The 54,489-nt window shown below is 68.7% G+C and carries 63 protein-coding genes and 4 tRNA genes (1 of these 67 only partly in view); 12 read left to right on the top strand and 55 right to left on the bottom strand.

Annotated features, from left to right (window positions below):
- From secY to rpsJ, 22 genes are all read right to left on the bottom strand, one after another.
- A protein-coding gene (gene secY, locus D3105_RS09000) for a preprotein translocase subunit SecY (RefSeq protein ID WP_118901871.1) crosses the window boundary here: on the bottom strand, positions 1–226 show its 5' end (the start). 1,088 nt of this gene lie to the left of the window's left edge; only the first 226 of its 1,314 coding nucleotides appear in the window; it begins with the start codon at positions 224–226; the stop codon falls past the left edge of the window.
- Positions 227–618: 392 nt separating this feature from the next.
- Positions 619–1,074, bottom strand: a complete 456-nt coding sequence (gene rplO, locus D3105_RS08995) for a 50S ribosomal protein L15 (protein ID WP_003966942.1) — start codon at positions 1,072–1,074, stop codon at positions 619–621.
- A 1-nt stretch (position 1,075) separates the two neighbouring features.
- Positions 1,076–1,258 carry a 50S ribosomal protein L30 gene (gene rpmD / locus D3105_RS08990; RefSeq protein WP_006126892.1) on the bottom strand — a complete coding sequence of 61 codons (183 nt, stop codon included), beginning with the start codon at positions 1,256–1,258 and terminating at the stop codon, positions 1,076–1,078.
- Complete coding sequence (rpsE, locus tag D3105_RS08985; protein WP_010058791.1) at positions 1,258–1,863, bottom strand: 30S ribosomal protein S5; 606 nt, start codon at positions 1,861–1,863, stop codon at positions 1,258–1,260. The genes rpmD and rpsE overlap by 1 nt, the downstream gene beginning before the upstream one ends.
- A 47-nt stretch (positions 1,864–1,910) precedes the next feature.
- Positions 1,911–2,294, bottom strand: a complete 384-nt coding sequence (gene rplR / locus D3105_RS08980) for a 50S ribosomal protein L18 (RefSeq protein ID WP_097880434.1) — start codon at positions 2,292–2,294, stop codon at positions 1,911–1,913.
- Positions 2,295–2,296: 2 nt separating this feature from the next.
- Positions 2,297–2,836 (bottom strand): 50S ribosomal protein L6, encoded by a 540-nt coding sequence (gene rplF, locus D3105_RS08975; RefSeq protein WP_003966946.1) that lies wholly within the window; start codon positions 2,834–2,836, stop codon positions 2,297–2,299.
- A 21-nt stretch (positions 2,837–2,857) separates the two neighbouring features.
- On the bottom strand, positions 2,858–3,256 hold the full coding sequence (gene rpsH, locus D3105_RS08970) for a 30S ribosomal protein S8 (RefSeq protein ID WP_003966947.1): 399 nt from the start codon (positions 3,254–3,256) through the stop codon (positions 2,858–2,860).
- 224 nt (positions 3,257–3,480) lie between these two features.
- Positions 3,481–3,666, bottom strand: a complete 186-nt coding sequence (locus D3105_RS08960) for a type Z 30S ribosomal protein S14 (protein WP_003948630.1) — start codon at positions 3,664–3,666, stop codon at positions 3,481–3,483.
- A 2-nt stretch (positions 3,667–3,668) separates the two neighbouring features.
- Positions 3,669–4,226, bottom strand: a complete 558-nt coding sequence (gene rplE, locus D3105_RS08955) for a 50S ribosomal protein L5 (RefSeq protein ID WP_006126888.1) — start codon at positions 4,224–4,226, stop codon at positions 3,669–3,671.
- Positions 4,226–4,549: a 50S ribosomal protein L24 gene (gene rplX, locus D3105_RS08950; RefSeq protein WP_003966949.1), complete on the bottom strand. Its 324-nt coding sequence runs from the start codon at positions 4,547–4,549 to the stop codon at positions 4,226–4,228. The genes rplE and rplX overlap by 1 nt, the downstream gene beginning before the upstream one ends.
- 2 nt (positions 4,550–4,551) lie before the next feature.
- Positions 4,552–4,920, bottom strand: coding sequence for a 50S ribosomal protein L14 (gene rplN, locus D3105_RS08945; protein WP_003966950.1), 369 nt, complete (start codon positions 4,918–4,920; stop codon positions 4,552–4,554).
- Between the two features lie 108 nt (positions 4,921–5,028).
- The gene (gene rpsQ / locus D3105_RS08940) at positions 5,029–5,313 is read right to left on the bottom strand and encodes a 30S ribosomal protein S17 (RefSeq protein WP_018490820.1); all 285 of its coding nucleotides are present in this window, start codon (positions 5,311–5,313) and stop codon (positions 5,029–5,031) included.
- Complete coding sequence (gene rpmC, locus D3105_RS08935; protein ID WP_003966952.1) at positions 5,313–5,537, bottom strand: 50S ribosomal protein L29; 225 nt, start codon at positions 5,535–5,537, stop codon at positions 5,313–5,315. The genes rpsQ and rpmC overlap by 1 nt, the downstream gene beginning before the upstream one ends.
- Positions 5,537–5,956 (bottom strand): 50S ribosomal protein L16, encoded by a 420-nt coding sequence (gene rplP / locus D3105_RS08930; RefSeq protein WP_003966953.1) that lies wholly within the window; start codon positions 5,954–5,956, stop codon positions 5,537–5,539. Before rplP ends, rpmC begins: the two co-directional genes overlap by 1 nt.
- Positions 5,957–5,961: 5 nt before the next feature.
- Positions 5,962–6,792 (bottom strand): 30S ribosomal protein S3, encoded by an 831-nt coding sequence (rpsC, locus tag D3105_RS08925; protein WP_003966954.1) that lies wholly within the window; start codon positions 6,790–6,792, stop codon positions 5,962–5,964.
- On the bottom strand, positions 6,792–7,139 hold the full coding sequence (gene rplV, locus D3105_RS08920; protein ID WP_004571827.1) for a 50S ribosomal protein L22: 348 nt from the start codon (positions 7,137–7,139) through the stop codon (positions 6,792–6,794). Before rplV ends, rpsC begins: the two co-directional genes overlap by 1 nt.
- 43 nt (positions 7,140–7,182) lie before the next feature.
- Positions 7,183–7,464: a 30S ribosomal protein S19 gene (gene rpsS, locus D3105_RS08915; protein WP_003966956.1), complete on the bottom strand. Its 282-nt coding sequence runs from the start codon at positions 7,462–7,464 to the stop codon at positions 7,183–7,185.
- A gap of 12 nt (positions 7,465–7,476) precedes the next feature.
- Positions 7,477–8,313, bottom strand: coding sequence for a 50S ribosomal protein L2 (gene rplB, locus D3105_RS08910; protein ID WP_003966957.1), 837 nt, complete (start codon positions 8,311–8,313; stop codon positions 7,477–7,479).
- Between the two features lie 39 nt (positions 8,314–8,352).
- Entirely contained in the window at positions 8,353–8,676 is a 324-nt protein-coding gene (rplW, locus tag D3105_RS08905) for a 50S ribosomal protein L23 (protein ID WP_003966958.1), read from the bottom strand.
- Complete coding sequence (gene rplD / locus D3105_RS08900) at positions 8,676–9,326, bottom strand: 50S ribosomal protein L4 (protein ID WP_006126885.1); 651 nt, start codon at positions 9,324–9,326, stop codon at positions 8,676–8,678. The genes rplW and rplD overlap by 1 nt, the downstream gene beginning before the upstream one ends.
- A gap of 4 nt (positions 9,327–9,330) precedes the next feature.
- Complete coding sequence (gene rplC / locus D3105_RS08895; RefSeq protein WP_006126884.1) at positions 9,331–9,975, bottom strand: 50S ribosomal protein L3; 645 nt, start codon at positions 9,973–9,975, stop codon at positions 9,331–9,333.
- Between the two features lie 14 nt (positions 9,976–9,989).
- Positions 9,990–10,298, bottom strand: coding sequence for a 30S ribosomal protein S10 (gene rpsJ, locus D3105_RS08890; protein WP_003948644.1), 309 nt, complete (start codon positions 10,296–10,298; stop codon positions 9,990–9,992).
- A 460-nt stretch (positions 10,299–10,758) separates the two neighbouring features.
- Between rpsJ and D3105_RS08885 the strand changes: the two genes are divergently transcribed.
- The 3 genes from D3105_RS08885 to D3105_RS08875 all read left to right on the top strand — a co-directional run bounded on the left by D3105_RS08885 (position 10,759) and on the right by D3105_RS08875 (position 14,299).
- Positions 10,759–11,217: a GNAT family N-acetyltransferase gene (locus D3105_RS08885; protein ID WP_118901868.1), complete on the top strand. Its 459-nt coding sequence runs from the start codon at positions 10,759–10,761 to the stop codon at positions 11,215–11,217.
- Positions 11,218–11,398: 181 nt separating this feature from the next.
- Complete coding sequence (locus tag D3105_RS08880) at positions 11,399–13,462, top strand: PIG-L family deacetylase (protein ID WP_118901865.1); 2,064 nt, start codon at positions 11,399–11,401, stop codon at positions 13,460–13,462.
- Between the two features lie 111 nt (positions 13,463–13,573).
- Positions 13,574–14,299, top strand: coding sequence for a S1 family peptidase (locus tag D3105_RS08875; protein WP_118901862.1), 726 nt, complete (start codon positions 13,574–13,576; stop codon positions 14,297–14,299).
- Between the two features lie 211 nt (positions 14,300–14,510).
- On the opposite strand, the gene tuf is transcribed toward D3105_RS08875, so the two are convergent.
- The 4 genes from tuf to rpsL form a co-directional block, all read right to left on the bottom strand.
- Positions 14,511–15,704 carry an elongation factor Tu gene (tuf, locus tag D3105_RS08870; RefSeq protein WP_003966968.1) on the bottom strand — a complete coding sequence of 398 codons (1,194 nt, stop codon included), beginning with the start codon at positions 15,702–15,704 and terminating at the stop codon, positions 14,511–14,513.
- A gap of 157 nt (positions 15,705–15,861) precedes the next feature.
- Positions 15,862–17,991: an elongation factor G gene (gene fusA / locus D3105_RS08865; protein ID WP_118901860.1), complete on the bottom strand. Its 2,130-nt coding sequence runs from the start codon at positions 17,989–17,991 to the stop codon at positions 15,862–15,864.
- A 38-nt stretch (positions 17,992–18,029) separates the two neighbouring features.
- Positions 18,030–18,500, bottom strand: a complete 471-nt coding sequence (gene rpsG / locus D3105_RS08860) for a 30S ribosomal protein S7 (protein WP_003966970.1) — start codon at positions 18,498–18,500, stop codon at positions 18,030–18,032.
- Between the two features lie 2 nt (positions 18,501–18,502).
- Positions 18,503–18,874 (bottom strand): 30S ribosomal protein S12, encoded by a 372-nt coding sequence (gene rpsL, locus D3105_RS08855; RefSeq protein ID WP_003948652.1) that lies wholly within the window; start codon positions 18,872–18,874, stop codon positions 18,503–18,505.
- Between the two features lie 445 nt (positions 18,875–19,319).
- On the opposite strand from rpsL, the gene D3105_RS08850 reads away from it, so the two are divergent.
- Positions 19,320–19,592 (top strand): hypothetical protein, encoded by a 273-nt coding sequence (locus tag D3105_RS08850; RefSeq protein WP_032779339.1) that lies wholly within the window; start codon positions 19,320–19,322, stop codon positions 19,590–19,592.
- Positions 19,593–19,687: 95 nt separating this feature from the next.
- Here the strand turns inward: D3105_RS08850 and D3105_RS08845 are convergent, their stop codons facing one another.
- From D3105_RS08845 to D3105_RS08795, 10 genes are all read right to left on the bottom strand, one after another.
- Positions 19,688–23,587: a DNA-directed RNA polymerase subunit beta' gene (locus tag D3105_RS08845; RefSeq protein ID WP_030709186.1), complete on the bottom strand. Its 3,900-nt coding sequence runs from the start codon at positions 23,585–23,587 to the stop codon at positions 19,688–19,690.
- A gap of 98 nt (positions 23,588–23,685) precedes the next feature.
- The gene (gene rpoB / locus D3105_RS08840) at positions 23,686–27,171 is read right to left on the bottom strand and encodes a DNA-directed RNA polymerase subunit beta (protein ID WP_118901857.1); all 3,486 of its coding nucleotides are present in this window, start codon (positions 27,169–27,171) and stop codon (positions 23,686–23,688) included.
- Positions 27,172–27,789: 618 nt separating this feature from the next.
- Positions 27,790–28,173, bottom strand: a complete 384-nt coding sequence (gene rplL, locus D3105_RS08830) for a 50S ribosomal protein L7/L12 (RefSeq protein WP_118901854.1) — start codon at positions 28,171–28,173, stop codon at positions 27,790–27,792.
- Positions 28,174–28,257: 84 nt separating this feature from the next.
- Positions 28,258–28,815 carry a 50S ribosomal protein L10 gene (gene rplJ, locus D3105_RS08825; RefSeq protein WP_003966997.1) on the bottom strand — a complete coding sequence of 186 codons (558 nt, stop codon included), beginning with the start codon at positions 28,813–28,815 and terminating at the stop codon, positions 28,258–28,260.
- Between the two features lie 273 nt (positions 28,816–29,088).
- Positions 29,089–29,994, bottom strand: coding sequence for a hypothetical protein (locus D3105_RS08820; protein ID WP_118901851.1), 906 nt, complete (start codon positions 29,992–29,994; stop codon positions 29,089–29,091).
- Positions 29,995–30,167: 173 nt separating this feature from the next.
- Entirely contained in the window at positions 30,168–30,890 is a 723-nt protein-coding gene (gene rplA, locus D3105_RS08815; RefSeq protein WP_065485002.1) for a 50S ribosomal protein L1, read from the bottom strand.
- Between the two features lie 80 nt (positions 30,891–30,970).
- Positions 30,971–31,405, bottom strand: coding sequence for a 50S ribosomal protein L11 (gene rplK / locus D3105_RS08810; RefSeq protein WP_018101261.1), 435 nt, complete (start codon positions 31,403–31,405; stop codon positions 30,971–30,973).
- A gap of 177 nt (positions 31,406–31,582) precedes the next feature.
- Positions 31,583–32,437 carry a transcription termination/antitermination protein NusG gene (nusG, locus tag D3105_RS08805; RefSeq protein ID WP_118901849.1) on the bottom strand — a complete coding sequence of 285 codons (855 nt, stop codon included), beginning with the start codon at positions 32,435–32,437 and terminating at the stop codon, positions 31,583–31,585.
- Positions 32,438–32,511: 74 nt separating this feature from the next.
- Positions 32,512–32,799 carry a preprotein translocase subunit SecE gene (secE, locus tag D3105_RS08800; protein ID WP_010071801.1) on the bottom strand — a complete coding sequence of 96 codons (288 nt, stop codon included), beginning with the start codon at positions 32,797–32,799 and terminating at the stop codon, positions 32,512–32,514.
- A 106-nt stretch (positions 32,800–32,905) separates the two neighbouring features.
- Positions 32,906–32,978: transfer RNA gene (locus tag D3105_RS08795), tRNA-Trp, on the bottom strand.
- A gap of 212 nt (positions 32,979–33,190) precedes the next feature.
- Between D3105_RS08795 and D3105_RS08790 the strand changes: the two genes are divergently transcribed.
- Complete coding sequence (locus tag D3105_RS08790; RefSeq protein ID WP_118901846.1) at positions 33,191–34,417, top strand: pyridoxal phosphate-dependent aminotransferase; 1,227 nt, start codon at positions 33,191–33,193, stop codon at positions 34,415–34,417.
- 128 nt (positions 34,418–34,545) lie between these two features.
- Positions 34,546–35,559 (top strand): adenosine deaminase, encoded by a 1,014-nt coding sequence (locus D3105_RS08785; protein WP_118901842.1) that lies wholly within the window; start codon positions 34,546–34,548, stop codon positions 35,557–35,559.
- Here the strand turns inward: D3105_RS08785 and D3105_RS08780 are convergent.
- Positions 35,552–36,145, bottom strand: a complete 594-nt coding sequence (locus D3105_RS08780) for a TetR/AcrR family transcriptional regulator (RefSeq protein WP_118901839.1) — start codon at positions 36,143–36,145, stop codon at positions 35,552–35,554. The genes D3105_RS08785 and D3105_RS08780 overlap by 8 nt on opposite strands.
- A gap of 97 nt (positions 36,146–36,242) precedes the next feature.
- Between D3105_RS08780 and D3105_RS08775 the strand changes: the two genes are divergently transcribed.
- Positions 36,243–36,878: an NAD(P)-dependent oxidoreductase gene (locus D3105_RS08775; RefSeq protein ID WP_118901836.1), complete on the top strand. Its 636-nt coding sequence runs from the start codon at positions 36,243–36,245 to the stop codon at positions 36,876–36,878.
- Between the two features lie 16 nt (positions 36,879–36,894).
- Here D3105_RS08775 and D3105_RS08770 read toward each other — a convergent pair whose 3' ends face one another.
- The 6 genes from D3105_RS08770 to D3105_RS08745 all read right to left on the bottom strand — a co-directional run bounded on the left by D3105_RS08770 (position 36,895) and on the right by D3105_RS08745 (position 39,485).
- Positions 36,895–37,950, bottom strand: a complete 1,056-nt coding sequence (locus D3105_RS08770; protein ID WP_118901833.1) for a UDP-N-acetylmuramate dehydrogenase — start codon at positions 37,948–37,950, stop codon at positions 36,895–36,897.
- Positions 37,951–38,036: 86 nt separating this feature from the next.
- The gene (locus tag D3105_RS08765) at positions 38,037–38,465 is read right to left on the bottom strand and encodes a MaoC family dehydratase (RefSeq protein ID WP_118901830.1); all 429 of its coding nucleotides are present in this window, start codon (positions 38,463–38,465) and stop codon (positions 38,037–38,039) included.
- Positions 38,465–38,917, bottom strand: a complete 453-nt coding sequence (locus D3105_RS08760) for a MaoC family dehydratase N-terminal domain-containing protein (RefSeq protein ID WP_118901827.1) — start codon at positions 38,915–38,917, stop codon at positions 38,465–38,467. The genes D3105_RS08765 and D3105_RS08760 overlap by 1 nt, the downstream gene beginning before the upstream one ends.
- Positions 38,918–39,041: 124 nt before the next feature.
- The gene (gene rpmG, locus D3105_RS08755) at positions 39,042–39,206 is read right to left on the bottom strand and encodes a 50S ribosomal protein L33 (protein WP_003956487.1); all 165 of its coding nucleotides are present in this window, start codon (positions 39,204–39,206) and stop codon (positions 39,042–39,044) included.
- A gap of 88 nt (positions 39,207–39,294) precedes the next feature.
- A tRNA-Met gene (locus tag D3105_RS08750) sits at positions 39,295–39,367 on the bottom strand.
- A 45-nt stretch (positions 39,368–39,412) separates the two neighbouring features.
- Positions 39,413–39,485: transfer RNA gene (locus D3105_RS08745), tRNA-Thr, on the bottom strand.
- A gap of 255 nt (positions 39,486–39,740) precedes the next feature.
- Between D3105_RS08745 and D3105_RS08740 the strand changes: the two genes are divergently transcribed.
- On the top strand, positions 39,741–41,036 hold the full coding sequence (locus D3105_RS08740) for an amidohydrolase family protein (RefSeq protein WP_118901824.1): 1,296 nt from the start codon (positions 39,741–39,743) through the stop codon (positions 41,034–41,036).
- Positions 41,037–41,070: 34 nt separating this feature from the next.
- Complete coding sequence (locus tag D3105_RS08735; protein WP_118901821.1) at positions 41,071–41,727, top strand: SDR family oxidoreductase; 657 nt, start codon at positions 41,071–41,073, stop codon at positions 41,725–41,727.
- 86 nt (positions 41,728–41,813) lie between these two features.
- On the opposite strand, the gene D3105_RS08730 is transcribed toward D3105_RS08735, so the two are convergent.
- A tRNA-Tyr gene (locus D3105_RS08730) sits at positions 41,814–41,895 on the bottom strand.
- A 166-nt stretch (positions 41,896–42,061) separates the two neighbouring features.
- Between D3105_RS08730 and D3105_RS08725 the strand changes: the two genes are divergently transcribed.
- The 3 genes from D3105_RS08725 (at position 42,062) to D3105_RS08715 (ending at position 44,003) form a co-directional block, all read left to right on the top strand.
- The gene (locus D3105_RS08725; protein WP_010056669.1) at positions 42,062–42,550 is read left to right on the top strand and encodes a YajQ family cyclic di-GMP-binding protein; all 489 of its coding nucleotides are present in this window, start codon (positions 42,062–42,064) and stop codon (positions 42,548–42,550) included.
- A 182-nt stretch (positions 42,551–42,732) separates the two neighbouring features.
- Positions 42,733–43,269, top strand: coding sequence for a methylated-DNA--[protein]-cysteine S-methyltransferase (locus D3105_RS08720; protein WP_118901818.1), 537 nt, complete (start codon positions 42,733–42,735; stop codon positions 43,267–43,269).
- Positions 43,270–43,343: 74 nt separating this feature from the next.
- Positions 43,344–44,003 (top strand): alpha-ketoglutarate-dependent dioxygenase AlkB family protein, encoded by a 660-nt coding sequence (locus tag D3105_RS08715; protein WP_118901978.1) that lies wholly within the window; start codon positions 43,344–43,346, stop codon positions 44,001–44,003.
- A gap of 30 nt (positions 44,004–44,033) precedes the next feature.
- Here D3105_RS08715 and D3105_RS08710 read toward each other — a convergent pair whose 3' ends face one another.
- The 11 genes from D3105_RS08710 to D3105_RS08660 form a co-directional block, all read right to left on the bottom strand.
- The gene (locus D3105_RS08710; RefSeq protein WP_006126852.1) at positions 44,034–44,306 is read right to left on the bottom strand and encodes a GlsB/YeaQ/YmgE family stress response membrane protein; all 273 of its coding nucleotides are present in this window, start codon (positions 44,304–44,306) and stop codon (positions 44,034–44,036) included.
- Between the two features lie 87 nt (positions 44,307–44,393).
- A complete protein-coding gene (locus D3105_RS08705; RefSeq protein ID WP_118901815.1) occupies positions 44,394–44,786 on the bottom strand; it encodes a YccF domain-containing protein in 393 nt (130 codons plus the stop codon).
- Positions 44,783–45,646: a zinc metalloprotease HtpX gene (htpX, locus tag D3105_RS08700; protein WP_003967017.1), complete on the bottom strand. Its 864-nt coding sequence runs from the start codon at positions 45,644–45,646 to the stop codon at positions 44,783–44,785. The genes D3105_RS08705 and htpX overlap by 4 nt, the downstream gene beginning before the upstream one ends.
- A 296-nt stretch (positions 45,647–45,942) precedes the next feature.
- Complete coding sequence (gene mscL / locus D3105_RS08695; RefSeq protein ID WP_097880407.1) at positions 45,943–46,401, bottom strand: large conductance mechanosensitive channel protein MscL; 459 nt, start codon at positions 46,399–46,401, stop codon at positions 45,943–45,945.
- A gap of 116 nt (positions 46,402–46,517) precedes the next feature.
- Positions 46,518–48,023: an NADH-quinone oxidoreductase subunit N gene (locus tag D3105_RS08690; RefSeq protein ID WP_118901975.1), complete on the bottom strand. Its 1,506-nt coding sequence runs from the start codon at positions 48,021–48,023 to the stop codon at positions 46,518–46,520.
- A 122-nt stretch (positions 48,024–48,145) separates the two neighbouring features.
- On the bottom strand, positions 48,146–49,810 hold the full coding sequence (locus D3105_RS08685; protein ID WP_206272692.1) for an NADH-quinone oxidoreductase subunit M: 1,665 nt from the start codon (positions 49,808–49,810) through the stop codon (positions 48,146–48,148).
- A complete protein-coding gene (locus tag D3105_RS08680) occupies positions 49,807–51,807 on the bottom strand; it encodes an NADH-quinone oxidoreductase subunit L (protein WP_118901812.1) in 2,001 nt (666 codons plus the stop codon). The genes D3105_RS08685 and D3105_RS08680 overlap by 4 nt, the downstream gene beginning before the upstream one ends.
- A complete protein-coding gene (gene nuoK, locus D3105_RS08675) occupies positions 51,804–52,235 on the bottom strand; it encodes an NADH-quinone oxidoreductase subunit NuoK (RefSeq protein WP_118901809.1) in 432 nt (143 codons plus the stop codon). The genes D3105_RS08680 and nuoK overlap by 4 nt, the downstream gene beginning before the upstream one ends.
- Complete coding sequence (locus D3105_RS08670) at positions 52,235–52,882, bottom strand: NADH-quinone oxidoreductase subunit J family protein (RefSeq protein WP_118901807.1); 648 nt, start codon at positions 52,880–52,882, stop codon at positions 52,235–52,237. The genes nuoK and D3105_RS08670 overlap by 1 nt, the downstream gene beginning before the upstream one ends.
- Positions 52,882–53,472: a NuoI/complex I 23 kDa subunit family protein gene (locus D3105_RS08665; protein ID WP_118901804.1), complete on the bottom strand. Its 591-nt coding sequence runs from the start codon at positions 53,470–53,472 to the stop codon at positions 52,882–52,884. The genes D3105_RS08670 and D3105_RS08665 overlap by 1 nt, the downstream gene beginning before the upstream one ends.
- A complete protein-coding gene (locus D3105_RS08660) occupies positions 53,472–54,440 on the bottom strand; it encodes a complex I subunit 1/NuoH family protein (RefSeq protein ID WP_118901801.1) in 969 nt (322 codons plus the stop codon). The genes D3105_RS08665 and D3105_RS08660 overlap by 1 nt, the downstream gene beginning before the upstream one ends.
- Between the last annotated feature and the right edge of the window lie 49 nt (positions 54,441–54,489).

Raw genomic sequence — 54,489 nt, 5'->3', positions numbered from 1 at the left:
GCGCGAAGATGGTGATCTGCAGCAGGGCGCCACCGCTGAACATCTGCATCAGACCGAGGAGACCACCCGAGTCGGCCTGGTCGATGCACTGCTGCACCTTCGTGTAGTCGACGCCGGGGGCCGGGATGTGCGCCCCGAGCCGGTAGATCACGATGATGCCGAGCGTGAAGAGCAGCTTCTTGCGCAGGTCGGGCGTCTTGAACGCTCGGGCGAACGCGGTGAACACGGTGCCTCCTGCGACCCCCGCGCTATGCGTCAGAGGCGACGGGTCTGGATGGGACTGGATGGGATCGGATACAAGGCAGCCCTACATCGTAAGGAGGCCACAAAAGATGAACGGCGCTACCCTACCCGGCCCGGGACTGAGCAGGAAACACGCACCGCACACCGCTGCACGGCCCGCCTCCCGGCCCGCGCCGCGAAAGACCGGCCAAGCCACACCATTTGGGACGTGAACGCCCCTCCGCTCCCCCACCGCCGGTGCGGTGGACACCCGTTCAACCTTTCCCGAGCCTTTACGGTTCCCGTATATCGCACCGAAATGGTCTCGGGCACGAAAAAAGCCTGGCCGGCCACCTCCGAGGAGGCAGCCGGCCAGGCTCAGTTCTGTCCCGCGGCTCAGACGAGCTCGGTGACCGTACCGCCGGCGGCGGTGATCTTCTCCTTGGCGGAGCCGGAGACGGCGTCAACCGAAACCTGCAGCGCCACGGAGATCTCGCCCTGTCCGAGGACCTTGACGAGGTGGTTGTTGCGCACGGCACCCTTGGCGACCAGGTCGGCCACCGTGACCTCTCCACCCTCGGGGTAGAGCGTCGCGAGCTTGTCCAGGTTCACGACCTGGTACTCCGTGCGGAACGGGTTCTTGAAGCCCTTGAGCTTCGGGAGACGCATGTGGAGGGGCATCTGGCCACCCTCGAAGCGCTCCGGAACCTGGTAACGGGCCTTCGTACCCTTGGTACCACGGCCTGCGGTCTTACCCTTGGACGCCTCACCACGACCCACACGGGTCTTGGCGGTCTTGGCGCCCGGGGCAGGCCGGAGGTTGTGGGCCTTCAGCGGGCTGTTCTCCGCCATGTCAGTCAACCTCCTCAACCGTCACGAGGTGGCGGACGGTCTGCACCATTCCGCGGAACTCGGGGCGGTCCTCCTTGACAACCGAGTCGTTCAGGCGCTTGAGCCCGAGCGAACGCAGGGTGTCGCGGTGGTTCTGCTTGCTGCCGATGTACGACTTCGTCTGCGTGATCTTGAGGCGAGCCATTACGCACCCGCTCCCGCACGCGCACGAAGCAGAGCCGCGGGGGCGACGTCCTCGAGGGGCAGACCGCGGCGGGCCGCGATCTCCTCGGGACGCTGCAGGCCCTTCAGGGCCTCCACGGTCGCGTGCACAATGTTGATCGCGTTGGACGAGCCAAGCGACTTCGACAGGATGTCGTGAACGCCGGCGCACTCGAGCACGGCACGCACCGGGCCACCGGCGATAACACCGGTACCGGGGGAAGCCGGCTTGAGCAGGACGACGCCCGCTGCCTTCTCGCCCGTGATCGGGTGAGGGATGGTGCCCTGGATGCGGGGGACCTTGAAGAAGTTCTTCTTGGCCTCTTCGACACCCTTGGCGATGGCCGCGGGAACTTCCTTGGCCTTGCCGTATCCGACACCGACCGTGCCGTCACCGTCGCCCACCACGACCAGCGCGGTAAAGCTGAAGCGACGACCACCCTTCACAACCTTGGCGACGCGGTTGATCGCGACGACGCGCTCGACGTACGCGGTCTTCTCGGCGGCGCTGGCGCCACCGTCACGGCCCTTCCGGTCCCGCCGCTCGCCGCCACCGGCACCGCTGCCGCGGCGCTGGGGTCCAGCCATGGGAATTACCTCTCTCTGTTACGTCCGCTGTGCGTAGGAACCGGGGCTTAGAACTTCAGCCCGGCTTCACGGGCGGCGTCAGCCAGAGCGGCAATCCGCCCGGCGTACTGGTTACCACCGCGGTCAAACACGACGGCCTCGACGCCTGCAGCCTTGGCACGCTCGGCGACCAGGGCGCCGACCTGCTTGGCCTGGGCGCTCTTGTCGCCCTCGCCACCACGGACCGAGGTGTCCAGGGTCGACGCCGACGCGAGCGTGTGGCCCGCGATGTCGTCGATGATCTGGGCCACGATGTGGCGGTTGGAACGCGTCACGACCAAGCGGGGACGCTCCGGCGAACCGGAGATGTGCTTGCGGACGCGGATGTGGCGCCGCTTGCGAGCAGCGCGCTTGTACGCGTCGCCCTTGGCGATCTTCACACCGTATGCCATGGCTACTTACCAGCCTTTCCGACCTTGCGGCGGATGACCTCGCCCGCGTACTTGACGCCCTTGGCCTTGTACGGGTCGGGCTTCCGCAGCTTGCGGATGTTGGCGGCCACCTCGCCGACCTTCTGCTTGTCGATGCCCTCGACGCTGAGCTTCGTGGGCGACTCGACCTTGAAGGTGATGCCTTCCGGCGCCTCGATGAGGATCGGGTGGCTGTAGCCCAGGGCGAACTCCAGGTTGGAGCCCTTCGCCTGGACGCGGTAACCGACACCGCTGATCTCGAGCGCCTTGGAGTAACCCGCGGTCACGCCGGTGATCATGTTCGCCACCAGCGTGCGGGACAGGCCGTGGAGGGCCTTGTTCTGACGCTCGTCGTTCGGGCGGGTGACGTTCAGAACGCCGTCCTCGCCCTTGGAGACCTCGATCGGCGCGGCGACGGTGTGCGTGAGGGAACCCTTGGGGCCCTTCACCGCGACCGTACGGCCATCGATGGTGACGTCCACACCGGCGGGAACCTGGATGGGGAGCTTGCCGATTCGCGACATGAGCTTTCCTTCCTTTCCCGACTACCAGACGTAGGCGAGGACTTCCCCACCTACGCCCTTCTTGCCTGCCTGCTGGCCGGTCAGGAGACCGTGGGACGTGGAGATGATCGCCACGCCCAGGCCACCGAGGACCTTCGGCAGGTTGGTGGACTTTGCGTAAACACGCAGACCCGGCTTCGAGATGCGCTTGATGCCGGCAATCGAACGCTCGCGGTTCGGGCCGAACTTCAGCTCCAGGACGAGGTTCTTGCCGACCTCGGCGTCCTCGACCTTCCAGCCGGTGATGAAGCCCTCCTGCTGGAGGATCTCCGCGATGTGCGACTTGATCTTGCTGTGCGGCATCACGACGGAGTCGTGGTACGCCGAGTTCGCGTTACGCAGACGCGTGAGCATGTCTGCGATGGGATCAGTCATGGTCATGAATTGGCCTTCGGCCTCTCTCGCCGGGGTTTCCTGTATGCGCCATCCCTCTCCCCACTCACTGGCGGGACGGGTGCGGTGCGGGGACCTACGGCGTAGTAAGTCGGTCTTGGGCGGCAGGCGCCCAACCCTTCAAGCCTACGGCATGAAAGGTGGGGCTCCTGCCGACCAGATGCTTACCGAGAGTCTCCGGGAACTTCCAACGCCCAGGGGGCGAAGGAGAGTTACCAGGAGCTCTTGGTCACGCCCGGCAGCTCGCCACGGTGAGCCATCTCACGAAGGCACACGCGGCACAGGCCGAACTTGCGGTAGACGGAGTGGGGCCGGCCGCAGCGCTGGCAGCGGGTGTACCCGCGGACGCCGAACTTCGGCTTACGGGCGGCCTTAGCGATCAGAGCCTTCTTCGCCACGGTCAGTTCTCCTTGAACGGGAAGCCGAGGTGACGAAGCAGGGCACGACCCTCGTCGTCGTTGGTCGCCGTGGTGACCACGGTGATGTCCATGCCCCGGACCCGGTCGATCTTGTCCTGGTCGATCTCGTGGAACATGACCTGCTCCGTGAGACCGAAGGTGTAGTTGCCACGGCCGTCGAACTGCTTCGGCGACAGGCCACGGAAGTCACGGATACGCGGAAGCGCGAGCGACAGCGTACGGTCCAGGAACTCCCACATCCGGTCACCGCGGAGGGTGACGTGGCAGCCGATCGGCTGGCCCTCGCGCAGCTTGAACTGCGCGATGGACTTGCGGGCCTTCGTGACGGCCGGCTTCTGGCCGGTGATCGTGGTGAGGTCGCGAACGGCCCCGTCGATCAGCTTGGAGTCGCGGGCGGCGTCGCCCACACCCATGTTGACCACGATCTTGACCAGACCGGGAACCTGCATGACGTTCTCGTACGAGAACTCCTCACGCAGCTTGCCGGCGATTTCCTCGCGGTAGCGCGTCTTGAGACGCGGCGCAGTGGTGGCAGTCATCAGATGTCCTCACCGGTCCGCTTGGCAACGCGGATCTTGTTGCCCTCGTCGTCAAAGCGGTAGCCGACGCGAGTGACAACCTTGTTGCCGTCCTTCTCCACGACCAGCTGAACGTTGCTGACGTGGATCGGAGCCTCGGTGGTCACAATGCCACCCGTCTGCGAACCGCGAGCCGTCTGACCGGCCTTGGTGTGCTTCTTGACCCGGTTGACACCCTCGACGAGGACGCGGTCCTGAGCGGGGTAGGCCACGATGACCTTGCCCTGCTTGCCCTTGTCCTTACCGGTGATGACCTGGACCAGGTCGCCCTTCTTGATCTTCATGCTTACAGCACCTCCGGCGCGAGCGAGATGATCTTCATGAACTTCTTCTCGCGCAGCTCCCGGCCCACGGGGCCGAAGATGCGGGTGCCGCGGGGGTCGCCGTCGTTCTTCAGAATGACGGCGGCGTTCTCGTCGAAGCGGATGTACGAGCCATCCTGACGACGACGCTCCTTGACGGTGCGAACGATGACGGCCTTGACGACGTCACCCTTCTTCACGTTGCCACCGGGGATCGCGTCCTTGACGGTGGCGACGATGACGTCACCGATACCCGCGTAGCGGCGACCCGAGCCACCGAGAACACGAATGGTGAGAATTTCCTTCGCACCCGTGTTGTCGGCGACGCGCAGTCGCGACTCCTGCTGGATCACGTCTATCTCCTGATCGTCTGCCGGTTCCCGGCGGGGAGCCGCGTAAGTGACTTACGCGGCTCCCTCACCGAGCCTGGCGGAACTGACCTGAGGGAAACCCCTCAGGAATTACTTGGCCTTCTCGAGGATCTCGACGATGCGCCAGCGCTTCGAGGCGGACAGCGGACGCGTCTCCATGATGAGGACGCGGTCGCCGACGCCGGCGGAGTTCTGCTCGTCGTGGGCCTTGAGCTTGTTCGTACGGCGGATGACCTTGCCGTACAGCGCGTGCTTCACACGGTCCTCGACAGCGACGACGACGGTCTTGTCCATCTTGTCGCTGACGACCAGACCCTCACGGGTCTTGCGGAAACCGCGCTCGGTGTTCGTCTCAGTCACAGTCTTCTCGCTCATCAGGCGCTCTCCACCGTCTCGATGCCCAGCTCGCGCTCACGCATCAGGGTGTAGATCCGGGCGATGTCCTTACGGACGGACTTGAGCCGGCCGTGGTTCTCGAGCTGGCCCGTCGCCGCCTGGAAGCGGAGGTTGAACAGCTCTTCCTTGGCTTCGCGGAGCTTGTTGAGGAGCTCCTCGTCGCCCAGCTCGCGCAGCTCGGACGCCTTGGTACCGGCCGACATCACGACTCACCTGCCTCGCGCCGAACGATCCGGCACTTCATCGGAAGCTTGTGAGCAGCGCGGGTGAGCGCCTCACGAGCAATCTTCTCGTTCGGGTAGGACAGCTCGAACATCACCCGACCGGGCTTGACGTTCGCGATCCACCACTCGGGAGAACCCTTACCGGAACCCATGCGGGTCTCGGCAGGCTTCTTCGTCAGGGGACGGTCCGGGTAGATGTTGATCCAGACCTTGCCGCCACGCTTGATGTGACGGGTCATCGCGATACGAGCGGACTCGATCTGACGGTTCGTCACGTACGCCGGGGTCAGCGCCTGGATGCCGTACTCGCCGAACGCAACCTGCGTGCCACCCTTGGACATACCGCTGCGCTTCGGGTGGTGCTGCTTGCGGTGCTTGACCCTACGGGGGATCAGCATTTCGGTCAGGCCTCCGTTCCGGTGCTCTCAGCAGCCGGAGCAGCGGCGGCGTCGGCCTTGGGGGCCTCGGCTGCCGGCGACTGCTGCGGCTTACGGCCGCGACCGCCACGCTCGCCACCACGGCCACCGCGGCCGGCCGGGCGGTCAGCGCCGCCACGAGCCGGACGGTTACCGGCGCGGGCCGCGGCGTTCTCGGCGCGAACCTCGGCGATGTTCTTGACGTCGCCCTTGTAGATCCAGACCTTCACGCCGATGCGGCCGAAGGTCGTCTTGGCCTCGAAGAAGCCGTAGTCGACGTTCGCACGGAGGGTGTGCAGGGGCACGCGGCCCTCGCGGTAGAACTCCGAGCGGGACATCTCGGCGCCGCCGAGGCGACCGCCGCACTGGATCTTGATGCCCTTGGCGCCGGCCTTCATCGAGGACTGCATGCTCTTACGCATGGCCCGACGGAAGGAGACGCGGGAGGAGAGCTGCTCGGCGACGGCCTGGGCCACCAGCTGAGCGTCCACCTCGGGGTTCTTGACCTCGAGGATGTTCAGCTGGACCTGCTTGCCGGTCAGCTTCTCCAGCTCGCCGCGGATGCGATCGGCCTCGGCGCCACGGCGACCGATGACGATGCCCGGGCGGGCGGTGTGGATGTCAACGCGGACGCGGTCGCGGGTGCGCTCGATCTCGACCTTCGAGATGCCGGCCCGCTCCATGCCCTTCGTCATCATGCGACGAATGGCGACGTCTTCCTTGACGTAGTCCTTGTACAGCTTGTCGGCGTACCAGCGGGACTTGAAGTCCGTGGTGATGCCGAGCCGGAACCCGTGCGGGTTTACCTTCTGGCCCATTACCGGGTTCCTTCCTTGCTGCTGACGACCACGGTGATGTGGCTGGTCCGCTTACGGATCCGGTAGGCACGGCCCTGAGCACGCGGACGGAACCGCTTCAGGGTCGGGCCCTCGTCCACGTACGCCTCGCTGATGACCAGCGAAGAGGCGTCGGTGTGGTCGTAGTTGTGTGCAGCGTTGGCGATGGCGCTGTCCAGCACCTTGCCAACCGGCACGCTCGCGGCCTGCGGGGCGAAACGCAGGACCGCCTGAGCCTCCGTGGCATCCATGCCACGGATGAGGTCCACCACGCGGCGGGCCTTCATGGGCGTGACGCGGATGTACCGCGCCTGGGCCCTGGCTTCCATGGTTGTCCCTTCGGTGTAAGTCATAGTCGTTTCCACCCCGCGCTTAGCGGCGCTTCGACTTCCGGTCGTCCTTGACGTGGCCGCGGAAGGTGCGAGTCGGCGAGAACTCGCCGAGCTTGTGGCCGACCATCGACTCGGTGACGAACACCGGGACGTGGATCTTGCCGTTGTGCACCGCGATGGTGTGACCCAGCATGGCCGGGACGATCATCGAGCGACGGGACCAGGTCTTGATGACGTTCTTGGTGCCTGCCTCGTTCTGTACGTCCACCTTCTTGATGAGGTGTCCGTCGACGAAGGGCCCCTTCTTGAGACTGCGCGGCATCTAAACCCGCTCCTAGCGCTTCTTGTTCGTCTTGCGGCGGCGGACGATGTACTTGTTGCTCGCCTTCTTGGGAGAACGAGTACGACCCTCCTTCTGACCCCACGGCGAGACCGGGTGACGACCACCGGAGGTCTTGCCTTCACCACCACCGTGCGGGTGGTCAACCGGGTTCATCGCGACACCGCGGACGGTCGGGCGGACGCCCTTCCAGCGCATGCGGCCGGCCTTGCCCCAGTTGATGTTCGACTGCTCGGCGTTGCCGACCTCACCGATCGTCGCGCGGCAGCGCGCGTCGACCAGGCGGATCTCACCCGACGGCATACGAAGGTGGGCCATGGTGCCCTCCTTCGCCAGCAGCTGCACGGAGGCACCCGCGGAACGGGCGAACTTCGCGCCGCCGCCGGGCCGCAGCTCGATGGCGTGGATGGTCGTACCGACCGGGATGTTGCGCAGCGCCAGGTTGTTACCGGGCTTGATGTCGGCGGTCGGACCGTTCTCGACACGGTCGCCCTGCGACAGGCCACGGGGAGCGACGATGTAACGCTTCTCGCCGTCCGCGTAGTGCAGCAGCGCGATGCGCGCGGTGCGGTTCGGGTCGTACTCGATGTGCGCGACCTTGGCCGGCACGCCGTCCTTGTCGTGACGACGGAAGTCGATCACGCGGTAGGCGCGCTTGTGGCCACCACCCTGGTGGCGAACGGTCACACGACCGGCGTTGTTACGGCCGCCCTTGCTGTGCAGGGGGCGGACCAGCGACTTCTCCGGCGTGGACCGCGTGATCTCGACAAAGTCGGCGACGCTGGAGCCACGACGGCCCGGGGTCGTCGGCTTGTACTTGCGGATACCCATTTCTCAGTCCTCGTCCGATTCCGGACGACTCGAACTCCGTTAGGAGGTCGGGCCGCCGAAGATGTCGATACGGTCGCCCTCGGCGAGGGTCACGATGGCGCGCTTCGTGTCGGCGCGCTTGCCGAAACCGGTGCGGGTGCGCTTGCGCTTGCCCTGCCGGTTGATCGTGTTGACCCCGGTGACCTTGACCGAGAAGACCGCCTCGACGGCCTGCTTGATCTGGGTCTTGTTGGAGCCGGGCGCGACGATGAACGTGTACTTGTTCTCGTCGAGCAGCGCGTAGCTCTTCTCGGAGACCACGGGCTTGACGAGAACGTCACGCGGGTCCGAGTACGTCTTGCTGGTAACGGTCGCCTCGCTCATCAGGCGTCGCTCCCTTCGGTCTCAGCGGTCTGGGGGCCAGACACGAAGGACTCGAAAGCGGCCTGGGTGAAGACCACGTCGTCAGAGACGATCACGTCGTACGTGTTGAGCTGGCCCGGCTCCAGGATGTGCACCTGGGGCAGGTTGCGCGCGGACAGCCACGCGGCCTCGTCGGCGCGGTCGACGACCAGGAGCAGGTTCTGGCGCTCCGAGATCTTGCCGAGCAGCGACTTGGCGGCCTTCGTGGAGGCGGCACCCTCGACCACGCCGGTGACGACGTGGATACGGGAGTGACGGGCCCGGTCCGAGAGGGCACCGCGCAGGGCGGCGGCCTTCATCTTCTTCGGGGTCCGCTGCGAGTAGTCACGCGGCTGCGGGCCGTGGACGACGCCACCACCGGCGAACTGCGGGGCGCGGGTCGAACCCTGACGGGCGCGGCCGGTGCCCTTCTGACGGTAAGGCTTCTTACCACCACCGCGGACTTCACCGCGGCGCTTGGTCTTGTGCGTGCCCTGACGGGCAGCCGCCAGCTGAGCGACAACGACCTGGTGGATCAGCGGAACGCTGGTCTTCGCGTCGAAGATCTCCGCGGGGAGCTCGACGGTACCGGCCTTGTCGCCTGCCGGCGAAAGGATGTCAATGGTGCTCATTACCTCAAGCCCCCTTGGCCGCGGTACGGACCAGGACGAGGCCGCCGTTCGGACCGGGGACCGCGCCCTTGATGAGGAGCAGACCCTTCTCCGCGTCAACCGCGTGGATGGTCAGGTTCTGGGTGGTGACGCGCTCGTTACCCATGCGGCCCGCCATGCGCATGCCCTTGAAGACACGCCCAGGGGTGGCGCAGCCACCGATGGAACCGGGGGAACGGTGCTTGCGCTGGGTGCCGTGCCCGGCGCCGAGGCCCTTGAAGTTGTGACGCTTCATGACACCGGCGAAGCCCTTGCCCTTGCTCTTGCCCGTGACGTCAACCTTGACGCCGGACTCGAACACAGCGGCGGTGACCTCCTGGCCCAGCGTGTACTCGCTGGCGTCAGGGGTGCGGAGCTCGACCAGGTGGCGGCGCGGGGTGACGTCGGCCTTGGCGAAGTGACCCTTGAGGGGCTTGTTCACCTTGCGCGGGTCGATCTCGCCGAAGGCGATCTGGACCGCTTCGTAGCCGTCGCTGTCGTTGGTGCGAACCTGCGTCACGACGCACGGACCGGCCTTGACGACGGTCACCGGGACAACCCGGTTGTTCTCGTCCCAGACCTGGGTCATGCCGAGCTTCTCGCCCAGGACGCCCTTGATGTTCTTGCTCATCTCGGCCCGTCCCCTCAGAGCTTGATCTCGATGTCGACGCCAGCCGGCAGGTCGAGACGCATCAGCGAGTCAACCGTCTTCGGCGTGGGGTCGAGGATGTCGATGAGGCGCTTGTGGGTGCGCATCTCGAAGTGCTCGCGAGAGTCCTTGTACTTGTGCGGCGACTTGATGACGCAGTACACGTTCTTCTCAGTGGGCAGCGGCACCGGGCCCGCGACCGACGCACCAGTGCGGGTCACCGTCTCGACGATCTTCTTCGCCGAGGAGTCGATGACCTCGTGGTCGTAGGCCTTGAGCCGGATGCGGATCTTCTGTCCCGCCATGGCTACTAGTAGTCCTGTCTCTCTGTTTAACGCTCTGGAACCCGGGGGTTCTCTGGACTCCCCCTCCGACCCACGCGGTCGGGCGTGTCGCATCCCCTCTACGAAAATCTCCCGGAGGAGATCCCAACCAAGGGGGTGCGGGCCCGAGGACCGCGGAACCGGGGGCGGAACACCCACCGGGTGCCTGGCCGGCGCCCTGCATTGCTTCCCGGAAGATTCCCGTACGTCCGGCCCTACAGGGCCGACGAGTACTGTGGGACTCGCTTCCGGTCCTCCCGGCGGGAGGCGCGCAGCATTGACACTCAACCGAGCAACCTGGTCAGTGTGCCATACGGGGCGCGGGCCTGGCCAATCGAGTCGGGAATCCTACCCCGAGCGGGCGTGTGATCAAACGCAGGCGCGCATCCGGCCGCGCCGGCTCCTCGGAGGCCCCGCGAGGCCCTCTGAGAAGATCCCCGCCATGCCGAGGAGCACGCTGCCCCACTGGACCCTGCGCCAGGCCCTCCCCGAGGACGTCGAGGCCATCGCCGAGCTGCGCGCCGTCGTGATGCGACCGGACCTGGAGCGGCTCGGCCGCTACGACGAGCACCGGGTACGCCGACGGCTGCGGGACGCCTACGCCCCCGAGCACACCTCGGTCATCGAGGCCGCCGGCTCCTTCGCGGGCTGCGTGGCCCTGCGCCCGACCGCAGGCGGCTGGTGGCTGGAGCACTTCTACCTCTCCCCCGCGCTCCAGGGCCGCGGCATCGGCTCGGCCGTCCTGCGGGGCGTCCTGGACCGCGCGGACGCCGAGCGGATCCCCGTACGCCTGGACGTGCTCCGAGGAAGCCCCGCCCGTCGGCTCTACGAACGGCACGGATTCGCGCTGGAGCGGGAGGACGCCGTCGACGTCTTCCTGGTGCGCAACCCCACACCCTGACCGGGCAACCCGCCCGCCCCTCCGTCCGTCTACTCCCCCGCAGGCGCGGCTCGACCGCCGCTGACCTGCGCGGAGAGTCAGGGAGTACGCAGGACAGGGCGGCCGTTCGCCCGCTGCGGGGGAAGCGGGAGCGGACGGAGTGCGCGGCGTGGTGGATCGATCTGTCCTGTCCCGGATACGGATGCCCCGACGCACCCTGCTCCTCGCTGCCGGAGCGGCCGGCGCTGCCGCCGCCACCGCCGGATGCGCCGTGCCGGCTCCCCGGCGGCGCGGGCCGGAAGCGGACCCGGCGCCCGGTCTGGCCATAGCGAGCACCCGGCGGGCCCTGGTCCTGCAACTGCTGGCCCACCCGGACGACGATCTGTACTTCATGAACCCGGACACCCGTGAGGCCCTGGACGCCGGGACCCCGCTGGTCTGCGTGTATCTCACCGCGGGTGAGGCGGACGGCGTCAACAAGATCCCCGGCGCGCCCCGCCCGGCCCCCGACCGTGCCGCGTACTCCTCCTCCCGCCATCAGGGCCTGCGCCAGGCGTACGCCGAGCTGCTCGGGCTCGACCGGTTCGCGCCCTGGCAGAAGTCGGTGAAGGCCCTGGACGGCGGCCACCGGGCCGAGGTGAACCTCCTGACCGACGGCGTCCGGCGGGTCGAGCTGGTCTTCCTCAACACCGCGATGCACACCGGGCGCGGCCGCCCCGGGCTGCCCAGCCTCTGGCGGGACCGCCGGCTCGTGCTGCGTACCGTCGTGGCCGACAACTCGCCTTTGGAGCGCGCCGGTTCGTATACGTACGAGTCGCTGATCGACGTCCTCACCGGGCTGCTGGAGGAGTACCGGCCGACCGTCGTGCACACCCTCGACCCGGACCCGGACCTCCAGTTCAGCAGCGAGTACGAACGCCGCCGGGACAGCGAGCAGCGCGGGTACTCCGACCACGCCGACCACACCGCGGCCGGGTGCTTCGCCTGGGCCGCCCTGATCCGCTGGGTGGCACGGGCGACGGGGCGCGGGGAGCCGGTGCCCGGGTTCGTCGTCGCCTCGTTCCGGGGGTACTACAACCGGCACTGGCCGAAGAACCTGCCGCCCTCCGTGCTGGAGCGGAAGGCCGCCCACCTCGTCCCGTACGGCGGCGACCCCGACTGGGAGTGCGGCAACCCCTCCGGCTGCGGCGACTACAACGTGGGCGGCGACCGGCCGCTCACCAACCGCAAGGGCTGGGTGCGCTCCACCCACCACCGCTACCCGGGCCCCCGGGCCCAGGTCGCCACCGGGGCGGACGGCCGGCTCACCGCCTACGGGGTGCTCGGGCTGCGCGCCGTCCGGTGGCGCGAGAGCGCGCCCGGCAGCAGCGTCTGGGACGCGCCGGACGACCTCGGCGGCGGCCCGCTCGCCCCGGTGCTGGGCGCCGCGGTGACGTCGGACGGGCGGCAACTGCTGTTCGGGCTGCGGTTCGCGGCCCTCGGCGGGCACGGCGCGGACAACGAGCGCGAGATCGTGCTCCTGGAGCAGCGCTCCCCCGGCGGCCCCTTCCTCGCCTGGCAGGGCCTCGGCAACCCCGCGACGGGCCCCGACCACGGCCGCCGCATCGGCACCCCGGTCGCCGTCACCGCCCCGGACGGCCGCGTCCACCTCTTCGTACGGAACGCGGAGAAGGGGCTGAGCACCCGGGTGCGCGACGCGGTCACCGGCCGCTGGAGCGGCTGGCGGGACATGGGCGGCGGCGAGATCCAGGACGGGGTGACCGCGGTCGTGGACACGGCGGAGCTCGTCCATGTGTACGCGGCCGGGCACCACGCCGTGCACCACTGGACCCAGGACGCGCCGGGCACCGACGTCACCGCCCGCACCCAGCTCACCGGCTCCCCCGTCCCCGCGCACGCACCCGGCGCACTCCCGGCGGCCGACGGGTCCGTGGAGCTGTACTACCGGCCCGCCGCACGCGAGCGGCTCGTCGCCGTGCGCGCCGGCGCAGCCCCCGCGCCCCGCTTCGGGGGGTACGGTCCGGTGACCGCCGCCCCGTCACCGGGTGGCCCGGTTCTGCTCGGCCGGTCCGAGGAGGGCCGGATCCAGGTGCGTACCGCCGAGGGAGTCGCCGTACGGTCGCGGGGCCCCGTCGCCCTGGACGGCGCCGTCCTTCACCTCGACGCGGCGGACGGCCGGCCCGCCGTCGTGGGCTTCGGCCCGGACGCCGCACCCTGGCTCTGGCGCCCCTGGAAGGGACCGCGTCTCCCAACTCCCGTCCCATAACGCCGCGTTATGGCCAAACGTTAGTACCCGCCCTCGTCGCGCTCCGGCACCCTGTTGCCCACCATCCCCCACGGACACGCCTACCCAGCGTGTCGCGCGAAACGAGGCATCATGCGCATATCCCGGCTCATGCCCGCTGTCGCCGCAGCAGCGGCCTGCGTCCTCTCGCTCTTCGCACCGTCCGCGACGGCCGCACCCGCGCCGCCGCTCCAGGACGCCCCGCCGCCCACCACCCAGATCATCGGCGGCGGCTACGCCCAGAACGCCCCCTGGGCCGCCCGGCTCTTCTCGAACGGCAGAGAGACCTGTTCGGCGACGATCATCGCGCCGACCTGGATCCTCACCGCCAAGCACTGCGTCACCGGCGGCGGCCTGTCGTTCCGCATCGGCAGCCTCGACCAGCACAGTGGCGGCGTCGTCGCGAACGGCGTCCAGACCTACACCCACAGCTCGGACCTGGCGCTGGTGCGCCTTGACCGTTCCGTGCAGGCCACCTACTCCCGCCTCGGCTCGCCCGGCTCGGTGAGCGTCGGCCAGAGCGTCCAGGTCTGGGGCTGGGGCGCGACCTCGCAGTGCGGCTCGGAGGCGAACTGCCAGTCGCGCTACCTGAAGGTCGCCAACGTGACGGTCACCGGCGGCTGCGGTGACGCGTACGGCGGCTCGGCGATCTGCGCCCGCCGCGGCAACGGCATCACCGCCGGCGGCGACTCCGGCGGCCCGATGACGGCGAACGGCATCCAGGTCGGCGTCGCCTCCACCAGCGACCGCCAGACCACGACCGCGTACACGAACGTCACCGCGTACCGGTCCTGGATCCGGTCGATCGCGGGCGTCTGACAGGACGCCCCACCCGGGACGGCGGACACCTGACCGATCCGCCGTCCCCCTGAACCGTAGGGCCCCCGTACCTCACCGCCCGAGGTACCGGGGCCCTACAGCCATGTCCGCGGCCCCGGCCGTACGCACGCGAAGGGCCCCGCACCTCCGAAGAGGTGCGGGGCCCTTCTAGCGACTCAGTGAGCCACCAGGTCCAAGGACCAAGCAGAAACTACTTGATGATCTTGGTGACCTGGCCGGCGCCCACGGTCCGGCCACCCTCACGGATGGCGAACTTCAGGCCCTCTTCCATGGCGACCGGCTGGATCAGCGCGACGTCCATGAGGGTGTTGTCACCCGGCATGACCATCTCGGTGCCCTCGGGAAGGGTCACAACGCCCGTCACGTCCGTGGTACGGAAGTAGAACTGCGGGCGGTAGTTGTTGAAGAACGGGGTGTGACGGCCACCCTCGTCCTTCGACAGGATGTAGGACTGCGCCTGGAACTCGGTGTGCGGGGTGACCGAGCCGGGCTTGATGATGACCTGGCCGCGCTCGACGTCCTCGCGCTTGATGCCACGGAGGAGCAGACCGACGTTCTCACCGGCCTGGCCCTCGTCGAGCAGCTTGCGGAACATCTCGATGCCGGTGACCGTGGTGGTGGTCTTCTCGGTCTTGATACCGACGATGTCGACGGTCTCGTTGACCTTCAGGACACCACGCTCGATGCGGCCGGTGACGACCGTACCGCGACCGGTGATCGTGAAGACGTCCTCGATCGGCATGAGGAACGGCTTCTCGACGTCACGCTCGGGCTGCGGGATGGCCTCGTCGACAGCCTTCATCAGGTTGAGGACGGACTCACCCCACTCCTTGTCGCCCTCGAGCGCCTTGAGCGCCGAGACCTTGACGACCGGAACGTCGTCGCCCGGGAACTCGTACTCGGAGAGGAGCTCACGGACCTCGAGCTCGACGAGCTCCAGGATCTCCTCGTCGTCCACCATGTCGGCCTTGTTCAGGGCGACGACGATGTAGGGGACGCCGACCTGGCGGGCCAGGAGCACGTGCTCCTTGGTCTGCGGCATCGGGCCGTCGGTGGCGGCGACCACGAGGATGGCGCCGTCCATCTGCGCGGCACCCGTGATCATGTTCTTGATGTAGTCCGCGTGACCCGGGCAGTCGACGTGCGCGTAGTGACGCGACTCCGTCTGGTACTCGACGTGCGCGATGGAGATGGTGATACCGCGCTGGCGCTCCTCGGGAGCCTTGTCGATCTGGTCGAAGGCCGAGGCCTCGTTCAGGTCCGGGTACGCGTCGTGCAGCACCTTGGTAATGGCGGCCGTGAGGGTCGTCTTACCGTGGTCGATGTGACCGATGGTGCCGATGTTGACGTGGGGCTTAGTCCGCTCGAACTTTGCCTTCGCCACTGGGGTCCTCCTGAGTGGTTCTGTACGCCTTGCTTCATCGGCGCCAGGTGATCTTTGCTGGGGTGCCGGCGCCGGGGGCATACGGCACAGTGCTGACGCGCTGTGCCGCATGCCCACCGGGCTCCGGTGACAAGCCTAAAGCGTGAGCTCGGGAGAGTTACTCGCCCTTGGCCTTCGCGATGATCTCCTCGGCGACGTTCCGCGGAACCTCGGCGTAGGAGTCGAACTGCATCGAGTAGCTTGCGCGACCCGAGGTCTTGCTGCGGAGGTCTCCGACGTAGCCGAACATCTCCGAGAGGGGCACGAGGCCCTTCACGACGCGAGCGCCGCTGCGCTCCTCCATGGCCTGGATCTGGCCACGGCGGGAGTTGAGGTCGCCGATGACATCGCCCATGTAGTCCTCGGGCGTGGTGACCTCGACGGCCATCATCGGCTCGAGGAGCACGGGAGAGGCCTTGCGGGCACCCTCCTTGAACGCCTGCGAACCGGCGATCTTGAAGGCGAGCTCCGAGGAGTCGACCTCGTGGTAACCACCGTCGAGAAGGGTGACGCGGACGCCGACCATCTCGTAACCGGCCAGGATGCCGAACTGCATGGCTTCCTGAGCACCCGCGTCCACCGAGGGAATGTACTCACGGGGGATGCGGCCACCGGTGACCTTGTTGACGAACTCGTACGAGGCGTCGCCGCCCTCGATGGGCTCGATGGCGATCTGCACCTTCGCGAACTGGCCGGTACCACCAGTCTGCTTCTTGTGCGTGTAGTCGATGCGCTCGACGGCCTTGCGGATCGTCTCGCGGTACGCGACCTGGGGCTTGCCGACGTTCGCCTCGACGCGGAACTCGCGCTTCATGCGGTCGACGAGCACCTCGAGGTGAAGCTCGCCCATACCACCGATGATGGTCTGGCCGGTCTCCTCGTCGGAGTGCACCTGGAAGGAGGGGTCCTCCTCCGAGAGGCGCTGGATGGCGACACCCAGCTTCTCCTGGTCACCCTTGGACTTGGGCTCGATGGCGACCTGAATGACCGGCGCCGGGAAGTCCATGGACTCCAGGATGACCGGGTTCTTGTCGTCACACAGCGTCTCACCGGTGGTGGTCTGCTTCAGGCCCATGACGGCGATGATGTCGCCCGCGCCCACCGACTGGATCTCCTCACGCTTGTTCGCGTGCATACGGTAGATCTTGCCGATGCGCTCCTTCTTGCCCTTGACGGAGTTCAGCACCGCGGTGCCGGCCTCCAGGCGACCGGAGTAGATCCGGACGAAGGTGAGCTTGCCGAGGTGCGGGTCGCTCGCGATCTTGAACGCCAGGCCGGAGAACGGCTCGTCGTCCGAGGGCTTGCGCTTGATGACCAGCTCCGGGTCCTTGACGTCGTGGCCCTCGATGGCCTCGACGTCCAGGGGGGAGGGCAGGTAGCGCACGACCGCGTCGAGCAGGGGCTGGACGCCCTTGTTCTTGAACGCGGTGCCACAGAACACGGGGGTGACGGTGACGGAGTCGGCGCCACCCTTCGACGCCAGGGTGATGCGGCGGATCGCCTCGTGCAGCTGCTCCTGGGTGGGCTCGTTGCCCTCCAGGTACAGCTCCATCATGGCGTCGTCGTTCTCGGCCACGGCCTCCAGGAGCTTCCCGCGCCACTCGGCGGCGGACTCCTTGAGGTTGTCCGGGATGTCGACGATGTTGTACATCTCGCCCTTGGCGGCCTCTTCGGGGTACACGAAGGCCTTCATCGACACGAGGTCGACAACGCCCGTGAAGTCCGCTTCGGCGCCGATGGGGAGCTGCATGACGATCGGGGTCGCGCCGAGGCGGTCCACGATCATCTCGACGCAGCGGAAGAAGTCCGCACCGGTGCGGTCGAGCTTGTTGACGAAGCAGATACGCGGCACGCCGTAGCGGTCCGCCTGACGCCAGACAGTCTCGGACTGCGGCTCGACGCCCGCGACACCGTCGAACACGGTGACGGCGCCGTCGAGGACGCGGAGCGAACGCTCCACCTCGACGGTGAAGTCGACGTGACCCGGGGTGTCGATGATGTTGATGGTGTGGTCAACATTGTTGAGCGGCCAGTGGCAGGTCGTCGCGGCGGACGTGATCGTGATGCCGCGCTCCTGCTCCTGCTCCATCCAGTCCATCGTGGCAGCGCCGTCGTGGACTTCACCGATCTTGTAGCTCACACCGGTGTAGAAGAGGATCCGCTCAGTGGTGGTCGTCTTGCCCGCGTCGATGTGGGCCATGATCCCAATGTTGCGGACCTTGGCCAGGTCAAGCGAAGTGGTGGCCATAAGGCTCAGTCTTCTCTCGGTCTCGATGGGGGTAGCGACTACCAGCGGTAGTGCGCGAAGGCCTTGTTGGACTCGGCCATCTTGTGGGTGTCCTCACGCTTCTTGACCGAAGCGCCGAGGCCGTTGGAGGCGTCGAGCAGTTCGTTCATGAGGCGCTCGGTCATGGTCTTCTCGCGGCGGGCGCGGGAGTAACCGACGAGCCAGCGCAGAGCGAGGGTGGAGGCGCGACCGGGCTTGACCTCGATCGGCACCTGGTAGGTGGCGCCACCGACACGGCGGGACTTGACCTCGAGCGAGGGCTTGACGTTCTCAAGCGCGCGCTTCAGCGTGATGACCGGGTCGTTGCCGGTCTTCTCGCGGAGGCCTTCCATGGCGCCGTACACGATCCGCTCGGCGGTGGAACGCTTGCCGTCGAGGAGGATCTTGTTGATCAGCGAGGTGACAAGAGGAGAGCTGTAGACCGGGTCGATGATGACCGGGCGCTTCGGGGCGGGGCCCTTACGAGGCATTCTTACTTCTCCTTCTTGGCGCCGTAGCGGCTGCGGGCCTGCTTGCGGTTCTTGACACCCTGGGTGTCAAGGGAGCCGCGGATGATCTTGTAACGAACACCCGGCAGGTCCTTCACACGGCCACCACGCACGAGCACGATGGAGTGCTCCTGCAGGTTGTGTCCCTCACCCGGGATGTAGGCCGTGACCTCGATGCCGGAGGTCAGACGCACACGCGCGACCTTACGGAGGGCCGAGTTCGGCTTCTTCGGGGTGGTCGTGAACACACGCGTGCAGACACCGCGACGCTGGGGCGAACCCTCGAGCGCGGGCGTCTTGTTCTTCTCGACCTTGTCCTGCCGGCCCTTCCGGACCAGCTGCTGGATCGTAGGCACTACTTCTCCGGTTTCTGTGTGCCGTTCGTGAAACTAACCTGGAACATCGCCGACCCACGCGGTCGGGTGTGTCGAATACTGCGGACTCCCGCCCTGGGGGCAGAAGGGGCGCAGATTGCGGTGGCCACTGACGGACTCGCGCTGCGGTTGAGGACACGCACACGAGCCCAGGCACACCCCAGGCACAAGGCTTGAGCGTACCTACCTCACGGAGCTGGGTCAAAACAAATGCTGTCCATGCCTGCGGGGCGGGGCCGCCGACCACCGGCGACGGGTCGGAACGGCTGGCCTCCGACCGTCCGTGCGGTTGCCGGGTCCCGGCAACCGGGCGGCGCGAACACAGCGTCCTTACGGCCTGACCGCCCTGTCGCGCTCTGCCGGACAATGCGGTCAGCCGACCAGACCGACCGGCCCCCGCGACCGGCCCGGCCCCAGGAGGTCCCACGTGACAGCCGACCACCGTGACCCCGTATCCCCGGCACCGAGCGCACTCGACACCGACGTCAGCCTGGCCGTCATCGAATACGGTGACGCCGCTTCCGCCTACGCCCCGGCCATGAGCACCCCCGGCCTGCCGCAGTCCGTCGTCGACGACTACGCGATCGTCGTGGACGTCCTGGCCCTCGCCCGCAGGGTCCCGCTGCCCGACGTGCCCCCTCTGCTGGCCGTGGGCACCCGGGCCCTGCTCCGGGTCCACCACGCCCTGCTGGGCCGGTAGAGGCCGCCCCGGAGCCCCCGGGCGGCACGAACGCCGGAGGGCGGTCACCCCGTTGTGTACGGGGTGACCGCCCTCCGGTCGTTCAAGCGACTCGCTTACTGGTTGTACGGACCGTAGTCGTAGTCCTCCAGCGGAACGGCCTGGCCGGAGCCCGTGCCGAACGGCGAGTAGTCGATGTCGTCGTAGCCGACGGCCGAGTACATCGCGGCCTTGGCCTCCTCGGTCGGCTCGACCCGGATGTTGCGGTAGCGGGACAGGCCCGTACCGGCCGGGATGAGCTTACCGATGATGACGTTCTCCTTGAGGCCGATCAGGGAGTCCGACTTGGCGTTGATCGCCGCGTCGGTGAGGACCCTGGTCGTCTCCTGGAAGGACGCCGCCGACAGCCACGACTCGGTGGCGAGCGAGGCCTTGGTGATACCCATCAGCTGCGGACGGCCGGAGGCGGGGTGACCGCCCTCGGTGACCACACGACGGTTCTCGGTCTCGAACTTCGACCGCTCGACCAGCTCGCCCGGAAGCAGCTCCGCGTCGCCGGACTCGATGATCGTCACGCGGCGGAGCATCTGCCGGATGATGATCTCGATGTGCTTGTCGTGGATCGACACGCCCTGCGAGTTGTAGACCTTCTGGACTTCGCCGACCAGGTGGACCTGGACCGCACGCTGGCCGAGGATGCGCAGCACGTCGTGCGGGTTGGTCGCACCGACGGTGAGCTTCTGGCCCACCTCGACCGCGTCGCCCTCGCCCACCAGGAGACGGGCACGCTTCGAGATCGGGAACGCCGTCTCGTCGCTGCCGTCGTCCGGGGTGACGACGAGCTTCTTGGTCTTCTCGGTCTCCTCGATCCGCACGCGGCCCTTGGCCTCGGAGATCGGGGCGACACCCTTGGGCGTACGGGCCTCGAAGAGCTCGACGACACGGGGCAGACCCTGGGTGATGTCGTCACCGGCCACACCACCGGTGTGGAAGGTACGCATCGTCAGCTGGGTACCGGGCTCACCGATGGACTGGGCGGCGATGATGCCGACCGCCTCACCGATGTCGACCAGCTTGCCGGTGGCGAGCGAGCGTCCGTAGCAGAAGGCACAGGTGCCGACCGCGGACTCACAGGTCAGGACCGAGCGGGTCTTGACCTCCTCGACGCCGGCGCCCACCAGGGCGTCGATCAGGACGTCACCGAGGTCGACGTTGGCAGGCGCGATGACCTTGCCGTCCACCACGACGTCCTCGGCGAGCATGCGGGCGTAGACCGAGGTCTCGACGTCGTCCGTCTTGCGGAGCACGCCGTCGGCGCCCTTGACCGCGATCTTCAGCTTGAGGCCGCGGTCGGTGCCGCAGTCCTCCTCGCGAATGATCACGTCCTGCGAGACGTCCACCAGACGACGGGTCAGGTAACCCGAGTCGGCGGTACGCAGGGCGGTGTCCGCCAGACCCTTACGGGCACCGTGCGTGGAGATGAAGTACTCCAGAACGGTGAGGCCCTCGCGGAAGGACGCCTTGATGGGACGGGGAATCGTCTCGTTCTTGGCGTTCGACACCAGACCACGCATACCCGCGATCTGACGCATCTGCATCATGTTTCCTCGGGCACCCGAGTCGACCATCATGAAGATGGGGTTCGTCTTCGGGAAGTTCGCGTTCATCGCCTCGGCGACCTCGTTGGTCGCCTTGGTCCAGATCGCGATGAGCTCCTGCGTGCGCTCGTCCTTGGTGATCAGACCGCGCTCGTACTGCTTCTGGACCTTCTCGTCCTGCTCCTCGTAGCCCTTGACGATGGCCTTCTTGGCCTCGGGCACGACGACGTCGGAGATGGCCACGGTGACGCCCGAACGGGTCGCCCAGTGGAAGCCCGCCGCCTTCAGGTTGTCGAGCGTCGCCGCCACGATGACCTTGGGGTAGCGCTCGGCCAGGTCGTTGACGATCTCGGAGAGCTGCTTCTTGCCCACCGAGTAGTCGACGAACGGGTAGTCCTCGGGCAGCAGCTCGTTGAAGAGCGCACGGCCCAGGGTGGTCCGCAGCCGGAAGGTGTCGCCGGGCTGGTACTCCGGCTCGCCCTCCTCGGCGACCGGCGGCACCCAGCCACGCGGCGGCATGGTGCCGACCGGGAAGCGGATGTCGACCTTCGCCTGGAGCGACAGCTCGCGGGCGTCGAAGGCCATGGTGGCCTCGGCCGTGGAGCCGAACGCGCGGTCCGCGCCCTTGACGTTGCGGCCCTCGTCGTCCGTGGTGAGGAAGAAGAGGCCCAGCACCATGTCCTGGGTCGGCATGGTGACGGGACGGCCGTCGGCCGGCTTCAGGATGTTGTTCGAGGACAGCATCAGGATGCGGGCCTCGGCCTGCGCCTCCGCGGAGAGCGGCAGGTGCACGGCCATCTGGTCACCGTCGAAGTCCGCGTTGAACGCGGTGCAGACGAGCGGGTGGATCTGGATGGCCTTGCCCTCGACCAGCTGCGGCTCGAAGGCCTGGATGCCGAGGCGGTGCAGGGTGGGCGCACGGTTCAGCAGCACCGGGTGCTCGGCGATGACCTCTTCGAGGACGTCGTACACGACGGTGCGGCCACGCTCGACCATGCGCTTGGCCGACTTGATGTTCTGCGCGTGGTTCAGGTCCACCAGGCGCTTCATCACGAACGGCTTGAAGAGCTCCAGCGCCATCGCCTTCGGCAGACCGCACTGGTGCAGCTTGAGCTGCGGACCGACGACGATCACGGAACGCGCGGAGTAGTCCACACGCTTGCCGAGGAGGTTCTGACGGAAACGACCCTGCTTGCCCTTGAGCATGTCGCTCAGGGACTTCAGCGGGCGGTTACCGGGACCGGTGACCGGGCGACCGCGGCGGCCGTTGTCGAACAGCGCGTCGACGGCCTCCTGCAGCATCCGCTTCTCGTTGTTCACGATGATCTCGGGGGCACCGAGGTCAAGGAGACGCTTGAGGCGGTTGTTGCGGTTGATCACACGGCGGTACAGGTCGTTCAGGTCGGAGGTCGCGAAGCGGCCACCGTCCAGCTGCACCATCGGACGCAGGTCCGGCGGGATGACCGGCACGCAGTCGAGCACCATGCCCTTGGGCTTGTTGCTCGTCTGCAGGAACGCGGAGACGACCTTGAGGCGCTTGAGCGCACGGGTCTTCTTCTGGCCCTTGCCGGTACGGATGATCTCGCGGAGGCGCTCGGCCTCCTCGTCGAGGTCGAAGGACTCCAGGCGCTTCTGCAGCGCGGCGGCGCCCATGCAGCCGTCGAAGTACGTGCCGAAGCGGTCACGCAGCTCGCGGTAGAGCAGCTCGTCGCCCTCCAGGTCCTGGACCTTGAGGTTCTTGAAGCGGCTCCACACCTCGTCGAGGCGGTCGATCTCGCGCTGCGCACGGTCGCGCAGCTGCTTCATCTCACGCTCGGCGCCTTCGCGCACCTTGCGGCGCACGTCGGCCTTGGCACCCTCGGCCTCCAGCTCGGCCAGGTCGGTCTCGAGCTTCTTGGCCCGGGCCTCCAGGTCGGCGTCGCGGCGGTTCTCGGTCTGCTGACGCTCGACGGAGACGTGGGCCTCCAGGGACGGCAGGTCGCGGGTGCGGCGCTCCTCGTCCACGAACGTGATCATGTATGCGGCGAAGTAGATGACCTTTTCCAGGTCCTTCGGCGCGAGGTCCAGCAGGTATCCGAGGCGCGAGGGAACGCCCTTGAAGTACCAGATGTGGGTGACGGGAGCGGCAAGCTCGATGTGGCCCATCCGCTCACGACGCACCTTGGCGCGAGTGACCTCGACGCCGCAGCGCTCGCAGATGATGCCCTTGAAGCGGACACGCTTGTACTTGCCGCAGTAGCACTCCCAGTCCCGGGTCGGACCGAAGATCTTCTCGCAGAAGAGTCCGTCCTTTTCGGGCTTGAGCGTGCGGTAGTTGATGGTCTCCGGCTTCTTGACTTCGCCGTGCGACCAGGTCCGGATGTCGTCCGCGGTGGCAAGGCCGATCCGCAGCTCGTCGAAGAAGTTGACGTCGAGCACTTGTCGTCAATCCCTCTTTCGGGGTCTCGTCTCAATCAATGGTCTGAACGGGTCCGGGGAGGGCCGGCCGCCTCGGGATGAGGCGGCCGGCCGGCCCGTCAGACCTCTTCGACGCTGCTCGGCTCGCGCCGGGACAGGTCGATACCGAGCTCCTCCGCCGCGCGGAAGACGTCCTCGTCCGTGTCGCGCATCTCGATGGACATGCCGTCCGAGGACAGCACCTCCACGTTGAGGCAGAGCGACTGCATTTCCTTGATGAGCACCTTGAAGGACTCGGGAATGCCGGGCTCGGGGATGTTCTCGCCCTTGACGATGGCCTCGTAGACCTTCACGCGGCCGGTCACGTCGTCGGACTTGATCGTCAGGAGCTCCTGGAGGGCGTACGCGGCGCCGTAAGCCTCAAGGGCCCACACCTCCATCTCACCGAAGCGCTGACCACCGAACTGCGCCTTACCACCCAGCGGCTGCTGCGTGATCATGGAGTACGGGCCGGTCGAACGCGCGTGGAGCTTGTCGTCGACCAGGTGGTGCAGCTTGAGGATGTACATGAACCCGACCGAGACCGGGTCCGGGAACGGCTCGCCGGAGCGGCCGTCGAACAGCTGGGCCTTGCCGGAGGGCTGGACCAGGCGGTCGCCGTCGCGGTTGGGGATCGTGGCCTCGAAGAGACCGGAGATCTCGTCCTCGCGCGCACCGTCGAAGACGGGCGTGGCGACGTTGGTGCCGGGGGCGACCTGGTCGGCGCCGATGGCCTGCAGGCGCTTGGCCCACTCGTCACCGAGGCCGGAGACGTCCCAGCCGCGGCTGGCGAGCCAGCCGAGGTGGATCTCCAGGACCTGTCCCGGGTTCATTCGGGACGGGACACCCAGCGGGTTGAGGATGATGTCGACCGGGGTGCCGTCCTCCAGGAACGGCATGTCCTCGATCGGCAGGATCTTGGAGATGACGCCCTTGTTGCCGTGACGGCCGGCGAGCTTGTCACCATCGGTGATCTTGCGCTTCTGCGCGACGTAGACGCGGACCAGCTGGTTCACGCCCGGCGGCAGCTCGTCGCCCTCTTCGCGGTCGAAGACGCGGACGCCGATGACCTTGCCGATCTCACCGTGCGGCACCTTCAGCGAGGTGTCGCGCACCTCGCGCGCCTTCTCACCGAAGATCGCGCGGAGCAGGCGCTCCTCGGGGGTCAGCTCGGTCTCGCCCTTGGGCGTGACCTTGCCGACGAGGATGTCACCGGCGACGACCTCGGCACCGATCCGGATGATGCCGCGCTCGTCGAGGTCGGCGAGGACCTCTTCGGAGACGTTCGGGATGTCCCGGGTGATCTCCTCGGGGCCGAGCTTGGTGTCACGGGCGTCGACCTCGTGCTCCTCGATGTGGATCGAGGAGAGGACGTCGTCCTGCACGAGGCGCTGCGACAGGATGATCGCGTCCTCGTAGTTGTGACCCTCCCACGGCATGAACGCCACGAGCAGGTTCTTGCCGAGGGCCATCTCACCGTTCTCGGTGGCCGGTCCGTCGGCGAGCACCTGGTCGGCGATGATCCGGTCGCCCTCGGAGACGACGACCTTCTGGTTGACCGAGGTGCCCTGGTTGGAGCGCATGAACTTGGCGATGCGGTACGTGGTGTACGTGCCGTCGTCGTTCGTGACGGTGATGTAGTCCGCGGAGACCTCCTGGACCACACCGTCCTTCTCGGCCTTGAGGACGTCGCCGGCGTCGGTGGCGCAGCGGTACTCCATGCCGGTGCCGACGAGCGGGGCCTCCGACTTAATCAGCGGCACCGCCTGACGCATCATGTTCGCGCCCATGAGGGCACGGTTGGCGTCGTCGTGCTCCAGGAAGGGGATCATCGCGGTGGCGACGGACACCATCTGGCGCGGCGAGACGTCCATGTAGTCGACGTCCGTGCCGGGCACGTAGTCGACCTCTCCGCCACGACGGCGGACCAGGACGCGCGGCTCGGTGAAGCGCAGCTCGTCGTTGAGGGTCGCGTTCGCCTGGGCGATGACGAAGCGGTCCTCCTCGTCGGCGGTGATGTAGTCGACGTCGTCGGTGACCTGGCCGTCGACGACCTTGCGGTACGGCGTCTCGATGAAGCCGAACGCGTTGACGCGGCCGTACGAGGCGAGCGAACCGATCAGACCGATGTTCGGGCCTTCGGGGGTCTCGATCGGGCACATGCGTCCGTAGTGGGACGGGTGCACGTCTCGGACCTCGAAGCCGGCCCGCTCACGGGAGAGACCACCCGGGCCAAGAGCCGACAGACGGCGCTTGTGGGTGAGACCCGACAGCGGGTTGTTCTGGTCCATGAACTGCGACAGCTGGCTGGTGCCGAAGAACTCCTTGATGGAGGCGACGACCGGCCGGATGTTGATCAGGGTCTGCGGCGTGATCGCCTCGACGTCCTGGGTGGTCATGCGCTCACGCACGACGCGCTCCATCCGCGCCAGGCCCGTACGGACCTGGTTCTGGATGAGCTCACCCACGTTGCGCAGACGACGGTTGCCGAAGTGGTCGATGTCGTCGGTCTCGACGACGATCTCCCGGCCGGACTCGCCGATCGTCTCGGTCTCGCCGGCGTGCAGCTTGACCAGGTACTTGATGGTCGCGATGACGTCGTCGGTGGTGAGCACCCCGGCGTCGAGCGGCTCATCGGCGCCGAGCTTCTTGTTCACCTTGTAGCGGCCGACCTTCGCGAGGTCGTAGCGCTTCGGGTTGAAGTAGAGGTTCTCGAGCAGCGTCTGAGCGGCCTCGCGGGTCGGCGGCTCGCCCGGACGCAGCTTGCGGTAGATGTCGAGCAGTGCGTCGTCCTGGCCCTGGGTGTGGTCCTTCTCCAGGGTGGCGCGCATGGACTCGTACTCGCCGAACTCCTCGAGGATCTGCTCGGTGGTCCAGCCGAGAGCCTTCAGGAGGACGGTGACGGACTGCTTGCGCTTGCGGTCGATGCGGACACCGACCATGTCGCGCTTGTCGATCTCCATCTCCAGCCAGGCACCCCGGGAGGGGATGATCTTGGCGGAGAAGATGTCCTTGTCGGACGTCTTGTCGATGGAGGAGTCGAAGTAGACACCCGGCGAGCGGACCAGCTGCGACACGACGACACGCTCGGTGCCGTTGATGACGAAGGTGCCCTTGTTGGTCATGAGCGGGAAGTCGCCCATGAAGACCGTCTGGGACTTGATCTCGCCGGTCTCGTTGTTGGTGAACTCGGCCGTGACGAAGAGCGGCGCGGCGAACGTGAAGTCGCGCTCCTTGCACTCGTCGATCGAGTTCTTCGGGGGCTCGAAACGGTGGTCGCGGAACGTGAGCGACATCGACCCGGAGAAGTCCTCGATCGGAGAGATCTCCTCGAAGATCTCCTCCAGGCCGGACTTGGTGGGGACGTCTTGTCCACTGTCCAGAGCAGCCTCGACGCGAGCCTTCCATGCGGCGTTGCCGAGGAGCCAGTCAAAGCTCTCGGTCTGCAGCGCGAGGAGGTTCGGAACCTCGAGGGGCTCCTTGATCTTTGCAAAAGAGATGCGCAGCGGGGCGGTGCTGGCACCGTTGTTCGTATTCGCGGTCGAGGCGTTGCGCGAGGCGGCCAAGAGGGGGTCCTTCCGAGGGCTCGGACTCACTACGCGCGTACCGGTCCCACTCTGGACACAAAGACAGGCCGTTCCGAATCGGTCGTAAACGACCAGGTCGGAGGGGGTCGGTCATCGGTGCTTCAGCGTGGGCATGCCCCTGGTGACGGGCAGGAGGCAGCTAACAGGCAGCGCAAAGGGTCAGTGTAGCCAAGTGGCACACTGATGTCCAGTCGGGGTTCTCAGAGACCCACGTTGCTCTCAACAGCTGTTCTCAACACCTATGTCTTGCCCTCGCGCTGGGGTGCGCGCTTCTTTACTTCCCTCTTCACTCTCGATCCATGCCTCGGATACGGATCGAAGTGATGACGCGTCCTGAGAATTGCGCGCCGCGTCCGGTTCGTCAAGGCCCGCCGGTCCGATCGGATCCGCCAGGAGCCTTCACCGGCCACCCCCGGGAACCCGCGGGCAGCACTGGAGGGGCCTGCGGGAGGCGCACGGCGAAGATCACCCTACTCGTCACCGGCGGAAGAGCAAGGCACCCGCCCCGGGCACGCCGAAGGGCGACCACCCGGATGGGTGATCGCCCTTGGCGCGGGCACCTGAGGTGCCCAGGGAGTCCCGAGGACTCCCGAGGTGTTACTTGACCTCGACGGAAGCGCCGGCGGCCTTGAGGGACTCGGCAGCCTTCTCGGCGGCCTCCTTGGCGACCTTCTCGAGGACCGGCTTCGGGGTGCCGTCGACGAGGTCCTTGGCCTCCTTCAGACCCAGCGAGGTCAGCTCACGCACGACCTTGATGACCTGGATCTTCTTCTCGCCGGCGCCGGTGAGGATGACGTCGAACTCGTCCTGCTCCGGAGCAGCCTCGGCGGCGGCGGCCGGGCCGGCCGGGCCGGCGACGGCGACGGCCGCGGCGGCGGTGACGTCGAACTTCTCCTCGAAGGCCTTCACGAACTCGGAGAGCTCGATGAGGGTCATCTCTTCGAACTGCGCGAGCAGGTCGTCCTGGGACAGCTTCGCCATGACAGGCGTCCTTCCACTATTCGGCAGGTGCCGGATGTATATGTCGGCGGGCGTACGTGGAGCCCGCTGGACCGCTGAGCGTGATTACTCGGCGGCCTCGGCGGGAGCCGGAGTACCGGCACCGCCCTGCTCTTCCTTCTTGGCGCGAAGAGCTTCCGCGGTGCGGACGAACTTGGAGGGCAGGGCCTGGAAGACCTGCGCCGCCTGCGTCTGCTTGCCCTTGAAAGCACCGGCCAGCTTGGAGAGCAGAACCTCGCGGGACTCGAGGTCCGCGAGCTTCTTGATCTCATCGGCGGACAGCGCCTTACCGTCAAGGACACCGCCCTTGATGATGAGGTTGGGGTTGTCCTTGGCGAAGTCACGAAGACCCTTCGCCGACTCCACCGGGTCACCGGTGACGAAGGCAACCGCCGTCGGACCCGAGAACAGGTCGTCCAGCGTGTCGATCCCGGCCTCGTTGGCCGCAATCTTGGTCAGCGTGTTCTTCACCACGGCGTACTGGGCGTTCTCACCGAGCGAACGGCGCAGCTCCTTGAGCTGTGCCACGGTGAGACCCCGGTACTCGGTCAGCACGGCGGCGTTCGAGCTGCGGAACTGGTCCGTCAGCTCGGCTACCGCGGCAGCCTTGTCGGGCCTTGCCATGAGCGTCGGCCTCCTTCCGGGTGATGAGGACCGCTCAGAAGGGGCCGGGAAAGACGAAACGCCCCAGCACAAGTGCCAGGGCGCAGCTCGACCGAACAGAGTCCGGGAGCGATTCCACAGTCACCTGCGCAGGTCGTCCGATCTAGCGGAACCTTCGGTCACCGTCCCCTTGCGAGGCACAGCGACGACCAGCGGTCTTTGGCTTCCTGGTGAGCGTACGCGACCGGACGGGCGACGGGCAAATCCGTCCCTGTTCATCCCGTGGAAAAGGTGTCAGGAGGCCCCGCCCGGGGTACCGCCCTGCTTCAGCAGCTCCTTGAAGTCCACGGTGTCCGAGGCCTCCGGCCGGTCCGAGGGGACCTCGGTGCCGTAGTCGCTGTAGAAGAGCGTCGAGTTGAACGTGCCGGTCTTCATCTCGCCGCGCTCGGTCTTCTTCACCAGCAGGTCGTTCTCGTCGACCCAGATGTCGACCGTCTGCGTGGTCACCCCGGCCAGCGCCAGCTGCTCCTTGAACGCGGCCAGCTGCTTCGCGTCCAGTTCGCTGTTCTTCGCGGTCAGCTCGGCCACGTCGATCGTGCCGGAGTAGTGCGTCGCGGAGACCCCGCGGACGTCCTCCTGGCCGACCTTCCTGACGTCGCCGGAGGCCAGGAGCGCCTTCACGCCCTGCTCGGGCGTGCTGTTCTGGATCTGGTCCTTCATGACGTCGCCGGAGGCGCCGCCCAGCTCGGCGAGGTCCTTGTAGGAGTACCGGATCCAGTTCTTGCCGCCGGTGTTGGCCGCCATGCCGGCGCCCATGTTGGCGTAGTACTCGTCCTTGAAGTAGCGCGCCTCGACCGATCCGTCGCCGCCGGCCTTCTTCAGGGCTTCGCCCATGGTTCCGCCGGTGTACGTGATGGTGAGCGCGCCCGAGAGTCCGTCGGCCCAGCCGATGGCCCCGGACTGCTCCATGGACATCGTGCTGCCCATCTCGGTGGTGCCCTCGACCTTCGCGGACTGGGCGCCGCCGGTCTTCTGCTGCACCTGCTTCAGCGCGGCGACGGGGCTCGCCTTGGCGACGGCGTCCCCTTTGCCCTTCCCTGAGCCGTCGGCGCTGTCGGAGCCGCTGCAGGCCGCCATCGACGTCAGTGCCGCCGCGGCGGCGAGAGCCGTACCCATGCGTCGTGCCGTGCTCGTCCTCATGGTTGTCGGTCCACCCCTCGTGTCGTCCGTCGTCCCCAGCAGCCCACAGTGGCACAGGGCACTGACAGGCGTGGGGCCTTACGGATACGAGGACGGGCCCCGCACCTCGAAAGGTTGCGGGGCCCGTTCACACAGTGCACGCGTAGACGCGGCTACCGGGTGAGCACGAGGGCTCAGACGGCGGCCGGGTCCTCCTCGACGAGGAGGTTGCGGGTGCGGTTGGCGTCCAGCGGGATGCCGGGGCCCATCGTGGTCGTCAGAGCGGCCTTCTTGATGTAGCGGCCCTTGGCGGCGGACGGCTTCAGACGGAGGACTTCCTCCAGCGCCGCTGCGTAGTTCTCCACCAGCTTGGTCTCGTCGAACGAGACCTTGCCGATGATGAAGTGCAGGTTGGAGTGCTTGTCGACGCGGAACTCGATCTTTCCGCCCTTGATGTCGTTGACAGCCTTGACGACATCGGGGGTGACCGTGCCGGTCTTCGGGTTCGGCATCAGACCACGCGGACCGAGCACGCGGCCGAGGCGGCCGACCTTGCCCATGAGGTCCGGGGTGGCGACGACGGCGTCGAAGTCCAGACGGCCCTTCGCCACCTCGTCGATCAGCTCGTCGGCGCCGACGATGTCGGCTCCGGCGGCTTCCGCGGCCGCAGCACGGTCACCGGTCGCGAAGACCAGGACCCGGGCGGTCTTGCCGGTGCCGTGCGGGAGGTTCACGGTGCCGCGGACCATCTGGTCGGCCTTGCGCGGGTCGACGCCCAGGCGGAAGGCGACCTCGACGGTGCCGTCGAACTTCGTGGTGGCGGTGTCCTTGGCGAGACGGACGGCCTCGAGCGGGGCGTACACGCGCTCCCGGTCGATCTTGGCGTCCGCAGCGCGGAGGTTCTTGCTGCGCTTCACTTCTGCTCCTGAGGTTTCAGAGTGTGGAGTCGTGGTGCGGACCAGCGCTTGGCCCTACCACTGGGGGTTACGGGGCTGAATCAGCCTTCGACCGTGATGCCCATGGAACGGGCGGTGCCGGCGATGATCTTCGACGCGGCGTCGAGGTCATTGGCGTTCAGGTCGGGGAGCTTCGTCGTGGCGATCTCGCGGACCTGGGCAGCCGTCAGCTTGGCGACCTTGGTCTTGTGCGGCTCGCCGGAGCCCTTCTCCACACCCGCGGCCTTGAGGATCAGCTTGGCGGCCGGCGGAGTCTTGGTGATGAAGGTGAAGGAGCGGTCCTCGTAGACCGTGATCTCCACCGGCACGACCATGCCACGCTGCGACTCGGTCGCGGCGTTGTAGGCCTTGCAGAACTCCATGATGTTGACGCCGTGCTGACCGAGCGCGGGGCCGACCGGCGGGGCCGGGTTCGCCGCACCGGCGTTGATCTGGAGCTTGATAAGCCCCGTGACCTTCTTCTTCTTGGGAGGCATTGCTCTCTCCGGGTCCTAGTGAGAGTGTTTCGCCGCCATTCCGGTCATCCGGATGGAGGCATACCGCACAACGATAACGGGTATAGCTGTGCGACCAAAAACCCAGCAGGTCAGAGCGGCTGTGGAGCCCCTCTGACCTGCTGGGTAGGCATGTGTCCAGAAAGCGGCGGGAAGCGCCTAGTTCTTCTGGATCTGGTCGAAGCTGAGCTCGACCGGGGTCTCGCGGCCGAAGATCTCGACGAGGCCCTTGACCTTCTTCGAGTCGGCGTTGATCTCGTTGATCGTGGCCTGCAGCGTGGCGAACGGGCCGTCGGTGACGGTGACCGAGTCGCCGACCTCGAAGTCCAGCACCTGGACCTCGACCTTGCGGGCCGGAGCCGGCTTGCCCTCGGCCTCGGCGGCCTCGCGGGCGGCCTTCTCCTCGGCCTCCGGGGCGAGCATCTTGACGATCTCGTCCAGGGTCAGCGGGTACGGGTCGTAGGCGTTGCCCACGAAGCCGGTGACGCCCGGCGTGTTCCGCACGACGCCCCAGGACTCGTTCGTCAGGTCCATGCGCACCAGCACGTAGCCGGGGAGCTTGTTCTGCCGGACGTTCTTGCGCTCGCCGTTCTTGATCTGGACGATTTCCTCTTCAGGCACCTCGGCCTGATAGATGAACTCCTCCACGTTCAGCGAGACGGCGCGCTGCTCCAGGTTGGCCTTCACGCGCTTCTCGTAACCGGCGTAGGTGTGGATGACGTACCACTCGCCGGGGAGGGTGCGGAGCTCGTCGCGCAGGGCGGCGATGGGGTCGACGGGGGCGGCCGGCTCGGCCTCCTCCTCGTCGGCGGCCTCGACGGCCTCTTCCTCGACGGTCTCGACGGCTTCGGCGGCCTCATCGGCTGCCGCGTCCTCACCCTCGGAGGCTTCGACGACTTCGGCCTGGTCCGGGTCCACGGAGTCAGCAGCCTCAACGATGTCGAGCTCGTCCTTGGCGGACTCTGAGGCGCCGGCCTCGGGCTCGACGGCGTCGTTCAGGTTCGGGTCAGACACGATGGCTGCTTCTTCCTGGATACAAAGGGTGGAACGTGCGAAAGGGGCGCCGGGGTCCGACGCCTTCCGCGTGATCAGCCGAAGACGTACTTGACGACCCGGGCGAAGCCCATGTCGAGAACGGTAACAAGACCGATCATGACGACGACGAACACGATCACCACGGAGGTGTACGTCGTGAGCTGGCTACGCGTCGGCCAGACAACCTTACGGAGTTCCGCGACGATCTGGCGGTAGAACAGCGCGAGCCGACCCAGAGGGCCCTTCTTGCCGCGCTTGCCGCCCTTCCGAGTCTTCTTCTTCGACTCGGGAGCTTCATCATCGGCATCAGGCATGTCGATGGAGCCCACGGCGTCCGTCACGCTACTCACCTGATTCCGGGTCGTGGCCGTGCCGCGCCCGGTGGAGCCGCACGGCTGTGCAATGAAGTACGTACATGCGCACACATCCTGGCGAAGGAGTGTGTAGCAGGGCCGGAGGGACTTGAACCCCCAACCGCTGGTTTTGGAGACCAGTGCTCTACCAATTGAGCTACGACCCTTGGTGGTTTCCACCAACCTACCGCATCTTCCCCGGTGACCGGGTGCAGGAACGGTGCGGCTGGTGAAGGCCAACGACAGGTGAGTGTACGTGCTCAGGGCCGCCGCGTCGAACAGACAACAACCGACCGGTCCTGTCCGGATGCTGTCCAGGTCCTGTCCGGTCCCTGAAACCCCTGCGCCGACGGCTTTCGCGGTCTGCAAGCATGGGGCCATGAGCGCTGCAACTTCACCGTCCGAGCGCCGGGTTTCCGCCCGCATCGGTGCGATCTCCGAGTCCGCGACCCTCGCCGTCGACGCCAAGGCCAAGGCCCTCAAGGCCGCCGGGCGTCCGGTGATCGGCTTCGGGGCCGGCGAACCCGACTTCCCGACGCCCGACTACATCGTCGACGCCGCGGTCGAGGCCTGCCGCAACCCGAAGTACCACCGCTACACCCCCGCAGGCGGGCTCCCCGAGCTCAAGGCCGCCATCGCGGAGAAGACGCTGCGCGACTCCGGCTACGAGGTCGACGCCAGCCAGATCCTGGTGACCAACGGCGGCAAGCAGGCCATCTACGAGGCCTTCGCCGCGATCCTCGACCCGGGCGACGAGGTCATCGTGCCCGCCCCGTACTGGACCACCTACCCCGAGTCGATCCGGCTCGCCGGCGGTGTCCCGGTCGAGGTCGTCGCCGACGAGACCACCGGCTACCGGGTCTCCGTCGAGCAGCTGGAGGCCGCGCGCACCGAGAAGACCAAGGTCGTCCTGTTCGTCTCGCCCTCCAACCCGACCGGCGCGGTCTACAGCGAGGCCGACGCCGAGGCGATCGGCCGCTGGGCCGTCGAGCACGACCTGTGGGTCCTGACCGACGAGATCTACGAGCACCTCGTCTACGGCGACGCGACGTTCACCTCACTCCCGGCGATCGTCCCGGAGCTGCGCGACAAGTGCATCGTCGTCAACGGCGTCGCCAAGACGTACGCGATGACCGGCTGGCGGGTGGGCTGGATCATCGGCCCCAAGGACGTCGTCAAGGCCGCGACCAACCTCCAGTCGCACGCCACCTCCAACGTCTCCAACGTCGCCCAGGTCGCCGCGCTCGCGGCCGTCTCCGGCCCGCTGGACGCGGTCGCCGAGATGCGCACCGCCTTCGACCGCCGCCGCAACCTCATCGTGCGGATGCTCAACGAGATCGACGGCGTGTTCTGCCCGGAACCGGAGGGCGCGTTCTACGCCTACCCGGCGGTCAAGGACGTGCTCGGCAAGGAGATCCGCGGCAAGCGCCCGGCCACCACGGTCGAGCTGGCGGCCCTGATCCTGGACGAGGCGGAGGTCGCCGTCGTGCCCGGAGAGGCCTTCGGTACCCCCGGCTACCTGCGGCTTTCCTACGCACTGGGCGACAACGACCTGATCGAGGGCGTCTCGCGGATCCAGAAGCTGCTGGGCGAGGCCAAGGCCTGAGAACCCCGCGCGTCAGTGCCCCCGGCCGCCGAAATCCCCTCCGGCCGGGGGCGCTTTTTTTGTTCGAGCAGCCCCCGGAAGGGGAAAGCGGCTACCGCTCCGGCCCGCCCGTGCGGCAGGATCTTCCGATGGAGCGTGATGTACGTCTGTTGCCCAAGGCCCACCTGCACCTGCACTTCACCGGGTCGATGCGGCCCACCACCCTGCTCGAACTCGCCGACAAGTACGGGGTCCATCTCCCCGACGCCCTGACCGGCGGCGAGCCGCCGAAACTGCGGGCGACCGACGAGCGCGGCTGGTTCCGTTTCCAGCGGCTCTACGACATCGCCCGGTCCTGCCTGCGGTCCCCCGAGGACATCCAGCGCCTGGTGCGCGAGAGCGCCCAGGAGGACGTCGCGGACGGCTCCGGCTGGCTGGAGATCCAGGTCGACCCCACCTCGTACGCCCCGCTGCTCGGCGGACTGATCCCGGCCATCGAGATCATCCTGGACGCCGTGGACAGCGCCTCCCGGGACACCGGCCTGGACATGCGCGTGGTGATCGCCGCCAACCGGATGAAGCACCCGCTGGACGCCCGCACGCTGGCCCGGCTCGCCGTGCGGTACGCCGACCGGGGCGTCGTCGGCTTCGGGCTCTCCAACGACGAGCGGCGCGGGATGGCCCGTGACTTCGACCGGGCCTTCGCCATCGCCCGGGACGGCGGTCTGCTGGCGGCTCCGCACGGCGGGGAGCTGTCGGGACCCTCCAGCGTGCGCGACTGCCTCGACGACCTGGACGCCGCGCGGATCGGCCACGGTGTGCGGGCCGCCGAGGACCCCCGGCTGCTGCGCAGGCTCGCCGAGCGGCAAATCACCTGCGAGGTGTGCCCGTCGTCCAACGTGGCGCTCGGCGTCTACGAGAAGCCCGCCGATGTCCCCCTGCGCACTCTGTTCGACGCCGGCGTGCCGATGGCGCTGGGAGCGGACGATCCGCTGCTGTTCGGTTCGCGGCTGGCCGCCCAGTACGAGCTGGTGCGCCGGCACCACGGCTTCACCGACGAGGAGCTGGCCGAGCTGGCCCGCCAGTCGGTGCGCGGATCTGCGGCGCCCGTGGACGTACGGGAGAAGCTGCTGTCCGGGATCGACGACTGGCTGGCTAACTGATCCCGCCCAGGAGCGTACGGACGAGGGAGGCGGCGAAGTCCTCCAGGGACGTCGGCGGGGGCCGGCCGCCGGGGAGCGTGGAGTAGGCGAAGGCCCGCTGCGCGCAGGCGCCCAGCAGCAGGGAGGCGGCGGCGTAGGTGTCCGCGCCGGCCCGGATGCGGCCCGCGCCCTGCTCGGCGCGCAGATAGACGTCGAGCTGCTGGATCGGCAGGTGGGGCCCGGCCGCCAGCCCTCCCACGCCCTGCTCGTGGCGGCGCTTGAGCTGGGGTTCGGCGTACAGGGACGCCGCCATGGGGAAGGTCTGCTCGTAGAACAGGGCGGCCTGCCGGGCGATGTCGGTGAGGTTGCCCTCGACGCTGCCCTCGCCGGCGGTCAGCTCGGTGAGAAGGCCCCCGAGCCGGGGCAGCCGCTCCGCGAGGACGGTGACGAACAGCTCTTCCTTGCCGGAGAAGTACTTGTAGAGCGCCGCCTCCGAGCAGCCTGCCGCCTTGGCGATCTCCTTGGTGGTGGTCCGGGCGAGGCCGATGGAGAGCATCAGCTCGTACGCCGCGTCGACGATCCGGACGCGGGTGGGCTTCTGGTCCATGTGCGCTCCAACAGGCCGTGACCCGGAAATCTTGACGACCGGGCGGGGGCCACCCACCCTAGGGGTTAGTAAATACTCACCCACCCAGGGGCGCGCTATGAGGATCACCGTGTTCGGAGCGACCGGCGGCGTCGGTCAGGAAATCGTGGGCCAGGCGCTCGCGGCGGGTCACGAGGTGACGGCCGTGGTCCGGGACCCGGACCGGCTTCCGGAGCCGTTGGGACGCGCGGCGCTGCACGGTGTCGTCCGGCTGGACGACGAGGCGGCGGTGCGGGCGGCGGTCGCGGGGCGGGACGCGGTGCTCTCGGGGCTGGGTTCGCGCGGCCGGAAGGCGAACGGGGTCGCCGAGCGGCTGACCCGGCGGATCGTGTCGGCGATGGAGGCCGAGGGCACCCGGCGGCTGCTGGTGGTGAGCGCGGTGCCGGTCGGGCCGAAGGCGGCGGGCGATCCGCTCGTCGACCGGCTGTCGCTCAAACTGGTCGGGGCGGTGTTCGCGGATCTGTACGCCGATCTCGCCCGGATGGAGGCGGTGCTGGCCGCCGGCGCCACGGACTGGACCGCGGTGCGCCCGCCGAGGCTGACGGACGGGCCGCGCACGGGCGTCTACCGCAAGGTCGTGGGCGGCACGCCGCGCAGCAGCCGGACCATCTCCCGGGCCGACGTGGCGCACGCGATGCTCGCGCTGGTCGACGACCCGGCGGCCGTGAAGCAGGGCGTGGGCATCGCGTACTGACCGCGTGTCCGAGGCGCTACAGGCTGACGCCGACCGTCACCGGCTCGTTGACGAGGGTGACGCCGAAGGCCGCGTGCACTCCGGCGACAACCTCGCGGGCCAGGGCGAGCAGGTCCTCGGTGGTGGCCGCGCCCCGGTTGGTGAGGGCGAGGGTGTGCTTGGTGGAGATCCGGGCGGGGCCGCCGCCGTACCCCTTGGTGAATCCGGCCCGGTCGATCAGCCAGGCCGCCGAGGTCTTGGTGCGGCCGTCCTCGGCGGGGAACGCGGGGGGCGTCACGTCCGGTCCGAGGCGGTCGTGGACCCGGCCGAGGAACTCCTGGAAGGCGGCCGGTCCGAGGATCGGGTTGGTGAAGAAGGACCCCGCGGACCAGGTGTCGTGGTCCTCCGGGTCCAGCACCATGCCCTTGCCCGCGCGCAGCCGCAGGACGGTCTCGCGGGCGGCCGGCAGCGGCACGCGGTCGCCCTGTTCGACGCCCATGGCCCTGGCCGTTTCGGGGTACTTGAGGGGCGCGGAGAGCCCGTCGGCCTCTTCCAGCTCGAATCGGACACGCAGCACCACGAACCGGTCGGGTTCGGCCTTGAAGCGGCTGTGCCGGTACGAAAACGCGCACTCCGTGTTCGGAATCGTCACGGTCTCCCGGGTGCGCCGGTCGTAGGCGACGACCTCCGTGATGGTGGAGGACACCTCCTGTCCGTACGCGCCGACGTTCTGAATGGGTGTCGCGCCCGCGGATCCGGGGATGCCCGCCAGGCACTCGATGCCCGCGAGACCCGCCTCGACGGTCCGGGCGACCGCGTCGGTCCACACCTCTCCGGCCGCCAGCTCCAGCGACGTACCGGAGAGCTCGAAGCCCTTGGTGGCGATGCGCAGCGCGGTGCCGTCGAAGCCCTTGTCCCCGATGACCAGGTTGGAGCCGCCGCCGATGACGAGCAGCGGGGTGCCGCTCGCGTCGGCCTCGCGGACGGCGGCGATCACCTCGGCGTCGGTCGTGGCGGTCAGCAGCCGGGCGGCGGGGCCGCCGAGCCGGAAGGTGGTCAGGGGGGCGAGGGGGGCGTCGTGGAGTTCCTGCACGGGGACAAGAGTACGGTCCGCGCCCCCGCCGCTCGTGCGGGGCCACGGACCGTACGCCGGGGGCGGGCGGCTCAGAGGGCCGCGTCTCAGGCCAGCCGGACCACGGCCCGGGACATCCCCAGCACCTTCTTGCCGTCGCACACGGCGACCAGGTCCACCCGGACCAGGTTGTCGTCCAGCTTCGCCGCGACCTTGCCGCTGACCTCGATCAGGGCGCCCTTGTCGTCGTTGGGCACGACGACCGGCTTGGTGAACCGCACCCCGTAGTCGACGACCGCGCCCGGGTCGCCGGCCCAGTCCGTGACGACCCGGACCGCCTCGGCCATCGTGAACATGCCGTGCGCGATCACGTCCGGCAGTCCGACCTCGCGCGCGAACTTCTCGTTCCAGTGGATCGGGTTGAAGTCGCCCGAGGCGCCCGCGTACTGCACGAGCGTGGCCCGTGTCACCGGGAACGACTGCGCCGGCAGCTCGGTGCCGACCTCGACCGACCCGTAAGGGACCTTCGCCGTCATCACGCCTCCTCGGCGGCGCGCGCCACCAGCTTCGTGACCGCCGTGACCACCAGCTCACCGGCCTCGTCGTGCACGTCCCCGCGAATGTCGAGAACGTCGTTGCCCGCCAGGGACTTGATGCTCTCGATCGTCGACGTGACCGTCAGCCGGTCCCCCGCCCGCACCGGACGCACGTAACTGAACTTCTGGTCCCCGTGGACCACACGGCTGTAGTCCAGGCCCAGCTGCGGGTCCTGGACCACCACTCCGGCGGCCCGGTAGGTGATCGAGAAGACGAACGTGGGCGGCGCGATCACATCGGCGTGACCGAGCTCACGGGCGGCCTCCCGGTCGACGTACGCCGGGTGGGTGTCGCCCACCGCCTCGGCGAACTCGCGGATCTTCTCCCGGCCGACCTCGTACGCCGGAGTGGGCGGATAGGTCCGCCCCACGAAGGACTGGTCGAGCGCCATGAGCTCGCTACCTCCTGAGAAACCTGGTGAAAGACGGACAAGGGCACGCCCCCGTGCGGGGAACGACCTCATACAACGACACGAGGCCGCCCCCAGAGGGGACGGCCTCGTGTACGAGCCTGATTCAGCGCGTTTCGCGGTGCGCGGTGTGCGAGTTGCAGCGCGGGCAGTGCTTCTTCATCTCAAGACGGTCCGGGTTGTTACGCCGGTTCTTCTTGGTGATGTAGTTCCGCTCCTTGCACTCCACGCAGGCCAGCGTGATCTTCGGGCGGACGTCGGTGGCAGCCACGTGAGTGCTCCTTGGACGGACGTTGGACGGATGAACGCATAAAAGGGTAGCCGATCGAAGGACCGACCCAACAATCGGCTACCGTTAGTAGCGGTGACCGGACTTGAACCGGTGACACAGCGATTATGAGCCGCTTGCTCTACCGACTGAGCTACACCGCTTTGATGATGAGTCCCCCCGCCGAAGCGGGGATTCCCGATCACCAGAGCCCCAATGCGGAATCGAACCGCAGACCTTCTCCTTACCATGGAGACGCTCTACCGACTGAGCTATTGGGGCGAGCGATGAAGACATTACACGGTCCTCGGCCGGTTGCCCAAATCCGTTTGTGCCGCATCCTCCGGCCCCCCGTCCGGGGCCTCCCACACCCCCTGATCAGGGCTTGATCCAGGACGCGTCCGCATCCGGACCCGGCCGGGTCCACAGCCGACGCAGGCGCATTAGTGCGACTATTCCGCTCCTCCCGGAAGCCGCCCCCGCACGCCCCTAGGGTGTGGTCACTCCGTGTGATCTTGCACCCCTCCCAGGAGCGCGATGCCTGACAGTCAGCCACGGCGGCCCGACGACAACGCGCCCGACAGCGCCGACGCAGCCACCACCGCCGACACCCCCGCCCTCGTCCTCGGCGGCGCCCGCCTCTCCGACGGCCGGGCCGTGGACGTACGCCTGAGCGGCAGCCGGATCGAGGCAGTCGGCACCGCGGGCAGCCTCACCGCCCGCGGCCCCCGGATCGACCTCCGCGGCTATCTGCTGCTCCCCGCCCCGGCCGAACCCCACGCCCACAGCGACACCGCCCTCACCGCGGACAGTCTGGGCCCCGACAGCCCGGGCCCCGCGTCCCACCGCGCCGAGGACATCCAGCGCCGCGCCACGGAGGCGGCCCTGCTCCAACTCGGCCACGGCGCCACCGCCCTGCGCACCCACGTACGCGTCGGAGACGTCCAGGGCCTCGCCCCGCTCGAAGCCGTCCTGCAGACCCGGCGCGCCCTGCGCGGCCTCGCCGACGTGATGCCCGTCGCGGTCCCCCGGCTCCTCACCGGCGTAGCGGGAGCGGACAGCCTCGCGATGCTCAGGGACGCGGTGAAGATGGGCGCGGCCGTCGTCGGCGGCTGCCCCGACCTCGACCCCGACCCCACGGGCTACACCGAAGCCGTCCTGGAGATCGCCGCCGAGCACGGCTTGCCCGTGGACCTGCACACCGACGCCGACGACCCCGCCCGGCTGGCCCGGCTCGCCGCGATGGCCGCCGGGCTGCGCCCGGATGTCGCCCTCGGCCCCTGCGCCGGTCTGGCCCACCTTCCCCTGGACGCGGCGGCCCGCGCGGCCGACCGGCTCGCCGCCGCCGGGATCACCGTGGTCTGCCTGCCCCAGGGCGGCTGCGCCGGTTCCGACCGCCGGACGACCGCCCCCGTACGCCTCCTGCGCTCCGCAGGCGTGCACGTCACGGCGGGCAGCGGCGCGCTGCGGGACACGGCCAATCCGGTCGGCCGCGGCGATCCGCTCGAAGCCGCCTACCTCCTCGCCTCGCAGGCGGGGCTGCGCGCCGAGCAGGCGTACGGTCTGGTCTCCACGAGCGCCCGCGCGGCCCTCGGCCTGCCCGACGTACGCGTCGAGGCGGGCTTCCCGGCCGAACTCCTCGCCGTACGCGGCGAACGGCTCTCCGCGGCGCTCTCCCTCGCGTACAGCCGCATCGTCATCCACCGCGGCCGGATCGTGGCCCGTACCAGCGCCGTACGCGAGTACTGCGACTCCGACGCCGACGCCGCCGCGGGCCTCGGCGGACTTCCGCGCCAGGGCAGGCCCGACCCGGGCGCCGGGCCTAGGAACTGAGCGCGACCCCGTCCCCGGGCGTACGGTCGGAGGTATGCGCATTGTCATCGCAGGTGGACACGGACAGATCGCACTGCGGCTGGAGCGGCTGCTCGCCGCACGCGGGGATGAAGCCGTAGGGATCATCCGCAACCCCCAACAGAGTCAGGACCTGACCGACGCCGGCGCCGAACCCGTCGTGCTGGACCTCGAATCGGCCACCGTGGAGCAGACCGCGGAGGTGCTGCGCGGCGCGGACGCGGCCGTCTTCGCGGCGGGCGCCGGGCCGAACAGCGGCACCGCCCGCAAGGACACCGTCGACCGTGACGCGGCCGTGCTGTTCGCCGACGCGGCCGAGGCGGCGGGCGTCCGCCGTTACCTCGTCGTCTCCTCGATGGGCGCCGACCCCGACCACCCCGGCGACGAGGTCTTCGACGTGTATCTGCGGGCCAAGGGCGCCGCGGACGCGGCCGTTCGCTCCCGCACGGCGCTGGACTGGACGATCCTGCGCCCCGGCATGCTGACGAATGACGCGGGCACCGGACAGGTCCTCCTGGCCGCCTCGACGGGCCGTGGCCCGATCCCCCGCGACGACGTGGCGGCCACGCTGCTGGAGCTGCTGGACACCCCGGCGACGGCGGGCCTCACCCTGGAGGCGATCTCCGGGAACGTGCCCGTGACGGTGGCCGTGAAGGACGTCGCGGGCAACTGATCCGCGCCGGATCCCTGCGGCACGCCGCCCTCTTCGGACAACGAGGAAGCCCCCGACCGGACAACCGGTCGGGGGCTTCGTTCGCGTGGCGGCGCCAGGGTTCGAACCTGGGTAGGCTGAGCCGGCAGATTTACAGTCTGCTCCCTTTGGCCACTCGGGCACACCGCCTCGAACGACGCGTTGGATCTCGTGGTGAGCTCCTTGGCGACGACGTAAACAATACCCGATGGCCAGGGGTGCTCCGCCACCTCATTGATCAGCGCCCGGAGGGTGCGGCGGTGGCTAGGCTTTGGCCTGTATCCCCACGCACATTCGACGCAAGGAGCCACACGTCATGGCCGACTCCAGTTTCGACATCGTCTCGAAGGTCGAGCGGCAGGAGGTCGACAACGCCCTCAACCAGGCCGCCAAGGAGATCTCCCAGCGCTACGACTTCAAGGGCACGGGCGCCTCGATCTCGTGGTCGGGCGAGAAGATCCTGATGGAGGCGAACGGCGAGGAGCGCGTCAAGGCCATCCTCGACATCTTCCAGTCCAAGCTGATCAAGCGCGGGATCTCGCTGAAGTCGCTGGACGCCGGTGAGCCGCAGCTCTCCGGCAAGGAGTACAAGATCTTCGCCACGATCGAGGAAGGCATCTCCCAGGAGAACGCCAAGAAGGTGGCGAAGACGATCCGCGACGAGGGTCCGAAGGGCGTCAAGGCGCAGGTCCAGGGCGACGAGCTGCGCGTCAGCTCGAAGAGCCGGGACGACCTCCAGGCCGTTCAGGCGCTGCTGAAGGGCAAGGACTTCGAGTTCGCGATCCAGTTCGTGAACTACCGGTAGTCACGGCAGTCGACTGCCGTACACGGGGGCACACCGCCGGGGCCGACCTCGACGGCGTGCCTCTCCGTGTTTCCGGCCCGTGCGGGGGATGCGAAGCGTTCGGATGCGATGTCCGAATTCCGCCGGTGACGGTGGGGCGGACAGGCGCAGACTGACCGTACGGACCGGGGAAGTGAGAAGGCATGACGACGACGGTGTACGCGCGGGTGGAGAGCCCGCTGGGCGAGTTGCTGCTGGTCGGCGAGGCGACGTCGGCGACGGACGACGCGGATGCGGCCGGTGGCGTCCGGTTGCGTTCGTTGTCCGTGCCCGGCCAGAAGGGCGGCGTGGCCGTCCAGGACGGCTGGCGGCACGCCCCCGAGGCGTTCGCGGACGTCGCCCGGCAGTTGGAGGCGTACTTCGCGGGGCGTTCGACGCGATTCGACGTGCCGCTGGCCGAGGGTCTGGGCACGGAGTTCCAGCGGCGGGTCTGGGCGGTGCTGGAGTCGATCCCGTACGGGAGCACGGTGTCGTACGGGCAGGTCGCGGCACAGGTCGGCGCCTCGGGCGCGGGGGTGCGGGCCGTGGGCACGGCGATCGGGCGCAATCCGCTGCTGGTCGTGCGGCCGTGCCACCGGGTGATCGGGGCGGACGGGGCGCTGCGGGGGTACGCGGGCGGGCTGGAGCGGAAGAAGCTGCTGCTGGGGATCGAGGGCCGTGCGGGGCGGTCCGAGTCGTGACTCCCGCGCCCCCGCCGCCCTCTGACGGCCCCTCCCCCGAGGGCCCCTCCTCGGGCGGCCCTTCCTCCGACGGTCTGTTCCGGCGGCCGCGTACGGTCGTGGCGCCGGGGGCCGTCCATGTGCCGGAGTGGCTTGCGGTGGAGCAGCGGGCGGAGTTGGTGGTGGCGTGCCGTCAGTGGGCACGGGGGCCGGTCCCGTTGCGGCACACCGTGCTGCCGGGCGGCGGGGTGATGTCGGTGCGGACGGTGTGCCTGGGGTGGCACTGGCAGCCGTACCGGTACGCGCGTACGGCCGACGATGTGAACGGCGCCCGGGTGGCCGCGTTCCCGGACTGGCTGGGCGACCTGGGGCGGGCGGCGGTGGCCGAGGCGTACGGGGACGAGGGCGCGGCACGGGCGTTCGCGCCGGACACCGCGCTCATCAACTTCTATGACGACGCCGCGCGGATGGGGATGCATCAGGACAAGGAGGAGCGGTCGAGCGCTCCTGTGGTGTCGTTGAGCATCGGGGCGAGGTGTGTGTTCCGCTTCGGGAACACGAAGGGACGCGGGCAGCCCTACACGGATGTGGAGTTGGCGTCCGGGGATCTGTTCGTCTTCGGCGGGCCGTCGCGGTTCGCGTTCCACGGGGTGCCGAAGGTGTACACGGGAACGGCCGACCCGGCAGCGGGGCTGCGGGCCGGCCGGTTGAACCTGACGCTGCGGGAGACCGGGATGGCGTCGGGGGACGCGTAGGAGAGCGTGGCCCGACCCGGACGGCGACGGTCAGCGGCGGTCGCGGGAGTGGCCGAACAGCAGCCGGTAGGCGATCAGCAGGACCAGGGAGCCGGCGATGGCGGCGATCCAGGTCGCGGTGTCGTAGAAGTCGTTGCTGATGGGGCGGTCGAGGAACTGGCTGGAGAGCCAGCCGCCGACGAAGGCCCCGGCGATGCCGATGAGGGTGGTGCCGATGATGCCGCCCGGGTCACGTCCCGGGAGGAGGATCTTGGCTATGAGTCCGGCGAGCAGGCCGAGAATGATCCAACTGATGATGCCCATGTCGCTGCACCTACCCCTTGCTTCGTCTTGAACTCCAAGACGCGGCGGGCAGGTGTTCGGTTCCTCGGGGGCGCCGGACTCGACCGGTCAGCGGGTGGCGAAGGGCTGGTCCGAGGGGACGATCTCCTTGCCGAAGGGCATGAGGGAGACGGGGATCAGCTTGAAGTTGGCGATGCCCAGGGGGATCCCGATGATGGTGATGCACAGCGCGATGCCCGTGGTGATGTGGCCGAGGGCGAGCCACCAGCCGGCGAGGATCAGCCAGAGGACGTTGCCCGCGCAGGAGGGCGAGCCCGCGTCCCGGCGGTCGACGACGGTGTAGCCGAACGGCCAGAGGGCGTAGACGCCGATCCGGAAGGCGGCCACGCCGAAGGGGATGCCGATGATGGTGATGCAGAGCAGGACGCCCGCGAGCAGGTAGCCGAGGAACATCCAGAATCCGCAGAGGATCAGCCAGATGATGTTCAGGATGGTTTTCACGGGCGATGACCTGCCATCTGTTCGAGTCGGGCGATGCGCTCCGCCATCGGCGGGTGCGTCGAGAACATTTTCGCCATCCCCTGACCGGGGCGGAAGGGGTTCGCGATCATCATGTGGCTCGCGGTCTCGATCCTGGGCTCGGGCGGAAGCGGGAGCTGTTTGGTCCCGGCGTCGAGCTTGCGCAGGGCGCTGGCGAGCGCCAGCGGGTCCCCGGTGAGCTGGGCCCCGGAGGCGTCGGCCTCGTACTCCCGCGAGCGGCTGACGGCGAGCTGGATGACGGAGGCGGCGAGCGGCCCCAGGATCATGATCAGGAGCATGCCGAGGAGGCCGGGCCCCTCGTCGTCGTTGGAGCGGCCCACCGGGATGAGCCAGGCGAAGTTGACCAGGAACATCACGACGGAGGCGAGGGCTCCGGCGACGGACGAGATGAGGATGTCCCGGTTGTAGACATGGCTGAGCTCATGGCCGAGGACGCCGCGCAGCTCGCGTTCGTCGAGGATCTGGAGGATGCCCTCGGTGCAGCAGACGGCGGCGTTGCGCGGATTGCGCCCGGTGGCGAAGGCGTTGGGCGCCTGGGTCGGGGAGATGTAGAGGCGCGGCATGGGCTGACGGGCGGCCGTGGAGAGCTCGCGCACGATGCGGTAGAGCTGCGGCGCCTCGAATTCGCTGACCGGGCGGGCGCGCATGGCCCGCAGGGCCAGTTTGTCGCTGTTCCAGTACGCGTACGCGTTGGTGCCGACGGCGACCAGGAGCGCGACGATCAGTCCCGTACGCCCGAAGAAACTGCCGATGACGATGATGAGTGCGGACAGTCCCCCGAGGAGTACGGCGGTCTTGAGCCCGTTGTGCCGGCGGTGCACGGTACGCCCTCCAAGTGGTGCAGCAGGGGAACCCTTTGCATGGTGGTGCTCCACTCCCCAGTGGAGCCTCCTGTACTGGTCAACGCCAGGCGAGAGGAGCTAGTTCCCTTGTGCGTGCGGCCGGAGGGCGGGGGCTGTGCCGCGTGTTCGCGCCGGTCGGGCCCCCGGCCCCGTACGGAGTGACGCTGGGCCGTACGGGTGGCGGCGGGCCGTCCTGATGGTGCGGGGTGACTCGGTGGGGCGGTACTGCCCCGTGCGGGGTCAGTGCTGCCGTGCGGTGGGTGGCCGCTGAGCGGTCAGTGCTGCTGTGCGGGGAGCTTGGCGAGGGAGAGGGCCTCGGCGTCGGGCTCGACCTCGCTGGTGCAGTGGCCGCAGCGGGAGGCCACGGCGGGGATCTCGCTGAAGCAGCGCGGGCAGTCGCGGAGGGCCGCCTTGATGTCGACGGCCTCTTCCTTCGCGAAGCGGTTCTGGACCTTGGCCATGGGGACCACGACGCAGAAGTAGAGGACCGCGGCGGTGATGATGAAGGCGATGGCGGCGCTGACGAAGAGGCCGTAGGGGAAGTCGACTCCGTCGACCGTGTAGTGGGCCTTGCTGAAGTCGCCGGTGCCGCGGGTGGCGAGACCGATGAGCGGGGTGATGAAGGCGTTGCTGAAGCCGGTGACGACCGCGGTGAAGGCGGCACCGACGGCGAGACCGATCGCCATCGAGATGACGTTCCCGCGCAGGATGAAGTCCTTGAACCCGTTCAGCACTGCTCTCTCTCCTCGTTTTCCCCGACGTGTCCACGCCGAATACGTGACGTATGCAGCCAAGACCATGCCCTGCGGCGGGCGCCGTGGGCAAACCGATCTTTCGGGGTCGGGCGCCCTCAGAAGAGGCTGACGGCGGCGAAGCGCAGGACGGCCTGCGGGACCCCGGACAGCAGGATTCCGGCGGCGGATGTGAGGACGATCGCCGTGGTGAGCGGGGTGGGCGCGCGGAATCGGCGGGCCGGCGCGGAGGCCGGGGATCCGGTGTCCGGCCCGGCCGTTTCCGGGGCCCCGGCCGGCGCGCGGAAGAGGATCGCGGTCCACTGAAGGTAGTAGTAGAGAGCGATCACCACGTTGACGGCCATGACGACGGCGAGCCAGCCGAGGCCCGCGTCGACCGCCGCCGAGAAGACGGTGACCTTCGCGAAGAGCCCGATGATGCCGGGCGGCAGTCCGGCCAGGCAGAGCAGGAAGAACCCGAGGGCCAGGGCGGCGAGGGGCCGGGTGGCGTACAGGCCCCGGTAGTCGGAGAGCCGGTTGCCGGGGTGCGTACGGGCGACGAGGGCGGCGACCGCGAACGCGCCCAGGTTCACCACGGCGTACATGAGCGCGTACGCCACGGTGGAGCCGATCTGTTCGTCGCTGGAGTACGCGGCGGCGGCGATCGGGACCAGGAGGTAGCCGGCCTGGGCGACGGAGGACCAGGCGAGGAGGCGGACGGCGCTGCGGGCACGGGCGGCGTTCTGGCGGAGGGCCGCGACGTTGCCGACGGTCATGGTGAGCGCGGCCAGGACAGCGAGGGCGGGCCCCCAGACGTCCGCATAAGAGGGGAACGCGATGACGGTCACCAGAATGAGGCCCGAGAACCCTACGGCCTTCCCCACCACGGAGAGGTAGGCGGCGATCGGCAGGGGCGCGCCGACGTAGGTGTCGGGGACCCAGAAGTGGAAGGGCGCGGCGGCCGTCTTGAAGGCGAAACCGACGAGCGTGAGGGCCACCCCGGTCTTGGCGAGGGTGTCGAGGACCGGGGCGACGTCGTCGAGACGGTCGGCGATCTCGGTGAGGTGCAAGGTGCCGGTGGCGGCGTACACGAAGCTGACGCCGAGCAGCATGACGGCGGTGGCGACGACGGAGGAGAGGAAGAACTTCAGCGCGGCCTCGGAGGAGCGCCGGTCGCCGCGCCTGATGCCGACGAGGGCGAACGCGGGCAGGGAAGCGACTTCGAGGGCGACGACGAGCGTGGCGAGGTCACGGGAGGCGGGCAGCAGGGCCGCTCCCGAGGCGGAGGCCAGGAGCAGGAACCAGTACTCCCCCGCCGGCAGCTTGCGGGTGTCGTCGAGCGAGAGCAGGACGGTGAGGAACGCGCCGCCGAGGACGAGGGCCTGGATGACGACGGTGAAGTGGTCGGCGGTGTAGCTGCATGCCTGGGCGCCGGTGGTGACGCAGAAGGTGGACCGGTCCCCGGAGCGCAGGGGGATCAGGAACGCCAGGGCGGCGGCGAGCGCGGTGAGGGTGGCGTACCCGAGGAGCCGTTTGCGGTGGGCGGGCAGGAACAGGTCGGCGACGAGGACGACCAGGGCGGCCAGCGCGGTGAGGGTGGGGGGCGCGATGGCGAGCCAGTCGATGGACTGGACGGCGCTGGGGACGTCGGCCGCGAGGAGGCTTCCGGCGGCGTCGCCGGTTCCGGCGGTCGTCGTGTCCGGGGCCTGCGCGACAAGGCTTCCGGCGGTGGTGCTGAGGGCCGCGGTCACGACTTGCCTCCTGCGAGAAGCTGCTGCACGGCGGGGTCGCTGAGGCCGAGGAGGACGGCGGGCCAGAGGCCGGCGACGACGGTGAGCACGGCGAGCGGGGTCCAGGCGGCGGCTTCGTACGGGTGAATGTCGGCGAGCTGCGGCGTGGTGGCGGTGCGGGGGCCGGCGGCTCCGGACGGCTCCGGGCCGTCGGGCGTCTGCGGGGCCCGGTCGTCGGGCGACAGCCGGAAGTGGGGTGCGTGCTCGCCCATGCAGACGCGGCGGACGACGATGAGCATGTACGCGGCGGTCAGCAGGGTGCCGAACGCCCCGATGGCCATGAAGGTGCGGAACGCGGGGCGGCTGAGGCCTTCGGCGGGGCTGTACGCGCCGAACAGGGTGAGCATCTCGCCCCAGAATCCGGCGAGTCCGGGCAGGCCGAGCGAGGCGACGGCGGCGAAGGCGAGCAGCGCGCCGAGGCGGGGGGCCCGGCCGTAGAGTGCGGCTCCGGTCGCTCCGGCGAGGGTGTCGAGGTCGGCGGTGCCGTAGCGGTCCTTGACGGCGCCGACCAGGAAGAACAGCAGGCCGGTGATGAGGCCGTGGGCGATGTTGGCGAAGAGCGCGCCGTTGACTCCGGTGGGGGTCATGGTCGCGATGCCGAGCAGGACGAAGCCCATGTGACCGACGGACGAGTACGCGATGAGCCGCTTGAGGTCGCCCTTGGCGCCGGTACGGGCCAGGGCCAGGCAGGCGAGGGATCCGTAGACGATGCCGACGACGGCGAACGCGGCGAGGTAGGGCGCGAAGGTGCGCATGCCGTCCGGTGCGACGGGGAGCAGGATCCGGACGAATCCGTACGTTCCCATCTTCAGCAGGACGCCCGCGAGGAGGACGGATCCGACGGTCGGGGCGGCGGTGTGGGCGTCGGGCAGCCAGCTGTGCAAGGGCCACATCGGAGTCTTCACGGCGAGCCCGAGACCGATCGCGAGTACCGCGATGACCTGCACGGATGTAGTGAGGCCGCGGCCGTTGTCAGTAGCGAGTGCCACCATGTCGAAAGTGCCGCTCTTCAGCCCGATGAGGAGGAGGCCGAGCAGCATGACGACCGAGCCGAGCAGCGTGTAGAGGATGAACTTCCAGGCGGCCGCCTGCCGTTGGTCGCCGCCCCAGCGATTGATGAGGAAGTACATCGGGATGAGGACCATCTCGAAGGCGAGGAAGAAGAGCAGCAGGTCGAGGACGGCGAAGGTGGCGAGGGTGCCGGACTCCAGGACGAGGACGAGGGCGACGAACACCTTCGGTGAGGGGCCCGCGGGCAGCTTGAAGTAGCTGTACAGCGCGCAGAGGAAGGTCAGCAGCGCGGTCAGGACCAGGAGGGGGAGCGAGATGCCGTCGACGCCGAGGTGGATGCGGACGTCGAGCGCCGGGATCCAGCTGATGTCGGTGGTCGCCTGCATCCTGGCGGGGTGGTCGTGGTCGAAGCCCGCGGCCAGGACGATCGCGGCGACGAGGACGGCGCCGGTGACGGTCACGCCGTGGCGGAGCACGGCCTGGTCGGGGTTCCGTCCCCTGAGCCCGGGCGGGGCGGGGAGCAGGGCCGCGAGGGCGCCGAGGAGCGGGGCGACGACGATGAACGCCAGAAGGAACTGCATCACGGACGGGCTGATATCGATCACGGTCACGACCCCGCGTTGACGTTGGCGAAGACGACGGCGGCGATCGCCAGGGCGAGGGACCCGGCGAGCAGGGCGCTGACGTAGGTCTGAACGTTGCCGGTCTGGGCCCGGCGGACGGCGGTGCCGAGGAGGCGGGTGACGGAGCCCGTTCCGTTGACGTAGGTGTCGACGACCTCGCGGTCCAGGAAGCGGACGAGGCGGGCGGCTGCCCGGACGGGCCGGACGAACAGCGCCGTGTACAGGGCGTCGAGGTGGAAGCCGGTGACCGCGTGGCGGTGCAGCGGGCCCAGGAGGAGCCTGCCGGGATCGGCCGGGTCGGGGGCGTCCGCGATGGTGCCGTAGACGGCGGTGTGGGACGTCATGGCCTCGGCTTCGACGAGAGCGGGTTCAGCGCCGGGGTGGGCGGCCACGGCCCCGATGGGGGTGCGGGCGGCGAGGGCGGTGGTGTGGCGCCAGGCGCCGTAGGTGACGAGGCCGCCGACGAGCGTGATGCCGGTGGAGAGGACGGCGGTGGTGAGGGACGGCGTGAGTTCGTGCCCGTCGAACCAGTCGCCGAGCAGGCCGGCGGTGAGGCCGAAGCCGATGGTGGGGACGGCCAGGATCCACAGGACGGAGGTCATGGCGAGGGGCTGCTTGCCGTGGTCGGGGACTTCGGCCCCGCGGCCGCGGAAGGCGAGGAGCCAGAGGCGTACGGCGTAGGAGGCGGTCAGGACCGCGGCGAGGAGCCCGGCGATCAGGATCGTCCATCCCGCGGCGGCCGGGGCGACGGTCCGGTCCCCCAGCGCGGTGTGCTCGGCGGCGACGAGCACGGCTTCCTTGGAGAAGAAGCCGGCGAACGGCGGGATGGCGGCCAGCGCGAGGAGCGCGACGGTCATCGTCCAGTAGGCGTCGGGGATGCGGCGGGCGAGGCCGCTCATCCGGGACATGGCGGCGAGCGAGTTGGTGCCCGCGGCGTGGATGACGACGCCCGCGGCGAGGAAGAGGACGGCTTTGAACGCACCGTGCGAGATGAGGTGGAAGACGGCCGCGCCCCGGTCGCCGACGGCGAGGGCGCCCGACATGTAGCCGAGCTGACCGATCGTCGAGTAGGCGAGGACGCGTTTGATGTCGTCCTGGGCAAGGGCGGCGAGCCCGGACCCGATCATCGTGACGGCCGCCATCACGGCGAGAACGACGAGCGCCGCGCCGGAGGCCGCGAAGACGGGCAGCAGACGGGCCACGAAGTAGATGCCGGCGGCGACCATCGTCGCGGCGTGGATGAGCGCGGAGACGGGGGTGGGGCCGGCCATCGCGTCGGGCAGCCAGGTGTGCAGGGGGAACTGCGCCGACTTGCCCGCGACGCCCGCGAGGAGCAGCAGGGCGATGAGCGTGGGGTGCTCAAGACCGCCGTTGGCGACGGCGGCGAGGATCCTGGTGATCCGGAAGCTGCCGGTGTCGGCGGCCAGCGCGAACAGGCCGATCAGGAAGGGGACGTCGCCGAGCTTGGTGACCAGGAAGGCCTTGAGGGAGGCGGCCCGGGCCTCGGGCGTCTCCCAGTAGTGGCCGACGAGGAAGTACGAGCAGATGCCCATGATCTCCCAGCCGACCAGGAGCACCATCAGGTCGCCGGAGTAGACGACCAGGAGCATCGCGGAGGTGAAGAGGGAGACGAGGGCCGCGTAGGAGGGGTAGCGGGCGTCGTCGCGGAGGTAGGCCGTGGAGTAGAGCTGTACGCAGGTGGCGACGACGGTGACGAGGACGGCGACCAGCACGGCGAAGCCGTCGAGGTGCAGCGCCAGGTCGATCGGGACCGACCCGGTGGGCGTGAGCTGGGTCGCGGCGTCGATGGCCCGGCCGCCGCCCTGCCGGACGGCGACGAGCACGGCGAGGACGGCCGCGGTGAGGGTCGGGAGGATCGCCAGCGGCCGGACGAAGCCGGGGGCGGTGCGGCCGACGGCGAGCCCGGCGAGGGCGCCGAGGAACGGAAGGAGGGGGACGAGGGCGGCGAGGGTCGTGGTGGTCACGTGGTGGCCTCTGCCTTCTTGGTCTTTCCTGCTTTCCCGTCCGCCCGGCCGGGGGCCGTCTCGGCGCCGTCGATTTCTGCGCCGTCGGCCTCTGCGGTGTCGGGAAGCCTTTCGGCCTCGTCCGTCTCGGCGGTGTCGCGGAGCCGGTCGATGTCGGAGGTGCCCCGGTTGCGGTAGACGGCCAGGACGATCGCGAGGCCGATGCCGATCTCGGCGGCGGCGATGGCGATGGTGAAGAGCGTGAGGGCCTGGCCGGAGTGGAGGGTGTCGCGGAGCCAGACGTCGAAGGCGACGAGGTTGAGGTTGACGGCGTTGAGCATCAGCTCGACGGACATCAGGACGAGGATCGCGTTGCGGCGGGCGAGGACGCCGTAGAGGCCGACGCAGAAGAGGAGGGCGGCGAGGACGGCGGGATAGGCGAGGTGCATCAGCGCTGCGCCTCCTTGCCGGGTGTGCCGGGGCGGCTCGTGGTGCCGGTGCCGGTGCCTGTGCTCGTGCCCGTGCTCGTGTCCGTGTCGCGTTTGCGGGACAGGACGATCGCGCCGACGAGAGCGGCGAGCAGGAGGACGGAGAGCGCCTCGAAGGGGAGGACCCAGTTCCGGAAGAGGAAGGCTCCGGTGACGGCGGTGGAGCCCTGGACGGGCCCGTCGAGGTCGATCCAGGTCGTACGGAAGGCGTCCACGACGACCCAGGCGAGGGCGGCGGCCGAGGCGAGGGCCACACCGAGGGCCACCCACCGGTTGCCCGAGTCGGCGTCCGGGGAGCGGCCGATGGGGGCCCGGGTGAGCATCAGGCCGAAGAGGAGGAGGACGACGATGGAACCGACGTAGATCAGTACCTGGACCCAGGCGATGAACTCCGCGGTGAGCAGGAGGTACTCGACGGCCAGCCCGCCGAGCGCGACGACGAGCCAGAGCGCGGCGTGCACCAGTTGCCTGGTGGTGACGGTGATGACGGCGGCGCCGAGGGTGGCGAGGCCGACGAGGAGGAACGCGATCTCGACGCCGGACGGGGAGAGGAAGCCGGGGTGGTCGCCTGCGGCGGAGGCGAGCAGAGAGGGTGCGGTGTGCAGCATCACGGAGTTCCTCCCTTCTCGTCCCGCTGTTGCCGGGGCTCTTGCTCCTCCTGCTGTTCCTGTGCGCGTTGGGCGGCGAGTTTGTCCGCGGCCTTGCGGGCTGCGGCGATCTCCTTCGGCTCCTCCGCGCCGGGGTCGAGGGCGGGCGGCTCCGGCACGGTCCACATCCACTCGCGGAGCTTGTCCCGCTCGTGGGTGAGCTCGTGGATGTCCGTCTCCGCGTACTCGAACTCGGGTGACCAGAACAGCGCGTCGAAGGGGCAGACCTCGATGCAGATACCGCAGTACATGCAGAGGGAGAAGTCGATGGCGAAGCGGTCGAGGACGTTCCGGCTGCGCTCACGGCCGCCGGGGGCGGCGGGCGGCGATGTCTCCTTGTGGGAGTCGATGTAGATGCACCAGTCGGGGCACTCACGGGCGCAGAGCATGCAGACCGTGCAGTTCTCCTCGAACAGCCCGATGACGCCTCGGGAGCGGGGCGGGAGTTCGGGCTGGGTGTCGGGGTACTGCGCGGTGACGGTCTTCTTCGTCATCGTGCGCAGGGTGACGGCAAGGCCTTTGGCCAGGCCGGATCCGGGGATCGGGGGCATCAGTTGATCGCCACCTTCACGATGCCGGTGAGCGCGATCTGCGCGAGGGCGAGCGGGACGAGGGTGGTCCAGGCGAGCTTTTGCAACTGGTCCTCACGCAGACGCGGGTAGCTGACGCGCAGCCAGATGACGACGAACGCGAGGAGGGCGGTCTTGAGGAGGGTCCAGAGCCAGCCGAGTCCGTCGGCACCGAACGGGCCGTGCCAGCCGCCGAGGAAGAGGACGGTGGTCAGGGCGCACAGGATGACGATGCCCGCGTACTCGGCGAGGAGGAACAGGGCGAAGCGCAGACCGGTGTACTCGGTGTACGCACCGAAGATGATCTCGGAGTCGGCCACCGGCATGTCGAACGGCGGTCGCTGGAGTTCGGCGAGACCGGCCACGAAGAAGACCAGGGCGCCGACGATCTGCCAGGGCAGCCACCACCACGTGAAGGCGTCGAGGATGCCGGTGAGCGAGACCGTACCGGCCGCCATGGCCACGGAGGCGGCAGCCAGGAGCATCGGCAGCTCGTAGGAGAGGAGTTGCGCGGCGGTGCGGAGACCGCCGAGCAGGGAGAACTTGTTGGCGGACGCCCAGCCGGCCATGAGCGAGCCGAGGACGCCGATGCCCATGACGGCGAGCACGAAGAAGATGCCCGCGTCGACGACCTGGCCGACCGCGCCGTCGCCGGGGCCGACGGGGATGACGGCGAGGACGAGGAGGTACGGGAGGAGGGCGACGGCGGGGGCGAGCTGGAAGACGCGGCGGTCGGCGGCGGCCGGGACCACGTCCTCCTTCTGCGCGAACTTCACGCCGTCCGCGACGAGCTGGGCCCAGCCGTGGAAGCCGCCTGCGTACATGGGGCCCAGGCGGCCCTGCATGTGCGCCATGACCTTGTGTTCCGTCTGGCCCACGAGGAGGGGGGCGACCAGGAACACGACGAAGACGACGGCCAGACGGAGGGCGACGTCGAGAACGTCGTTCACTCGGGATCGCCTCCGGCGGGGTGGTCTGGAGCGGGGCTGTCTGGGGCGG

Source organism: Streptomyces globisporus (genome assembly GCF_003501885.1).
GTDB lineage: Bacteria > Actinomycetota > Actinomycetes > Streptomycetales > Streptomycetaceae > Streptomyces > Streptomyces globisporus_D.
Note: the sequence above shows the minus strand (reverse complement) of the source record. Positions and strands in the feature narration are given on the sequence as shown.

What these genes read in the sequence shown, in the direction of transcription:
- fusA (WP_118901860.1), bottom strand. Translation starts at nt 17,991, where the DNA reads ATGGCCACCACTTCGCTTGACCTGGCCAAGGTCCGCAACATTGGGATC.
- rplL (WP_118901854.1), bottom strand. Translation starts at nt 28,173, where the DNA reads ATGGCGAAGCTGTCCCAGGACGACCTGCTCGCGCAGTTCGAAGAGATG.
- rpsQ (WP_018490820.1), bottom strand. Translation starts at nt 5,313, where the DNA reads ATGAGCGAGAAGACTGTGACTGAGACGAACACCGAGCGCGGTTTCCGC.
- D3105_RS08665 (WP_118901804.1), bottom strand. Translation starts at nt 53,472, where the DNA reads ATGCCCCCGATCCCCGGATCCGGCCTGGCCAAAGGCCTTGCCGTCACC.
- rplP (WP_003966953.1), bottom strand. Translation starts at nt 5,956, where the DNA reads ATGCTGATCCCCCGTAGGGTCAAGCACCGCAAGCAGCACCACCCGAAG.
- D3105_RS08710 (WP_006126852.1), bottom strand. Translation starts at nt 44,306, where the DNA reads ATGGGCATCATCAGTTGGATCATTCTCGGCCTGCTCGCCGGACTCATA.
- D3105_RS08735 (WP_118901821.1), top strand. Translation starts at nt 41,071, where the DNA reads ATGCGCATTGTCATCGCAGGTGGACACGGACAGATCGCACTGCGGCTG.
- D3105_RS08740 (WP_118901824.1), top strand. Translation starts at nt 39,741, where the DNA reads ATGCCTGACAGTCAGCCACGGCGGCCCGACGACAACGCGCCCGACAGC.
- rplO (WP_003966942.1), bottom strand. Translation starts at nt 1,074, where the DNA reads ATGGCGGAGAACAGCCCGCTGAAGGCCCACAACCTCCGGCCTGCCCCG.
- D3105_RS08725 (WP_010056669.1), top strand. Translation starts at nt 42,062, where the DNA reads ATGGCCGACTCCAGTTTCGACATCGTCTCGAAGGTCGAGCGGCAGGAG.
- rpsS (WP_003966956.1), bottom strand. Translation starts at nt 7,464, where the DNA reads ATGCCGCGCAGTCTCAAGAAGGGGCCCTTCGTCGACGGACACCTCATC.
- rplB (WP_003966957.1), bottom strand. Translation starts at nt 8,313, where the DNA reads ATGGGTATCCGCAAGTACAAGCCGACGACCCCGGGCCGTCGTGGCTCC.
- rplR (WP_097880434.1), bottom strand. Translation starts at nt 2,294, where the DNA reads ATGGCATACGGTGTGAAGATCGCCAAGGGCGACGCGTACAAGCGCGCT.
- rplD (WP_006126885.1), bottom strand. Translation starts at nt 9,326, where the DNA reads ATGAGCACCATTGACATCCTTTCGCCGGCAGGCGACAAGGCCGGTACC.
- D3105_RS08765 (WP_118901830.1), bottom strand. Translation starts at nt 38,465, where the DNA reads ATGACGGCGAAGGTCCCTTACGGGTCGGTCGAGGTCGGCACCGAGCTG.
- nuoK (WP_118901809.1), bottom strand. Translation starts at nt 52,235, where the DNA reads ATGCACCTCGCCTATCCCGCCGTCCTCGCCGCCCTCCTCTTCTGCGTC.
- D3105_RS08790 (WP_118901846.1), top strand. Translation starts at nt 33,191, where the DNA reads ATGAGCGCTGCAACTTCACCGTCCGAGCGCCGGGTTTCCGCCCGCATC.
- rplE (WP_006126888.1), bottom strand. Translation starts at nt 4,226, where the DNA reads ATGACTGCCACCACTGCGCCGCGTCTCAAGACGCGCTACCGCGAGGAA.
- D3105_RS08775 (WP_118901836.1), top strand. Translation starts at nt 36,243, where the DNA reads ATGAGGATCACCGTGTTCGGAGCGACCGGCGGCGTCGGTCAGGAAATC.
- rpsC (WP_003966954.1), bottom strand. Translation starts at nt 6,792, where the DNA reads ATGGGCCAGAAGGTAAACCCGCACGGGTTCCGGCTCGGCATCACCACG.
- rplW (WP_003966958.1), bottom strand. Translation starts at nt 8,676, where the DNA reads ATGAGCGAGGCGACCGTTACCAGCAAGACGTACTCGGACCCGCGTGAC.
- D3105_RS08880 (WP_118901865.1), top strand. Translation starts at nt 11,399, where the DNA reads ATGCCCCGACGCACCCTGCTCCTCGCTGCCGGAGCGGCCGGCGCTGCC.
- rplJ (WP_003966997.1), bottom strand. Translation starts at nt 28,815, where the DNA reads ATGGCAAGGCCCGACAAGGCTGCCGCGGTAGCCGAGCTGACGGACCAG.
- D3105_RS08720 (WP_118901818.1), top strand. Translation starts at nt 42,733, where the DNA reads ATGACGACGACGGTGTACGCGCGGGTGGAGAGCCCGCTGGGCGAGTTG.
- D3105_RS08875 (WP_118901862.1), top strand. Translation starts at nt 13,574, where the DNA reads ATGCGCATATCCCGGCTCATGCCCGCTGTCGCCGCAGCAGCGGCCTGC.
- D3105_RS08780 (WP_118901839.1), bottom strand. Translation starts at nt 36,145, where the DNA reads ATGGACCAGAAGCCCACCCGCGTCCGGATCGTCGACGCGGCGTACGAG.
- D3105_RS08820 (WP_118901851.1), bottom strand. Translation starts at nt 29,994, where the DNA reads ATGAGGACGAGCACGGCACGACGCATGGGTACGGCTCTCGCCGCCGCG.
- rpmD (WP_006126892.1), bottom strand. Translation starts at nt 1,258, where the DNA reads ATGGCTCGCCTCAAGATCACGCAGACGAAGTCGTACATCGGCAGCAAG.
- D3105_RS08760 (WP_118901827.1), bottom strand. Translation starts at nt 38,917, where the DNA reads ATGGCGCTCGACCAGTCCTTCGTGGGGCGGACCTATCCGCCCACTCCG.
- rplX (WP_003966949.1), bottom strand. Translation starts at nt 4,549, where the DNA reads ATGAAGATCAAGAAGGGCGACCTGGTCCAGGTCATCACCGGTAAGGAC.
- D3105_RS08885 (WP_118901868.1), top strand. Translation starts at nt 10,759, where the DNA reads ATGCCGAGGAGCACGCTGCCCCACTGGACCCTGCGCCAGGCCCTCCCC.
- rpsJ (WP_003948644.1), bottom strand. Translation starts at nt 10,298, where the DNA reads ATGGCGGGACAGAAGATCCGCATCCGGCTCAAGGCCTACGACCACGAG.
- rplC (WP_006126884.1), bottom strand. Translation starts at nt 9,975, where the DNA reads ATGAGCAAGAACATCAAGGGCGTCCTGGGCGAGAAGCTCGGCATGACC.
- rpmC (WP_003966952.1), bottom strand. Translation starts at nt 5,537, where the DNA reads ATGTCGGCCGGTACCAAGGCGTCCGAGCTGCGCGAGCTGGGCGACGAG.
- rplK (WP_018101261.1), bottom strand. Translation starts at nt 31,405, where the DNA reads ATGCCTCCCAAGAAGAAGAAGGTCACGGGGCTTATCAAGCTCCAGATC.
- D3105_RS08670 (WP_118901807.1), bottom strand. Translation starts at nt 52,882, where the DNA reads ATGCTGCACACCGCACCCTCTCTGCTCGCCTCCGCCGCAGGCGACCAC.
- rplF (WP_003966946.1), bottom strand. Translation starts at nt 2,836, where the DNA reads ATGTCGCGAATCGGCAAGCTCCCCATCCAGGTTCCCGCCGGTGTGGAC.
- rpsG (WP_003966970.1), bottom strand. Translation starts at nt 18,500, where the DNA reads ATGCCTCGTAAGGGCCCCGCCCCGAAGCGCCCGGTCATCATCGACCCG.
- D3105_RS08785 (WP_118901842.1), top strand. Translation starts at nt 34,546, where the DNA reads ATGGAGCGTGATGTACGTCTGTTGCCCAAGGCCCACCTGCACCTGCAC.
- rpsE (WP_010058791.1), bottom strand. Translation starts at nt 1,863, where the DNA reads ATGGCTGGACCCCAGCGCCGCGGCAGCGGTGCCGGTGGCGGCGAGCGG.
- rpsH (WP_003966947.1), bottom strand. Translation starts at nt 3,256, where the DNA reads ATGACCATGACTGATCCCATCGCAGACATGCTCACGCGTCTGCGTAAC.
- rplV (WP_004571827.1), bottom strand. Translation starts at nt 7,139, where the DNA reads ATGGAAGCCAGGGCCCAGGCGCGGTACATCCGCGTCACGCCCATGAAG.